The sequence below is a fragment of the Planomonospora sp. ID67723 genome (genome assembly GCF_015711605.1).
Classification (GTDB): domain Bacteria; phylum Actinomycetota; class Actinomycetes; order Streptosporangiales; family Streptosporangiaceae; genus Planomonospora_A.
This window is the reverse complement of record NZ_JABTEZ010000002.1, coordinates 914,704-972,178: the sequence shown is the minus strand read 5'-3', so window position 1 is coordinate 972,178 and position 57,475 is coordinate 914,704. Positions and strand designations below refer to the sequence as shown.

The following is a 57,475-nucleotide window of genomic DNA, read 5'->3' as shown; positions in this document are numbered from 1 at the left end:
TGGTCTGGCTCTTGACGGTGCCGATTGAGACGCCCATGAGCTGCGCGGTCTCATGCTCGGTGCGGTCCTCGTAGAAGCGCAGCACGATCACAGCCCGCTGCTTCGGCGTGAGCTGGGCCAGCGCATGGTGCAGGGCGATGCGGCGAACGGTTGCCTCATCGTGCGGCTGTCCGGACTCGACTCGCTCGGGCAGTTCGGCTCCGGACAGCTCGACCTGCTTGCGTCGGCGCCACGAGACGGTCTGGTTCACCAGGGCTTTGCGGGCGTACGCCTCTGGGTTGCCGTCCCCGGCGAGCTTGGCCCAGTGCGCGGCGACCCGGATGAGGACCGTCTGCAGCAGATCTTCGGCGAGATGGGCGTTCCCGGTGAGCAAGTACGCCGTGCGCATCAGCGATTGCTGACGGGCGCGCACGAACTCGTGGAACCCCTCGTAACGGTCCATGTATCAGAACAACGCCGTCGGCGGGCTCCGGGTTGGAACGCCGGTGTATCGGTCGGATAACGCGGCGGCGGGACCGGGCATCGGCCGGGGCCTGTACGGGCGCAAGGAGCGCCGTCCGGGACGCGGGGGCCCTCCCGCCCCGGGTCCCGGTACGGCGGCGCGGCGGCCGTACCGGGAGGCCGGAGAGCTCAGGCCGTGGCGGAGGCCAGGGATCGCAGGCTGTCCACCGCGCGGGCGGGGTCCTCGGCGCCGTAGACGGCGTTGCCCGCGACGAAGACGTCGGCGCCCGCCTCGGCGCAGCGCTCGATGGTCTCGGCCGCGACGCCGCCGTCCACCTGGAGCCAGACCTGGCCGCCGTGCCGCTCGATGAGCGCCCGGGCCCGGCGGATCTTCGGAAGCATCACGTCGAGGAACTTCTGCCCGCCGAAGCCGGGCTCGACGGTCATCAGCAGCAGCATGTCGATCTCGCCGAGCAGGTCCTCGTACGGCTCCACGGGGGTGGCCGGGTTCAGCGCGAACCCGGCGCGGGCCCCGGCGGCGCGGATCTGCCGCAGGGTGCGGACCGGGGCCTTGGCGGCCTCGGCGTGGATGGTCACGCTCCCCGCCCCCGCCTCCGCGTAGGCGGGGGCCCAGCGGTCCGGGTCCTCGATCATGAGATGGCAGTCCAGCGGCGTGGACGTCGCCTTGAGCAGGGACTCCACGACCGGCAGGCCGAGCGTCAGGTTGGGCACGAAGTGGTTGTCCATGACGTCGACGTGCAGCCAGTCGGCGTTGGGGACCGCCGCCGCCGCCTCGGCGAGGCGGGCGAAGTCGGCGGACAGGATGCTGGGCGAGATCTGTACGGCCATGATGCCCGAGTCTATTGGCGGGGCTCCCGGCGGCCTCAACCGCCCTGGGCCCCGGCCCGAGCCCTTGCGAGGAGGTCCCGGCCCCGGAAGGGAGAAGCCCTGAGGGCGGTGAGGCCGCCTCAGGCCGCCGGGAGGTCCGCGCCCTTCACGCCGCCTCGATCTTGTGCACCGCGGGCGGCAGGCACGGCCAGCCGTGCGGCGACTGGTTGATGATCTCGTCCATGGCCGCCGGCGTGAGAGGCCGGGCGAAATGGTAGCCCTGCCCCTTGTGGCAGCCGAGGGTGGCCAGCTCGGTCAGCTGGGCGGGGTGCTCGATGCCTTCGGCGACGGTGTCCAGGCGCAGGATCTGGCTGAGCCGGATCACGGCCTCGGCCACGACGGCGCCCTCGGGGGTGCCGTCGAGTTCGGTGACGAAGCAGCGGTCGAGCTTGAGGACGTCCACGGGGAGCTTGGTGAGGTAGCGCAACGAGGAGTACCCGGTGCCGAAGTCGTCCAGGGCGATCCGGATGCCCTGGGCGCGCAGCGCGGCGAGCTGGGGGATGGCCGAGTGGTCGTCCACGACGGCGCCCTCGGTGATCTCCATGACGAGGTCGCCGGGGGCGAACCCGGTCTGGGTGAGGATGGCGGCCACGTCCTCGGCCAGCGACTGCTGCTCCAGCTGGCGCGGGGAGAGGTTCACGCTGAGGTAGAACTGGCGGTCGCGCGGGAGCTTCTCCCGCCACTGCAGGACCTGCTCGCAGGCGGTGCGCAGCACCCACAGGCCGATCTTCGTGATGGCTCCGGTGCGCTCGGCCAGCGGGATGAACTCCAGCGGCGAGATCATCCCGCGGACGGGGTGCTCCCAGCGGATCAGGGCCTCCACCCCGGTCAGCTCGCCGTTGACGAGGTTGACGATGGGCTGGTACTGCAGGCGCAGGTGCCCGTCCTCGATGACGGTGTTCAGGGCGCACCGGAGCTCGGCGCTCTCGCTCTCCTTCCGCTCCAGGTCGTCGGCGAAGAGCTCCCAGGCGCTGACCGGCTTCTTCTTGGCCGCGACCATGGCCATCCCGGCCTGGTGCAGGACGCGCGAGACCTCCTGCGGCCCGTCCTGGTCGCCGCCGGAGACGACGATGCCGATTCCGGCGCCGATGGACAGGTGCCGGCCGGCGACGGCGATCGGCTGGTCCATGGCGGCGATGACGCGCTCGGCGACGGTGATCGCTCCGTCGGCGCCGCCGCTGGTGAGGACGATGGCGAACTCGTCCCCGCCGAGCCGGGCGACGGTGTCGGAGTCGCGGACGTTGCCCCTGAGGATGTCGGAGACGGCGACCAGCACGGCGTCGCCGGTCTCCTGCCCGTAGTTGTCGTTGATCTGCTTGAGGCCGTTCAGGTTGAGCTGCAGCACCGCCACCTCGACGCCGCCGTGCGCCCGGTGCAGCGCGCGCGCCAGGTGGATGTGGAGCTGGGTCCGGTTCGACAGGCCGGTGAGGGCGTCGGTGACGGCGAGATCGTGGTTCTCGCGCAGCACGACGAACTGGCGTACGGTGACCGTCGCGGTGACCACGGCGCCACCGGCGACCAGACCCGTCCACGAGGACAGGTCGGTCTGCCAGGAGGCGACGATCAGCAGCAGGCACCCCATGCCGGTGGCCAGGTACGGCAGCCAGCCAGTGCGGCTCGGCGACGGCTCCTGGGCCGTGCCGCGCGGCGAGCCCGCCAGCCGGCACTGCTCGGCCGCGGCCAGGGCCATCAGGTAGAACACGGTCAGCCAGCAGGCCGGCTGCCACACGGACGCGCCGCCCGCGGCCTCCGAGTAGCCCAGATAGCCGTCGCCGACCGTCAGCGCGACCAGCCCGGCGATGAGCAGCAGCAGGGGCCTGCGGTCGAAGACCGTGCCGCGGAGCAGCACCATGGCAGCGCCGGCGATCACCACCAGGTCCGCCAGCGGGTACCCCACCGTCGCGGCCGCCCGCAGCGGCGGCAGCTCATGGGTGGAGACGATCGGTCCGAGCACCAGGTACCAGGTGATCATGAAGGTGGCGGCCATCACCGCCACCACGTCCAGGGCGTTCTTGTACGCCTCTTTCCTGGTCCTGTCCCGTGCGGGGAACATCAGCAGCCCGGTCAGAGTCACCAGCACGAACACCACGCGAGCCGCGACTCCCGGGGCCGCGTCCACCGTCATGCCGGCGGCCGCGGAAGCGGCGACGGACACCGCCAGCGCCGGTACGCCCAGTGCGATGAACGCCCACGCCCGCCGGACTCCGCGGTCCAGCGCACGGTACGTGGCGGCCCGTACCCCGAACCCCACGGCGGCCACGGCGCCCGGCAGCAGGCCGAGCGGGGCGACGACGCCGTGGAAGGCCGAGGCCGGTACGGCGGCGAACGCCACCGCTGTCACCAAGTACGCGAGACAGACAACCAGCGGGCCACCGTACGTGCGGGAGTTCCGAACCACGGCGACAAGACGCTGTTCCACCACGGGACGCCCCCATCTTGTAGATCTGAGTCCTTCAGGCGACTCATCGACGGAACGAGACGCGAGTTGAGGGTTCCGCCGACGGAGCATCCGGCCGGCGCGAGAAATGTGCTCCGCCGCCGGCCGTCTTTCCGGCAGACCTCTCAGATCCGGCGTCCGCCCGCCGATGGCGCCGGGGAGACCAGAGAACGCGAGGTGGCGAAGTGGCGGCAGAGGACGCGCCGACTCTCCAGTCTGCTGCGACGGAGCTCACCGGCCTGGTGCCGGAGGGGCGGCTGGGCCGCGGTGCGCACACCGCCGTCCAGGTGATGCGCCGCGGCGACCGGCGTTATGCGGTCAAACGGCAGTGCGACGCCGCCGACGAGGCCGCCGTCCTGCTCGCCTTCCGGCGGGAGGCGGCGTTACTGGCCAGCGTCGACCATCCCGGCATCGTGCGGGCCTGCGCCACCGGGTTCTACGACGGCCGTGCCGCGCTCGTCACCGAACTGGTGTCCGGCCGCCCGCTCGCCGACCTGCTCGTCGACGGCCCGCTGTCCGAGTCCCGCACCGTCAGGCTCGGGGCCGAGCTGGCCGGGGCGCTCGCCGCGGCCCACCGCGCCGGTCTGGTGCACCGCGACATCAAGCCGCAGAACATCGTCGTCCCCGACGGAGGGCCGGCCGTCCTCGTCGACTTCGGGCTGGCGGCGAGGGGCGGTGAGCCGGGAGCCGAGCACACCGCGGTCGGCACGTTCGCCTACACCGCGCCCGAACAGAGCGGCACGCTGAAGCAGCCGGTGGACGGCCGTTCGGACCTGTACTCCCTGGGCGTCGTGCTGTTCGAGTGCCTGACCGGGCAGCCGCCGTTCTCGGCGGCGAGCGTTGGCGAACTGCTGCGCCTGCACACCGTCGCCACCGCCCCGGATGTCCGGTCCCTGCGGCCGGAGATCAGCCCGGGACTCGCCGCCGTCGTCGCACGGTTGCTGGCCAAGGACCCGGACGACCGGTTCCGGGACGCGCGGGACCTGCTCCAGGCCCTGTACCACTGCGCCGGGGACACCGTCTCCGAGCCGCCGCCGGCCGAGCTTCCCCTGGTGGGGCGGGACCGCGAGCTGGCCGCCCTGGCCTCCCGGCTGCGGGCCGCCCAGGCGGGTGCGGGCGGGATGGTGCTGGTGCGCGGACCGGCCGGCGCGGGCCGCAGCCGCCTCGTGGCCGAGATGTGCGAGCTCCCCGCCGGAGACAGGCTGGTGCTGCACGCCCGCTGCACACCGGACGTCGAGGCCCCGATGTCCACGGCCCGGGCCGCGGCGGAACGGTATCTGGCCCACGTGGACGGGCTCGTTCCCGCCGAGCGGGACACCGCCCGGGCCCGGCTGCGCCGCGCCGCCGGAACCGCCGGGGCCGCCCTGGTGCGGACGGCCTTTCCCGCCTTCTCCGAGCTGCTGGGCGACGTACCGCAGAGCCCCTCCGACGGCCGTGACGAGCCGCTGGCCGCCGCGGTCGCGGTCTTCCTCGCCGAACTGGCCCGGCAGCACGGCGGCGGCCTCGTCGTGCTGGACGACGCACACTGGCTCGACACGGCCGGTCACCGGGTGCTGGCCGCGCTCGCCGCCCATCTGGCGCGGACTCCCCTGCTGGTGGTCCTGACCGCTCCTGACGGGGCGGACCTGGCGGCGCTGAGGGCCGCCTGCGGGACCGCGCTGGACACCACGGTGGCGATCTCCCCTCTCACCGAGCCGGAAGTGGCCGCTCTGGCGGCGTCCCGGCTGCCTGGAGCCGCCGTCTCCGCCGAGCTGGCCGCCCACGTGGCCGCACGCAGCGGCGGCCTGCCGCTCGCCGCGGTCGAGTACCTGCGGGACCTGACCGACCGCGGGCTGCTGGCGCCGCACTGGGGCGGCTGGCAGTTCGACGCGGACCGGCTGCACGAGACGCCGACCGGTGACGGCCGGGAGCCGGTGGTGACGCGGCTGGACGGGCTCGCCCCGCAGCACCGCGCCGCGCTGGCCGTCGCGGCGGTGGTCGGCGTCCGGTTCCGGTTCGATGTCGTCACCGCCGCGAGCGGGATGCCCGCGGAGGCGGTCGCCGCGGCCGTCGGTGCCGCGTTGGAGCGTCGCCTGATCGGGAACGGGCAGGGCGGGCGGTACACGTTCGTCCACCCCGCGCTGCGCGACGCGCTCCTGGCCGACCTCGACATCGGTGAGGCCGGACGGCTGCACCGGCGGATCGCCGAGGCGCTGGAGGCACTGGCCCCGGAGGCGCGTGACGTCCCGCACGCGTACGCCGTGGCGTACCACTACGCACGCGGCGGGCCGGACGTCGGCCCCGAGACGATCTACCACAGCGCGGTGGCCGCCGGCCGCCAGGCCCTCACCGACCGGGCGCCGGCCGACGCCGTCGAGCACCTGGAGCGGGCCCGCGAAGCCGCCTCCCGCGCCGGGCTCACCCTGCCGACCGGCGTCATCCACGCGCTGGCCCGCGGGTACCTGCGCACCGGCCGATTCGACGACGCCCGCGTGCAGCTCCACGCCGCCTTGGCCGCCGAGGCCGAACCGACCGCCCGGGCCGAGCTCTGGAGCACCATCGCCGAGCTGGAGCACGCGGCCTTCGCGGGCGCGGCCGCGATCCAGGCGACCACCCGTGCCCTGGCCGAGCTGGGCCATCCGCTTCCACGGCGCCGGGCGGCGCTGCTGCCGTCCACGCTGGGCGGCGGGATCCTTGCCGCGCTCATCCGCCGGACCGGCATCGGCTCCGGCGGTGTGCGTGAGCAGGACCGGGCCGACGTTGAGCGCCGGGCGGCGCTGCTGCACGGCGCCGCGTACGGCGCCGCGACGATCCAGTGGCTCGGCCGCTCCATGATGTTCACACTGCAGTCGCTGTACCTGGTGAACCGGCTGGGCCCGGGCCCGGCCTACGCGCGGGCCTACGGCATCCTCGGCTACCTGCTGAGCCTGGTGAAACTGCGGCGGTCGGGACGGCGCTGCGCCGATCTGGCGGCCGAGGCCGCCCGCGCCGTCGCGGATCCGGCCCTGACCGCCTACGTCGACTGGTTGCGCGGCATGTCGGAGTACGTCTCGGGCGCCAACGACGGCCGGGACTGGGAGCAGTCGATCCACCGCCACGCGCGCTGGCTCGATCCGCCGCAGTTCCTGATGAGCTACGGCTGGATCGGCATCCGCCAGCTGCTGCGCGGCTACGTCGACAAGTCCCACGCGGCGTACCGGCGGGGCCTGTCGCTGCTGCCGTCCGGCGCGGCCATGTACACCACCGACTACTTCTCGCTGCTCGGCGTGATGACCGCCGCCCTGCAGGGACGACCCGCCGAGGCGGCGCGGACGCTCGCCGCGATCCGCGAGGCCGTGACCGCAGACACCGTTCCCGAGCAGCGTGCCAACATCGTGGTCGCACAGATGTGCGCCCTCGTGGAGCAGGGCGAGTTCGGAGCGCCGTTCGAGGCGGCGATCGCGGAGTTCGAGGCGCTGAACCTGTCCAGGGCCAGGACCGCCCTGTTCCACCACTGGTTCTACGTGTTCAAGGCGGTGGGAAGGCTGGCCCAGTGTCGCCTGGCCGACGCCGCCGACCGCCCGGCCCGGCTGGCCGCCGTACGGCAGGCGGTGCGCGAGCTGGGGCGCGTCACCCGCACACCGCTGATCAAGGCTGTCCACCAGCTGACCAGGGCGGCTCTCCTGGAGCAGTCCGGCCGGCCGGAGGCCGCGATCAGGCTGGCGGAGCGCACCCAGCGCCGGTCCTGGCCGCTGGACGCCCCGGTGATCGGTTTCGACGTGGCACGGGTCCAGGCCCGCGCCCTGCGCCGCCTCGGCCACGACGCCGAGGCCGAGCGGCAGGCGCGCTACGCCTTCCAGCTCGCCGAGACCTACGGCTGGGAACACCGCGCCCGCGCGGTGCGGGCGGAGTTCGGGATCGACGTGGCGGGCACCGGCCGGTGGTACGCGCACGCCGATCCGGGGACCGGAACCGCGACCGCGACCCCGACCGGCGACCCACGCAGCAACCGGCGGCTGGAGGCGCTGCAGCAGGTCAGTGCGGCCGCGGCGACGGTGCTCGATCCCGACGAGCTGGCCCGGGTCGCGCTCGACGAGACGCTGCGCATCCTCGGCGCCGAACGGGCCCTGCTGTTCATGGTGGACGACGACGGCGAGCTGCGCCGTTTCTCCGGGCGCGACGCCGCCGGCGACGACCTGGACGTGGTGACCGACTACGGCTCCACGCTGATCGATCGGGTGCGCGAGACCGGGCAGGCCGTGGTCGTCACCGGCACCGAGCAGGGCGCGGCGCTCGGCTCCCAGAGCGCGGTGGCGCACGGGCTGCGGAGCATCATCGTCGCCCCCGTCCTGCTCAAGGGCCGGCTGACCGGAGTGGTCTACCTGGACAGCAGGCTGGCGCGGGGCATCTTCACCGAGGCCGACGCCGGCGTGCTCACCGCCGTGGTGAGCCATGTCGCGGTGGCGCTCGAGACCGCGCGTGCCGCCCAGCTGGACGCGGTGGTGCGCACCGCACGCCGGCAGCAGGAGGTGGCGGAGCTGCTGCGCACCAGCCTCGCCGAGCTGAGCGCACTGCTCGACCCGGGCCAGGTCCTCGACCGGCTCTTCCGCACGCTGGCCGAGCAGTCCGGTGCGGCGGGCGGCTGCCTGCTGCGAGCCGACGCCGACCTGTTCACCGTGGTCGCGGTGAGCGGCGCCGTCGGCGACGACCGTCTCGGCGCGCAGCTCGGCCTGACCGGCGCTCAGGCCTCGGCCGCCGGGCTCGCCGCCGCGGTGAAGGGCGGCGTGCCGACGGTGGGAACGGTGCCGGACGGGCTGGACGGGCTGGTGGGAACGGCGCCGGCCGCTCTCACCGTCCCGCTGGTGGCCCGGGACCAGCTGATCGGCGTGGTGGTCCTGGTCGGCTCCGGATTCGACGACGCCTGCCGCGAGGTGGCCGCCGCCCTGTCCAGCCAGGGCGTCAGCGCCTACGAGAACGCCCGGCTGTTCACCCAGGTGCAGGAGCTGGCGACCACCGACGGGCTCACCGGGGTGGCCAACCGGCGGCACTTCCACGGCCTGGCGGAGACGCTCGTCAACGTCGCGCGGCGCAACCGGCGGGAGCTCACCGCGATCATGCTGGACATCGACCACTTCAAGCAGGTCAACGACACCTACGGGCACGGCGCCGGTGACGACGTCATCCGGGAGGTCGCCCGCAGGCTCGGCGCCAGCGTCCGCGACTCCGACGTCCTGGGCCGGTACGGCGGCGAGGAGTTCGCGGCGATCCTGCCCGAGCACCAGGGAGAGGAACCTCTGGTGGCCGAGCGGATGCGCGCCGCGATCGCCTCCAAGCCGATCCCCACCCGGGCGGGACCGGTCAAGGTGACGATCAGTGTCGGCGTGGCCGAGCTGGGCCCCGCCGACGACAGGCTGGACACCCTGCTGGCCCGCGCCGACCACGCCCTGTACCGGGCGAAGGAGTCCGGCCGCAACCGGGTCGTCCTGGCCTGAGGGGTCGCGGAGGCTCGGCGCCGGATGACGTCGCCGGCCCCGCGGAGGCCCCGCGGTCAGCGACGGCGCAGGAGGGCCAGGAACATCGCGTCGGTGCCGTGGCGGTGCGGCCAGAACTGGGCGTACGGCCCGTCGCCCAGCGCCTCGACCTCCGGGAGGTAGGCACGGGCGTCGAGGGTCTCGGCGTCGTCGCGGCCGCGCAGGACGTCACCGACCACGGTCACGGTCTCGGCCAGGTGGGGCGAGCAGGTGACGTAGGCGACCACCCCGCCGGGCCGGGCTGCGTCGAGCGCACAGGAGAGCAGGCCGCGCTGGAGCGCGGCCAGCTCGGGCAGGCTGCGGGGGTCCCGGCGCCAGCGCGACTCCGGGCGGCGGCGCAGGGCGCCCAGGCCGGTGCAGGGGGCGTCCACCATCACGCGGTCGAAGACTCCCGGCCGCCAGGCCGGGGCCGTGCCGTCGGCGGCGACCACGGCGGCCTCCCGGGTGGTCTGCCAGACCAGGCGGGCGCGGTGGTGCTGCAGCTCGGCGGCGAGCAGACGGGCCCCGCCGGGGAAGGGCACCGGGCGGGCGGCGCCGAGGAGGCCGCCGTCCTCGGCGGACGCCTCCAGGCCGGCCTCGTCTCCGTGGGTGGCCAGGGCGTCGAGAAGGCCCGCCTTGCCGCCGGGTCCGGCGCACATGTCGAGCCAGCGGGTGTCGCCGCCGTCCACCGGGACGCGGGTGAGGGCGAGGGCGACGAGCTGGCTGGCCTCGTCCTGTACGGCGGCGCGGGACTCCGCCACCGCCCGGATGGCTCCGGGGTCGCCTTCGGGGAGATGGGCGGCGTACGGGGAGAACCCGGCCGGCTGGGCGCCGGCCGCGAGGAGCTCCTGCACCGAGGCGCGGCCGGGCCGGGCCACCAGGGTGACCCGGGGGCGCTCGTTGTCGGCGGCCAGCAGGGCGGCCGTCTCACCGTCGTCCCCGCCGACGGCGTCGCGGAGCGCGGTGACGATCCACCGGGGGTGGCTGTGCGCCACGGCCAGGTGACCGACCGGGTCGCCGGCCGGATCCGGGGCGACGATCGGGATCCACTGCTCCAGCGAGCGGGTGGCGACCTTTCGGAGCACCGCGTTGGCGTACTTCGACGGCCCGACGCCCACCCGCAACCGGACCAGGTCGACGGTCGTGCCGACGGCGGCGTGCGGGGGGATGCGGGTCCTGAGCAGCTGGTGCACACCCAGACGGATCGCGTCCAGCAGCGGCGGGTCCAGGTCCTCCGGGGCCCGGTCGCTGCAGGCGGCGATGATCTCGTCGTAGGTGCCCAGCCCGCGCAGAGTGCCGTAGGCCAGCTCGGTGGCCAGCCCCGCGTCGCGTCCCGACAGACCGCGCTCGCGCAGCAGCACGGGCATCAGCAGGTTGGCGTAGGCGTCGCGCTCGTCGACGGCGCGCAGCAGGTCGTAGGCGGTGTTGCGGGCCTCGTCGTGGACCGGCCGGGGCGGGCGCCCGGCCCGGCCCCGGTCGCGTCCGCCGGAACCCCGGCCGCCGGCGGCACCCGGTCCCTGGCCTCCCCGGCGTCCCCGGTCCTGGCCTCCCCGGCCGCCGGACCCGCCGCGTGCGCGGCCGCCACCGTCGCGGCTCCCGCCGCCGTTCCCCCGATCGCTCATGATCTGTCAGCCCAGCCGATCCTCGTCGGTGGGCCGCACACCGCGTGCCCACTCCCCTGCGCCCATCAGGCGCTTGCCCTGCGGCTGGACCTCGCCCAGCTCGACCGGGTGCGTGGCCGTGCCGACCAGGACGGAGTTCTTCGACACCGACATCTCGCCCGGGGTGAGGGCGGGGGCGTCGGGCGCGGGCCGTACCGGGCCCAGCTTGACGCGCTGGCCGCGGAACTCGGTCCACGCGCCGGGCGCGGGCGTGCAGGCGCGCACCAGGCGGTCCACCCGCATGGCGGGCGCGGACCAGTCGACCCTGGCGTCATCGACATTGATCTTCGGGGCGAGGCTCACCCCGTCGGGCGGCTGCGGCCTGGCCTCCAGCGTGCCGTCCTCGATCCCGTCGAGGGTGGCCGCCAGCAGCCCGGCTCCCGACTCGGCCAGCCGGGCCAGCAACTCCCCGCTGGTGTCGGAGGGCCTGATCTCCTCGGTGACCACACCGTAGACCGGCCCTGCGTCGAGCTCCTTGACGATCTGGAAGGTGGCCGCGCCGGTGATCTCGTCCCCGTGCAGTACGGCGTGCTGCACGGGGGCGGCGCCGCGCCACGCGGGCAGCAGCGAGAAGTGCAGGTTGATCCAGCCGTGGCGGGGGATGTCCAGTGCCGCCTGCGGCAGCAGGGCGCCGTAGGCCACGACCGGGCAGGCGTCCGGGCCGATCTCCCGCAGCCGCTCCAGGAACGCGGGGTCGCCGGCCTTCTCCGGCCGGAGGACCTCGATGCCCGCCTCCTCGGCGAGTTCGGCGACGGGACTGGGGTGGACCTTGCGGCCCCGCCCCGACGGGGCGTCCGGGCGGGTGACGACGGCGACGACGTCATGGCGTGGCGAGTCGAGCAGGGCACGCAGCGAGGGCAGGGCGGTGTCCGGGGTTCCGGCGAAGACCAGGCGCAAGGTTCCTACAGAGCCTTCCCGTGGGTGGCGTGCGGGGAGAACTTGAACGTGGGCGCCGACAGCCCGCTCCACTCGGCCTGGCGGATCTCCTTCATGGCGAGCTTGCGCTGCGCGGAGTCCATCCGGTCGATGAACAGGATGCCGTCCAGGTGGTCGGTCTCGTGCTGGAAGCAGCGGGCCATGAGGTCGGTGCCCTCGAGGGTCACGGGCTCGCCGTGCATGTCGAAGCCCTTGGCCACCGCGCGGATCGCGCGCGGCGTGGGGAAGGACAGGCCGGGGAAGGACAGGCAGCCCTCCTCGCCCTCCTCGTCCCGCTCTTCGGAGAGATCGAGGTTCGGGTTGATCAGATGGCCGAGCTGGTCGTCCACGTAGTAGGTGAAGACCCGCAGGCCGACCCCGATCTGCGGCGCGGCCAGACCCGCTCCGGGCGCGTCCATCATGGTGTCGGTGAGGTCCTTGACGAGCTTGCGCAGCTCCTTGTCGAAGTCCTTCACCGGCTCGGCCGGGGTGCGCAGCACCGGATCGCCGAAAAGACGGATTGACTGAATGGCCAACGGGGCTCCTTCCAGAGAATCATCCCAGTTTACGGGCCTGGCGGGAGCGGGCCTTCATGGCCGCCTTGCGCGCGGCCTTGGCCACGGCGGTGTCGGCGTGGTGCGCGCCGAGCATGTCCAGCACGGCGATCCGGTCCGGGTGGTCGATCAGGGCCATCTCCTCGACCATGCGGACCAGGTCCTCGCCCGGCTCGAGCTCGTCGAACTCGCCCAGCTCCTCGGGGGCCGTGCCGAGATGGATCAGCGAGGCGAGCGTGTCGACCGCGAGCCAGGTGTTGTCGGCGGCGGTGAGCGCCGGGGCGGGCAGGTCGCGGACGTGCAGCCAGGAGGCGGCGTAGCGCCACATGGCGGGCTCGGAGAGAGCCTCGCGGAAGGGGGCCTCGGCCTCGGGCCCGAGCTCCTCCAGGATCGCGCCCACGGCACCGCGCTGGCCGGCCGTACCGGACGAGGCGACTTTGATCAGTTCGCGGGCGGCGGCCTCGGGGTCGCGGGACTCCAGCCACACGGCGACCGCGCTGTTGGCGGCCGATCCTGTGGTGAGCGCCTCGACGAGCTCGGCCGCGCCGAGACTCGCGAAGACGGCGACCTCGGAGCTGGTGGGCGCGTCGTGCCCCTCCCGCATCAGGTCCTGGCGGACCGCCCAGACGCCCAGCGGGGTCAGCCGGGGCCAGCCCGCCGCCGACGGCTCCACCAGCCCGCAGTAGCCGAGCAGCGCGAGCGCGTCGTCCAGCTCGCCGGGCAGGCGGGCGGCCAGCTCCCGCATCTGCGGGGGGCGCGCCTCGCAGGCCACCTCGTGTGACTGGAGGATGCCCTTGACCAGGGTGGCGTGGGAGATCCCGTCGTTCACGGCGTACATCGTCGCCAGCATCTCGGCGAGGTGCTCGTCCACCACCGCGGATCCGGTCAGGCTCTCGTCCGCCCGGTCCAGGATGTCCATGACCACGCCGTCCCAGAACTCCAGGACCGCCTTCGGGGGCAGCCCTGCGGAGAGGGCCAGCGGCCCGGGCGCGGCGGTGCCCCGGGAGATCCGCAGCATGCCCGTGTTGACCGCGACGACCCAGAGCAGGTGGAGCCGGTCGGGGCCTGCGAGCCCGAGCTCGGCGACGGCCCGGAAGGGGTCGGGCAGCAGGCAGTCGGGAGTGACCTCGCGGGTGCCGGTCCACGCGGCCAGCCGCCGGGCGTCCCGTACCAGCGGGACCTCCAGCACGGCGCGGGCGAGCTCGGCGTCCGGAGCGAGCTCGACCGGCGGGAAGCTCAGCGCCTCGGTGCCGCAACCGGGGCAGTCGCAGCCCTCGCCACCTGGGGCGGCCCCGTCGAGCACGGCCGTGCGCGCCTCGCGCGGCGCGGTTCCCAACTCGTCGACCAGCCTCCGCAACGCACCAAGATCGAAGACGTTGCCGGTGTTCCCGCTCTTTGCCACCCGTGAAACTTACTCCACAGGAGCCCCGCGGATGTACGGCTCAGCCGATGGCGCGGGAACGGGCTTTGAAAGCCGCCTTGCGGGCGGCCTTGGCCACGTTCGGATCCTGCAGGGACCGGCCGAGCAGTTCCAGGACCTCCACGACGTCGGGGTGGTCCACCCGCCACATCTCCTCGATCACGTGAGCCGGGGGTCCCGAGGCCGCCATGTTCTCGGCGAACGCCTCCGGGTCGTCCTCGGCGGCGGGCAGGGCCAGGGCGAGCATGTCCACGCTCATCCAGAGCACCTCGTCCTCGGTGAGGCTCGGGGCCGCCAGCCCGCGTGTCGACAGCCAGTGGATGGCGTGCGGGCGCAGCTCGGCCTCCTCCAGGGCACCGCGGACCGCGGGCTCGGCCTCCGGGCCGAGCCGGTCCACGATCGTCACCGCGATGCCTCTGGCGACCGCGGGCGCGCCGGAGACCGCTCCGAAGAGCTCGGCGGCGGCCCCGGAGGGCGTCCTGCGCTCCAGCCAGCCTTCGATGTCGGCTTCGGCCGCTTCGGGGGGCACTCCGGACAGCAGCCCCTCGATCAGGGCCGGCGCGTCGGCGCCGGCCAGGTCGGGGGCCTCGGGCGCCTCGATGCCCATGCCGAGGTAGAGCTCGCGCAGGCCCCAGACCGCCAGGGGGGTCAGGGCCAGCGCGTCGTCCCTGCGCTCGGCCAGCCCGCAGTAGACCAGCCGCCGCACGGCCTCGTCGAGGTCGAGGTCCTCTTCCTCCTCGAACAGGCCGATCTCCTCCAGGTACTCCGTGACGAGCGAGAGCGAGACCGGCACCTGGAGCCGGTAGAGCATGTCGCACAGGCCGTACAGCTCCCCGTCGAGGACCTCCCAGCCGGTGACCGCGCCGGCCCGGTCGGCACCCCCCTCGACGAGGAGGTCCACCGTGCGGGCCCACGCCTCCAGCGGGCCGGCCTCCCCGTCGAAGGCGGCCGCGCCCTCCGTCTCGACCAGCCCGGCCCGGACCGCCACGTCCCACAGGAAGGCGGGGTCGGCGACGGCGAGCTGGGCTGTCGCCTCGGCGGCGTCGCGCACCCGCAGACGCCCCTTGACGGTCGGGGCGCGGCCGCCGGCCAGCATCCACTGCGCCAGGCGGCGGGCGTCGGTCAGCAGGGGCACCCGCAGCGCGGTCTCGGCCAGCGTGTCGATGGGGGCCAGCCGTACCGGGGGGTAGGGAGTGCATCCGGGGCAGCCGCAGGCCTCCCTGTCCGGCTCACCGCCGGCCGTCGCCGGAAGGCCGTCCTGCTCCAGCGTGTCGGCGCCCATCGCGCTGAACAGGCTCTTCGCCATGCCGAAACGGGAGGTGTCGGCGAGGGCGATCGGCATCTCGGGTTCGACCCGGTCGAGGGTGGCGCGCATGCGGGCGGCCATCTTGCCGCCGATCTCCTCCGTCGCGAGGAGGAAGTCGACGAGGGTCCGCGCGGCGGCGATCGTCTCGGAAGCGCTTTCCGGGGGCGCGATGACCTTGCGGGGATAGATGTTGAGCAGAAGTTCCTCGAAAGTCGCAGGAGTGAAATCTCCCAGCTCGTTCACATCCAGATAATCGCTCGCGTAGTCGCAGAGCAGCCGCACCTCGTCCGCGTCAACATCCAGGCCGCTCGCCCGCCCCCATGCGCGCAGGTCGTCCACGGCCTGGTTCACCCATTCGATCGACACAGGGAGAAATTAACGGCTTACTGTCAGCGCCGCGAATCGGGGAAACAACTCAAATGGCGTCGAGCGGGTCAATGCACACTCTGACCACCTCGTCCGCCTTGCGCGCCGAACGCACTCCGGCCGCCCCCTTCAGAGCCGCCGCGAGCGCCGGTCCCGCCCCCCACGGCACCCGCACCATGGCGCGTTCCCGCACCTGGTCGCCCCTGGACGGCTCGATCGGCACGGGCCCGAGAACCTGCGCCCCCTCCGGCAGCGCCACCTCCCCGAGCATCTCCCTGACCGCCGCCGGGGACCCTGTCAGGGTGGCCATCCTCACCGCCGGGGGGAAACCCAGTTCTGTCCTGTCGGCCAGTTCCCGCTCGGCGTGGGTGACCGGGTCCCATCTCAGCAGCGCCTGCACGGGCAGGAGCGAGGAGTCGGCGAGCACGACGAGCTCGGCCCCCGACCGCAGCAGGGCCGCGGCGTTCATCCACCGGCGCAGCGCCTCCTCCGCGACGCGCAGGTCCGGGCGGCCGAGCAGGGCCCAGCCGTCCAGCAGCACCGCCGCGGCGTACCCGCCCTCGGGAACGGGCTCGGCCCCCGGCGTGGCCACCACGAGCGCCCGGGCGGCGCCGACCGTGGCCAGCACGCCGTCCCGGCCCGAGGTCTTCACCGGGACCGAGGGGAAGGCCCGGCCGAGCTCCTCGGCCGTACGGCGGGCGCCGACCACCCGCGCCCGCATCCGGGCGGCGCCGCAGGCGGGGCAGCGCCACTCCCCCGCGATCCGCCCGCACCAGCGGCAGTACGGCGCCGCGTGGCCGTTGCGCAGCGCGAGCGGCCCCCGGCAGTGCCCGCAGCGGGCCGGGGCCCGGCAGTCCTGGCAGGCCAGCGCGGGCAGGTAACCGCGCCGCGGGACCTGCACCAGCACCGGCCCGCTCTCCAGCCCGGCCCGCAGCACCCGCCAGGCGAGGCTGGGCAGCCGCGCGGCGCGCGCCGCCTGGTCCTTGGCCAGCTCGGCGTCGTCCCCGGCCGGACGGACCCTCGGGGCCCTGGCCCGCACCGTCTGGCGGGCCGCGGTGATCGGGCGGGCCCAGCCGGTGGCGACCAGCCGGGTGGCCTCCGCCGTACGCGCGTATCCGCCGATCAGCAGGCCCGCGCCGCCCTGGTGGGCGCGGAGCGCGAGGACCTCCCGGGCGTGCGGGTACGGCGCCAGCCGCTCGGCGTGCAGATCGTCGCCGTCGTCCCAGACGACCGCCAGCCCGAGCTCCCGGACCGGTGCGAAGGCCGCCGCCCGGGTGCCGACCGCCACCGGGACCTCCCCCCGGGCCACCTTCAGCCACCGCCGGTAGCGCTCGGCGGGTCCCAGGTCCGCGGTGAGCGAGACGTGCCTGCCCGGCCCCAGGACCGCGCTCAGCGCCGCGTCGGCCAGCACCACGTCCTTGCCGTCCGGCACCACCACGAGCGCCCCACGGCCGCCACGCAGCGTCTCGCGCACGGCCACCGCCACCGCCCGTGCCCACTCGGGACCGCCCTCCCCGGCTCCCGGCAGGGCGGTCCACACCGCGCGCGGGGAGCGCCCCCGGGCCAGAGCCGTCAGGAAGGACTCGCCCTCCCGGTAGCCGGCCCACGGCCCGGGCTCCCCTGCCGGCTCGTCCCCGGGCCGGCCGGGACCGTCCTCGCCCTTCCCGTCCTCGCCCCTCCCGGGGTCCTCATCGGCGGCCGGGACCTGCCCGGGGACCGCGCGCTCCTCGGCCTCGACCCTGGCGTGGCGCGGCGGGACCGCCAGGCGCAGGACGTCGGCCATGGTCCCGGCGTAGCGGTCGGCGACGGCGCGGGCGAGCAGTGCGATCTCCGGGGCGAGCACCGGCTCCGGGGAGACGACCCGCTCCAGGCGGGCGAGCTTGCCCTCGTGCTCGCTGGCCTCGGCCCGCTCCAGCAGGAACCCGTCGACGAGCTTGCCGGCGAACCTCACCCGGACCCGGCAGCCGGGGACGGCGTCGGCGTCCATGGGGGCCGGGACGAGATAGTCGAACGGCCGGTCCAGGTGGGGCAGCGGGGTGTCCACCACGACCCTGGCGACCGGCAGCACGGCCGCGGGCTCCGGCACGCCCTTGGCCACCGGGACCCTCCCCGCGGGCGAGGGCCTCTCGCGCACGGCGTCGAGCGGCAGCAGGGCGCCGTCATCTGGGGAGGGGTTCGTGTGTGGCACCCACATGTCCTACCAGATGCCGGCGCGCGCTCTCACCGGCATCCGCGACGACGGGGACGGCGCCGTCCGGCCGCCGGCGGCCCGCCCCTCAGCCAGGCGGGGCGGGACGGCTCCCCGCCGGGCTGCTCAGAGTGCGCCCCGGTAGGTCCACCGGCCGCCGAGCAGGGTGCCCAGGATCGGCGCGCGACGGAGTTCCTCCCCGCTGAGCCCGGCCGGATCGCGCTCGGTGATCATCAGATCCGCGGGGTCGCCGGGCCGAACGCCGTGTCGTCCCCGGCTCGCCGCCGCCAGTGCCACCGGCAGCGGGATCGCCTGCTCGGGGTGCCACGGCGGCCGCTCGTCGTCGGTGCGCTCCACCGCGGAGGCGATCCCGTCCCATGGGTCGAGCGGAGCCACCGGGGCGTCGGAACCCAGCTCCAGGGTGGCCCCGGCCGCGAGCAGACCGGCGTAGGCGAAGGCGCGCCCGGTACGCCCGTGCCAGTGCCGGTCGGCCACCTCCCGGTCGTCGGGCGCGTGGGCGGGCTGGACGCCCGCGATCAGACCGGGACGGGCGAACCTCGCGAAGTCCGCCGGGCGGAGCAACTGGGCGTGCTCGATCCGGCCCGGGCAGCCGACCCGTTCGAAGGCGTCCAGCGCGATGCCGGTCGCCAGGTCGCCGATGGCGTGCACCGCCGGTTGGATGCCGTGCGCGGCGGCCAGCGCCATCGTGGCGTGCAGCTCGTCGGGCGGCGTCTCCAGCAGCCCGCGTGTCCCCGTGCCCGGGTAGGGGTCTTCGCAGTAGGCCGTCCGGGTGTTCAGCGAGCCGTCGACGAAGATCTTCACCGGGCCGACCTCCAGCAGCCCGTCCGACCCGGCCACCGGCTCCCCGGTGCGCAGGCCGCGGCCGATCGCCTCCTCCAGGCGGCCCTTCGGGATCGAGCAGCGCACCCGGGCGTCGATCCGCCGGTGCCGGACCCGCCGGCTCCAGGCGGTGACGTTGTCGGCGAACTCGAAGTCGAGCACGCCGACCACGCCCCGGGCCGCGGCGGCGGTGAGCGCTTCGGCCACCCAGCGGTCGAGCTCGTCCTCGGGCGGCGGGGGCAGCTCCGCCATCGCGCTGTAGCAGTCCTGCTCGCGCAGCACTCCGGTCGGGTGATCGCCCCGGCCGATCACCGCGAGCGCGGCCGGACTGAACCACGCCGTGTGCAGGTCGTTGCTGACCAGGACGACCGCCCTGCCGGGAGCCGCCGCCTCCAGCAGCGACTTGTGCGGTGCGTCCGGCCACAGGCCGTCGCGGAAGCCGTAGCCCATCGTGATCCCGGACGCGGCGGCGTGCGCGGTGATGAGCTCGACGGCCTCCTTCGCCGACCGGGCCGGGCTCAGGTCGACTCTCCGCCTGGCCTGGGCCCACTGCTCGCTGTGCACGTGCGCGTCCCACAGGCCGGGCAGGAGGGTGCCGCCCCCGACGTCCACCGACTCGTCGCAGGGCGGCGGCTCGGCACTCACCTCCGCGACCCTGCCGTCGGAGATCAGGACATGGCGGAGCGGGCCACCGAGACCGACCCGCGCGTTGCGCAGCAGCAGAGAAGGCATGGAGCAGACGTTAGCCCACAGACCAGACATCGCGGGCGGCGATCCGGCCGGCCGGGACATGGGCGCCTGCGGGTACGGCCAGGCCCCGCCAGGACGCCCGCCCCGGCGGCGGAAACGGGAGGGCCCCGGCGAGCGAGGCTCGCCGGGGCCCTCCCGGAACGACTCCTACAGACCGGCGGCGGTGCGCAGCGCCTCGGCGCGGTCGGTGGACTCCCAGGAGAACTCCTTGCGGCCGAAGTGCCCGTAGGCGGCGGTCGGCGAGTAGATCGGGCGGAGCAGGTCCAGGTCGCGGATGATCGCGGCCGGGCGCAGGTCGAAGACCTGGAGCACGGCGTCCTGGATCTTCGCGACGTCGATCTTCTCGGTGCCGAAGGTCTCGACGAAGACGCCGACCGGGTGCGCCTTGCCGATGGCGTAGGCGACCTGGACCTCGGCGCGGTCGGCCAGGCCGGCGGCGACGATGTTCTTGGCGACCCAGCGCATCGCGTAGGCGGCCGAGCGGTCGACCTTGGACGGGTCCTTGCCGGAGAAGGCGCCGCCGCCGTGGCGGGCCATGCCGCCGTAGGTGTCAACGATGATCTTGCGGCCGGTCAGGCCGGCGTCGCCCATCGGGCCGCCGATCTCGAAGCGGCCGGTCGGGTTGACCAGCAGGCGGTAGCCCTCGGTCTCGAGCTCGATGCCCGCGAGCACCGGGTCGACCACGTGCTCCTTGATGTCCGGCGCGAGCATCTCCTTGAGGTCGATCTCGGCGGCGTGCTGGGTGGAGACGACGACCGTGTCGAGGCGGACCGGCTTGTTGCCGTCGTACTCGATGGTGACCTGGGTCTTGCCGTCGGGCCGCAGGTAGGGCACCGTGCCGTCCTTGCGGACCTGCGACAGGCGCTCGGCCAGGCGGTGCGCCAGCTGGATCGGGAGCGGCATCAGCTCGGGGGTCTCGTTGGTCGCGTAACCGAACATCAGGCCCTGGTCGCCCGCGCCCTGGCGGTCGAGCTCGTCGGTGTCGCCCTCCTCGCGGTGCTCGTAGGCGTCGTCGACGCCCTGGGCGATGTCGGGCGACTGCGCGCCGATGGAGACCGAAACGCCGCAGGAGGCGCCGTCGAAGCCCTTGTGCGAGGCGTCGTAGCCGATCTGGAGGATCTTCTCCCGGATGAGGCCGGGGATGTCGACGTAGGTCTCCGTCGTCACCTCTCCGGCGACGTGGACCTGACCGGTGGTGATCAACGTCTCGACCGCGACCCGGCTCTTGGGGTCACCCTTGAGCATGGCGTCGAGAATCGCGTCACTGATCTGGTCTGCGATCTTGTCCGGGTGGCCCTCGGTGACCGACTCGGAGGTGAAAAGGCGGCGGGACAAGTCAGGGCTCCTCATGCAGCGGCTGCTGGCGGTTGTGGGCGCCGGTGCGGGGACACCGGTAGCGTTCCGCCGAAGTCTAGCTCCACCTGGAGCAGGCTTGTGAAACCATCTCGAATTCGGGCTTCTCCCAACGTGCGAAACTCTCGGACCCCGGCCTCTCCCCATGGGACCGGGAGCCGCCGGACGGCCGGCCGCGGCGCGGTCAGAGATGGGGAAGCGGGTCGGGCGGGAGCGTCTCGGGGGCGAAGACCTCGGCGTCGGCGGCGCATACCACCGCGCCGTACTCCTCTTCGATCTCGAACATCATGCCGCCGAGCTCGATCGCCGCACCCGAGGAGAACTCCACCGGCCCGAGCCGGGTCCGCCGGGAGTGAGTGGCGTAGACCGCGGTGGGCACGTCCCGGTCGAAGAACTTGGTGGACAGCACCGCGACCGTCTCACCGGTGACGACGATCAGGAAGGTCGCCATCACCGGCGAGCCCACCGAGAGCGCGGGCAGGATGTAGCGGATGTCCTGCCCGGGAGGGAGCAGGGCACGGCAGCGCGCTCTGACGGCGGCGGACACCGGCATGATCAGACCCCCTGGTGCGGCGTTCCAGGTCACTCCGGACGCAGTATCCGTCGGGAGGAGATCTCCGGCAAGCGGATCGGGACTTCGCTCCCCGATCGGTTCCACCGGGCCCGCACCCTGCGACCCGGCCTCAGGGGAGGCGAGCGGCCACCAGGTCCCAGACCACGTCGGCCAGGGCCTCCTTCGGCCCGCGCGGGATCTCCACGGGATCCGCGTCCGCGACCAGGACCACCGCGGCGTTGTCAGGGGTGCCGAAGGCGAGGTTCTCCCCCACCTGGTTGACGACGAGCAGGTCGCAGCCCTTGCGTGCGAGCTTGGCCCGCCCGTTGGCGAGGACGTCGTCGGTCTCGGCAGCGAACCCCGCGATCACCGCCGGGTACGGCTTGGCACCCTCGCGGCGCCGCTCCCCCAACTCCGCCAGAATGTCTGGATTTTTCACCAGATGGATGGCGTCGGGTTCGGCCGAGGTCTTTTTGATCTTCGAGTCGCTCCGCGCCGCGGGCCGGAAGTCGGCGACGGCGGCGGCCATCACCACGGCGTCGGCGCCCTCCACCGCCTCCAGCACGGCCTCGCGCAGTTGCAGGGCCGACTCGACCCGCACCACCGCGACCCCGGCGGGATCGGGCAGCGCGACGTTGGCGGCGACCAGCGTGACCCGGGCGCCGCGGGCGGCGGCCGTCCGGGCCAGCGCGTAGCCCTGCAGGCCCGAGGAGCGGTTGCCGATGAACCGGACCGGGTCGATGGCCTCGCGGGTGCCCCCGGCCGAGATGACCAGGTGACGGCCGGCCAGGTCGAGGGAGCGGCCGGCCAGGACCCGGCGGCAGACCTCGAAGATCTCCACGGGGTCGGGCAGCCGCCCGCGTCCGGTGTCGGCCCCGGTGAGACGGCCCACGGCGGGATCGAGGACGAGGGCGCCGCGCTCGCGCAGGGTGGCCACGTTGGCCTGGGTCGCCGGGTGCTCCCACATCTCGGTGTGCATCGCCGGGGCGAAGACCACCGGGCAGCGCGCGGTGAGCAGGGTGTTGGTCAGCAGGTCTCCGGCGAGGCCGTGGGCGGCCTTGGCGAGCACGTCGGCGGTGGCGGGGGCGACCACCACCAGGTCGGCGCCCTGGCCGATCCGGACGTGCGGCACCTCGTTCACGGCGTCCCAGACGTCGGCGCTCACCGGATTGCCGGAGAGCGCGGCCCAGGTCGGCTCGCCGACGAAACGCAGCGCCTCCTTGGTCGGGATGACCCTGACGTCGTGACCGGACTCGGTGAACAGGCGCAGCAGCTCGCACGCCTTGTAGGCGGCGATGCCCGCGCTCACTCCCAGGACGACGCTCGGCTTCGCGGGCGCGTCCGCACCGGGCGTCCCCATGTGAAGGACTAGCCCTCGATGGGCTCGGAGGTGAGCAGGCCCTCGCTGACCTCGCGCAGCGCGATGGAGAGCGGCTTCTCCTGCGCGTGGGTCTCCACCAGCGGGCCGACGTACTCCAGCAGGCCCTCGCCGAGCTGGGAATAGTAGGCGTTGATCTGGCGGGCGCGCTTCGAACCGAAGATCACGAGGCTGTACTTGCTGTCGACGATGTCGAGCAGCGCGTCGATCGACGGGTTGGTGATGCCTTCCGCGTAAGCGGCGTTGCTTGCCACGTTGTGTCTTCCCCTAGCTAGGTGAACGTCCGGGGCCAGAGGCCTCGGGAGCATCGGCCATCAAGGCTATCAGCCGATGACATACGTCATCGACGGACGTGTTCACCAAGGTCAGGTCGAACTCCTGCTCGGCGGCCATCTCGACCCGCCCCGCGGCGAGCCGGCGGGCGATGACGTCCTCCGGCTCGGTGCCCCTGCCGCGCAGGCGCTTCTCCAGCTCCTCCCAGCTCGGCGGGGCCAGGAAGACCAGCAGCGCCTCCGGCATGGTCGCGCGGACCTGACGCGCCCCCTGCAGGTCGATCTCCAGCAGCGCGGGGGTCCCGGCGGCGAGCTTCTTGAGGAGCGGCGTCCGCGGGGTTCCGTACCGGTTGCCGGCGAACTCGGCCCACTCCAGCAGCTCCCCGTCGGCGATGAGCCGGTCGAACTCGTCGTCGGCGGCGAAGAAGTACTCCACCCCGTGGGTCTCCCCCGGGCGTGGCTTCCTGGTGGTCACCGAGACCGACAGCCACACCTCGGGGTGTGCCCGTCGAAGCTCGGCGACGACCGTGGACTTGCCCACGCCCGACGGCCCGGACAGGACCGTCAGGCGGTTGCCGGCCGGCCCGGCGGAGGCTCTCGCCTCCTCCGGGCTGCCGGCCGGAGGTGTGGAGCCACCGGATCCGCTCGCCGCGGCTTCCTCCGGAGCCCGATTCTCATCGGGCCACGACGTTCCGGTCACTCCGAACCCCCCGTGATGCGCCCCCGCCGACGCGGGATGAACGTGCTGGTACGGAACCGAGACTAGCCCTCGGCTCCACCGAACTCACGCTCAAGGGAGGCGCGCTGGTTGGCGCCGAGACCCCGCACGCGGCGGGACTCGGCGATGCCCAGCCGCTCCATGAGCTGCTTGGCGCGGACCTTGCCCACGCCGGGGAGCGACTCCAGGAGGGCAGAGACCTTCATCTTGCCGATGACGTCGTCGGCCTGCCCGTCCTTGAGCACCTCGGTCAGAGAGACCGCACCGTGCTTCAGGCGGTTCTTGACCTCGGCACGCTCTCGGCGGGCCTTGGCAGCCTTCTCTAGGGCTGCGGCGCGCTGCTCAGGTGTAAGGGGAGGAAGAGCCACGCCGGGTCACCTCGAATTTCCTGTCGATGTACTCGGACGGGAAGGGAAACTAGCTGGTCATGGCGCTCCAAGCAACGTCAAGGCCGGTTTCTCCCCACAGAAAAGCCAGTTCTTAACGCTCCGTGCCCACTATATTGCCAAGTGTCGATCAAATGACGCCTAACTCCGCGTTTCCGGCGACGTAGATCACACACTCCGCCCGGCGGTCCCGGCGGCCCGGCGGAGCGCCGCGGCGATGCCCGCCGCCGCCGCCCCGGGGTCCGCGGAGCCGGTGATCGGGCGGCCGATCACCAGAAGGTCGGCCCCGTCGGCGAAAGCCCGTTCGGGAGTCGCTACTCTTGCCTGATCTTGACTGTCGGCGCCCACGGGGCGGACGCCGGGAGTGATCAAGGTGATGTCCGGCCCGACCTCCGCACGCACCGCGGCGACCTCACGCGGCGAGCAGACGAGGGCCCCGGCGCCCGCGGCGACGGCCAGGACCGACAGACGGCGCACGGCGTCCCCGGGCGGGCCGGCGATGCCCGTGCGCTCCAGATCGGCCTCTGAGAGCGACGTGAGCACCGTCACGGCCGCGATCTGGGTGGCGGGGGCGGCTTCCACCGCGGCGCGGATCATGGCCGGTCCCCCGGCCGCGTGGACGGTCAGGATCGCGGGTTTGAGCCGCGCCACGGCCCGGGCGGCTCCGGCCACGGTGTTGGGGATGTCGTGCAGCTTCAGATCCAGGAACACCCGCACCCCGCTCGCCCCGCGCACCGAGGCGATCACGTCGGGGCCGTAGCGCAGGTAGAGTTCGAGCCCCACCTTGACCGTGCTGACATGCGGGGTCACCAGGCTCGCCCAGCGGGCCGCGGTCTCCAGGTCGGGCGCGTCCAGTGCGACGGCGATCGGGGCGGGGGTCACAGGGAGCTCTCCTCGAAGTCCGTGCGGTGCCGGGCGGCCGCTCCCGGCGGGCGGTGGGCCAGTCCGATCACGTCGGCCAGCCGCTGGTATCCCCGGGCCGCCACGAGCTCCTCCAGCTCGCGCAGGACCCGTGTGCAGGCGTAGGGATCGTGGAACAGCGCGGTGCCCACGGCGACGACGCAGGCGCCGGCGAGGATGAGCTCGAAGGCGTCCCTGCCGGTCAGCACACCGCCCATGCCGATGATGGGCACGCCGGGCAGCGCGGTGCGGACCTGCCACACGCAGCGTACGGCCAGCGGCCGGATGGCCGGTCCGGACAGCCCTCCGGTGCCCGCGGCCAGCGCAGGGAGCATGGTCTCGGTGTCGATGCTCATGCCCAGCGGATTGTTGATCATCGACAGGGCGTCGGCGCCCCCGTCCACGCAGGCTCTGGCGACGCTCACGATGTCGGCGGTGTCCGGCGAGAGCTTGGCCACCACCGGCACGTCGTAGCGCATCACCGCGCGCACCGAGGCGATCACCTCGGCCGAGGCCCCGCCGTCGCGGGCGAAGACCCGCCCGCGGTCCTCGATATTGGGGCAGGACAGGTTGACCTCCACGGCGGTCACGCCGGGTGCGTCGTTGAGCCTGCGGGCCAGCGCGGTGTACTCGGCCACGGTGCCGCCGCCGATGGAGACCACGGTCCGGACGTTGCGCTGGGCCAGCCAGGGCAGCTCCCGCGCCAGGAAGGCGTCCACGCCGGGCCCCTGCAGCCCGACGGCGTTCAGCAGGCCGGAGGGCGTCTCGGCCATCCTGGGGGTCGGGCGGCCCGCCCTGGGCGCCATCGTGATCGACCGGGTGGTCACCGCGCCGATCCTGCCCAGGTCGAAGAACTGGGCCAGCTCGGAGCCCGACCCCGCGCACCCGGCGGCGGTGACCACCGGGTTGGCCAGCTCCACGTGTCCCAGGTACGTCCGCATGTCAACCGGCATTCCGCGATCCTCCGCCGGGTGCTCCGAGCGCGTCGAACGGGATCGTTCCCACATCGTCGAAGCGGACGCGCTCGCCCCGGAAGACCGGCCCCTCCACGCACGATCGGACCATCCTGGTGATCCCGTCGTCTCCGATGACCGGCAGCACGCATGTCATGCAGACGCCGATCCCGCAGGCCATCCGCTCCTCCACGGCCGCCTGGACCGGGATGTCGAACTCGACCGCCACCGCGGTCACGCCGCGCAGCGTCTCCATCGGGCCGCTGGCGTAGACCGCGTCCGCCCGCACGTCGGCGATCACCCCGGGCAGCGCGTCGGTGACCCTGCCGCGCATGCCGAGCGAGCCGTCCTCCGTGGTCAGGGTGGTGGTCTCCGCCATCCGGCGGGCGCGCATCGCGCCGAAGACCCGGCCGGCCGAGGCCCCGCCGAGCACGAAGTCGACCCGGCACCCGCGCCGCTGGAGCGCGTCGGCGACGGCGAAGAGCACGGCCGAGCCGTACTCGTCGCCGACCATGACGCAGGTGACCGGGTCCCGGGGCAGCGGGAACGGGCGGCCGAGCGGGCCGACCAGGTCCAGCGTGTCGCGGGCGCGGCGCTCGGCGAGCCAGGCGGTGCCGGGGCCGTTGACCGCGAAGACGAACTCGACCGTACCGCCGTAGTCGGGCTTGACGTCATGGATGGAGAAGGCCCGCCGGGTCAGCATGGACGTGCCGGAGCCGCCCACGGCCACCGCCACGAAGTGGCCGGGCCGGAAGCGCTCGGCGATGCCGGGTGCCACCACGGTCAGCGCATGGTAGGCATCGACCTGGCGCGTCGTCAGCACCGTACCGGTGACCTGCACCGGGGTTACAGCCGTCTCCCTCACCTCCGCCGGGGGCGCCCTCGCCGGCCCGCGAGAACGCCCCCTGAGCCGTCAGCCTCGCAACTGCCCCTGCCGATGGTCGCGTTCGGCTCCTCGCTCACTCCGCCGACGGCTCATCCTTCACCGCCCGCTTCGCTCACTCCTCGCCTCAGCCGCTCCCGCCCATGGTCGCGTTCGGCTCCTCGCTCACTCCGCCGACGGCTCATCCTTCACCGCCCGCTTCGCTCACTCCTCGCCTCAGCCGCTCCGCGTGCTCCTGGAGCGACCGTACGCCGATGTCACCTCGGACGATGGCCTGAATGCCCTGGACGGCCGCGGCGAGTCCCTGAACGGTCGTGATGCAGGGGATGCCCCGCAGCACGGCCGCGGTGCGGATCTCGTAGCCGTCCAGGCGCGGCCCGGCCTGACCGGGGCTGCCGAAGGGCGTGTTCACGATGAGATCCACCTCGCCGTCCAGGATGCGCCGGCCGATCGTCGGCTCTCCCTGCGGACCCGTTCCGTCACTCTGCTTGCGCACGATCTTGGCATGGACGCCGTTGCGGCGCAGCACCTCGGCCGTTCCCTCGGTGGCCAGGATCTCGAAACCGAGGTCGGCGAGCGCCTTCACCGGGAAGATCATCGCCCGCTTGTCCCGGTTGGCCACGGAGACGAAGGCCCGCCCCCGCGTCGGCAGCGGGCCGTAGGCGGCGTCCTGCGACTTGGCGTAGGCCGTGCCGAAGAACGCGTCGATGCCCATCACCTCGCCGGTGGAGCGCATCTCCGGGCCGAGCACGGTGTCAACCCCGCGGAAGCGGTTGAACGGCAGCACCGCCTCCTTGACCGCGATCGGCGCGTCCAGCGGCATGGTGCCGCCGTCGCCCTCGGCCGGGAGCATGCCCTCGGCGCGCAGCTGCGCGACGGTCGCGCCCATCATCACCCGGGCCGCGGCCTTGGCCAGCGGCACCGCCGTGGCCTTGGAGACGAACGGCACGGTACGGCTGGCGCGCGGGTTGGCCTCCAGCACGTACAGGATGTTGGCCGACATGGCGTACTGCACGTTGAGCAGGCCCCGCACGCCCACTCCGCGGGCGATGGCCTCGGTGGCGGCGCGGATGCGCTTGATGTCGTGGCTGCCGAGCGTCATCGGGGGCAGCGAGCAGGCCGAGTCACCGGAGTGGATGCCGGCCTCCTCGATGTGCTCCATCACACCGCCGAGGTAGAGCTCCTCGCCGTCGAACAGGGCGTCCACGTCGATCTCGACGGCCTCGTCGAGGAACTTGTCCACCAGCACCGGGTGGTCGCTGGCCGCGCCCGCCCTCGACATGTAGGTGACGAGCGTCTCGTCGTCGTAGACGATCGCCATGCCCGCGCCGCCCAGCACGTAGCTCGGCCTCACCAGCACCGGGTAGCCGATCTCCGCGGCGATCTCCAGCGCCTCCTGCTCGGTCACCGCGGTGCCGTGCTTGGGCGCCGGCAGGCCGGCCTCGGCGAGCACGCGGCCGAACGCGCCGCGTTCCTCGGCCAGGTGGATGGACTCCGGAGAGGTGCCGACGATCGGCACGCCCGCGTCCTTGAGCGCCTGCGCCAGGCCGAGCGGGGTCTGCCCGCCCAGCTGCACGATGACGCCGGCGACCGGGCCGGTCTGCTGCTCGGCGTGGACGACCTCCAGCACGTCCTCCAGGGTGAGCGGCTCGAAGTAGAGCCGGTCGGAGGTGTCGTAGTCGGTGGAGACCGTCTCCGGGTTGCAGTTGACCATGACGGTCTCGTACCCCGCCGCCGACAGCTCGAAGGAGGCGTGCACGCACGCGTAGTCGAACTCGATGCCCTGGCCGATGCGGTTGGGCCCGGAGCCGAGGATGAGCACCTTGGGGCGGTCGCCGTACGGGACCTCGGTCTCCTCGTCGTAGGTGGAGTAGAGGTACGGCGTGCGCGCGGCGAACTCGGCGGCGCAGGTGTCCACGGTGTTGTAGACCGGCCGGACGCCGAGCGCGTGGCGCAGGTCGCGCACGCGCGGCTCGTCCATGCCGCGGATCTCGGCGATCTGCACGTCGCTGAAGCCGTAGCGCTTGACCTTCGTCAGCAGCCCGGCGGTGAGCTGCGGCGCCTCGCGCAGCTCGGCCGCGACCTCGTCGATCGCCATCAGCTGGTCCAGGAACCACGGGTCGACCGCGGTCGCCTCGAACAGCTGCTCCATCGTGGCCCCGGCGCGGATGGCCTGCTGCATCGTGAAGAGCCTGCCGTCGTGCGGGGTGCGGCAGGCCTCCAGAAGCTCCTCCAGCGGCCCGGGCTCCCCCGCCCAGGAGAAGGCGGCCCCCTTCTTCTCCAGCGAGCGCAGGGCCTTCTGCAGGGCCTCGGGGAAGGACCGTCCGATGGCCATGGCCTCGCCGACCGACTTCATGTGGGTCGTCAGGGTCTGGTCGGCCCCGGCGAACTTCTCGAAGGCGAAACGCGGCACCTTGACCACGATGTAGTCGAGCGAGGGCTCGAACGAGGCCGGGGTCTCCCGGGTGATGTCGTTGGGGATCTCGTCGAGGGTGTAGCCGATGGCGAGCTTGGCCGCGATCTTGGCGATCGGGAAGCCGGTCGCCTTGGAGGCGAGGGCGCTGGAACGGCTCACCCGGGGGTTCATCTCGATGACGATCATGCGGCCGGTGCGCGGGTTGACCGCGAACTGGATGTTGCAGCCGCCGGTGTCGACGCCGACCTCGCGGATGACCGCGATGGCCACGTCGCGCATGTTCTGGTACTCGCGGTCGGTGAGGGTCAGCGCGGGGGCCACGGTGACGCTGTCGCCGGTGTGCACGCCCATCGGGTCGAGGTTCTCGATGGAGCAGACGATGACGACGTTGTCGGCCTTGTCGCGCATGACCTCCAGCTCGTACTCCTTCCAGCCGAGGATGGACTCCTCTAGGAGCACCTCGGTGGTCGGCGAGGCGTCCAGGCCCGCCCCGGCGATGCGGCGCAGGTCGGTCTCGTCGTGCGCGAAGCCGGAGCCGACGCCGCCCATCGTGAAGGAGGGCCGCACGACCAGCGGGTAGCCGAGCTCCCCGGCCGCGGCCAGGCACTCGTCCATGGTGTGGCAGACGAACGAGCGCGCCGACTCGGCGTTGAGACCGTGCTCGGCCGCGACCTTGGCGACGATGTCCTTGAACTTCTCGCGGTTCTCGCCCGCCTCGATGGCGTCCACGTCGGCGCCGATCAGCTCGACGTCGTACTTGGCGAGCACTCCCGCCGCGTGCAGGGAGATCGCGGTGTTGAGCGCCGTCTGGCCGCCGAGGGTGGGCAGCAGCGCGTCGGGGCGCTCCTTGGCGATGATCTTCTCGACGGTCTCCGGAGTGATCGGCTCGACGTAGGTCGCGTCGGCGAACTCGGGGTCCGTCATGATCGTCGCGGGGTTGCTGTTGACGAGGATCACGCGGAAGCCCTCGGCCCGCAGCACGCGGCAGGCCTGGGTGCCGGAGTAGTCGAACTCGCAGGCCTGCCCGATCACGATCGGCCCGGAGCCGATCACCATGACCGACTGGATGTCCGTGCGCTTAGGCACCCTTGCTCTCCTCTGCGTCCATGGCCGCGCTCAGCTCCTCGTTCTCTCCGCCGACGGCTCGCCCCTCGCCGGTCGCCCGCCCCATCGACCGCTCCATCAGACGGCAGAACTGGTCGAACAGGCTCGCCGAGTCGTGCGGCCCTGCCGCGGCCTCGGGGTGGTACTGCACGCTGAAGGCGGGCCGGTCGACCAGGCGCAGGCCCTCGACGCAGTCGTCGTTGAGGTTGACGTGGCTGACCTCCGCCGGGCCGTACGGCGTGTCGAAGACCCCGTCCAGCGGGGCCTGCACGGCGAAGCCGTGGTTGTGCGCGGAGATCTCCACCTTGCCGGTGCGCCGGTCCTGGACCGGCTGGTTGACCCCGCGGTGGCCGTAGCGCAGCTTGTAGGTGCCCAGGCCCAGGGCCCGGCCGAAGATCTGGTTGCCGAAGCAGATGCCGAAGAACGGCGTGCCCGCCTCCAGCACGCCCTTCAGGGCGGCCACCGGGCCGTCGGCGGTGGCCGGGTCGCCGGGGCCGTTGGAGAAGAACACCCCGTCGGGGCCGAGGGCGAGGATCTCCTCGGCGGTGGCGGTGGCGGGCAGCACGTGCACCTCGCAGCCGCGCTCGGCCATCCGGTGCGGGGTCATGGACTTGATGCCCAGGTCCACGGCGGCCACCGTGTACTTCTTCTCGCCGATGGCGGGGATCACGTACGGCTCGGCGGCGGAGACCTGCCCGGCCAGGTCGGCGCCCTCCATCGTGGGGCTGAGGCGGACCCGCTCCAGCAGCTCCTCCACCGGGGCGAGGGCCGCGCCGGAGAAGATGCCGGCGCGCATGGCGCCGCGCTCGCGCAGGTGGCGGGTGAGGGCGCGGGTGCCGGGGGTCGCGATCCCGACGACCCCGTACTCCTTCAGGTAGTCGTCCAGGGAGCGGTTGGCGCGCCAGTTGGAGGAGACGCGCGCGGGCTCGCGGACCACGTAGCCCGAGACCCAGACGCGGGAGGACTCGGGGTCCTCGTCGTTGACCCCGGTGTTGCCGATGTGCGGCGCGGTCATCGCGACGATCTGGCGGTGGTAGGAGGGGTCGGTGAGGGTCTCCTGGTAACCGGTCATGCCGGTGTTGAAGACCATCTCGCCGAAGGTCTCGCCCTCGGCGCCGTAAGGGGTGCCGTGGAAGACCCGGCCGTCCTCCAGCACGAGGACCGCGCCCGTGAGGGTGGTCGCCCCCGTGGCCGCGGTGTGCCCGTCGGCTCGCTCGCTTCGCTCAGTCACAGAAATATCCCGATCATCTCGGTCATTGCTTAACAAAGTATGAAATATCCGGCGCATGGGCGACGGGCGCCTCCACGATGTGGGACGCCCGCGCACCGGTGGTCATGCGAGCTTGCCGTCCAGGACGGTCGCTCGGCCGCGCAGGAAGGTGGCCACGACGCGGCCGGGCAGAGTGCGGCCCTCGTACGGGGTGTTGCGGCTCTTGGAGGCGTAGGACCCCGGGTCCACCTCCTCGCGCGCGGACGGGTCGTAGAGGGTGATGTTCGCCGGCGAGCCCACCTCGATGGGACGGCCGTGACCGGCCAGGCGGCCGATCCGCGCCGGGGCGTACGACATCCGCTCGGCGACGCCCGCCCAGTCGAGCAGGCCGGTCTCCACCATGGCCTCCTGGACCACCGACAGGGCCGTCTCCAGACCGATCATGCCCATGGCCGCGGCGGCCCACTCGGTCTCCTTGTCCTCGACCGGGTGCGGAGCGTGGTCGGTGGCGACGACGTCGATCGTGCCGTCGGCCAGGGCCGCGCGCAGCGCCTCGACGTCCTCGCGGGTGCGCAGCGGCGGGTTCACCTTGTAGATCGGGTTGTAGGCGCCGACCGGGGAGTCCTCGACGAGGTCGTCGGTGAGCAGCAGGTGGTGCGGGGTCACCTCTGCGGTGACGTTCCAGCCCTTGGACTTGGCCCAGCGGACGATCTCCACGGAGCCCGCGGTGGACAGGTGGCAGACGTGCAGGCGGGAGCCGACGTGCGCGGCGAGCAGGCAGTCGCGGGCGATGATCGCCTCCTCGGCGACCGCGGGCCAGCCGGTCAGGCCGAGCCTGCCGGAGACCGCGCCCTCGTTCATCTGCGCGCCGGCGGTCAGCCGCGGCTCCTGGGCGTGCTGGGCCACGACCCCGTCGAAGGCCTTGACGTACTCCAGGGCGCGGCGCATGAGCACCGCGTCGGAGACGCACTTGCCGTCGTCGGAGAAGACCCGGACGCGGGCGGCGGAGTCGGCCATCGCGCCGAGCTCGGCCAGCCGCTCGCCGGCCAGCCCCTCGGTGACCGCGCCGACCGGCTGCACGTCGCAGTGACCGGCCTCCTGCCCGAGCCGCCAGACCTGCTCCACGACTCCGGCGGTGTCGGCGACCGGGGAGGTGTTGGCCATGGCGTGCACGGCGGTGTAGCCGCCGAGGGCGGCCGCGCGGGTGCCGGTCTCGACGGTCTCGGCGTCCTCCCGGCCGGGCTCGCGCAGGTGGGTGTGGAGGTCCACCAGGCCGGGCAGGGCGATGAGGCCCGCCGCCTCGACGGTCTCGTCCCCGGCCAGGTCCCGGCCGATCCCGGCGATGACGCCGTCCTCGATCAGGATGTCGGCGGGCTCGCCGCCGAGGATCCTGGCGCCCTTGATGACGATGCTCCCCGGGCTCACCGGGCTCACTGGGCTCACTTGTCTTCTCCTCCGAGGTCGGCGCCGCCGAGCAGCAGGTACAGAACGGCCATGCGGGTGGTCACGCCGTTGGCGACCTGCTCGACGATGGTCGAGCGCGCCGAGTCGGCCACCTCCGCCGCGATCTCCATGCCCCGGTTCATCGGCCCGGGATGCATCACGATCGCCTCGTCGTGGAGCTTGGCGACGCGGTCGCGGTCGAGGCCGTAGCGGCGGCTGTACTCGCGCTCGGTGGGGAAGAACGCGGCGTTCATCCGCTCGCGCTGCACCCGCAGCATCATGACCACGTCCGACTTGGGCAGCACGGCGTCGAGGTCGTAGGAGACCTCGCACGGCCAGGAGTCGACGCTCACCGGCAGCAGCGTCGGCGGGGCGACCAGGGTCACCTCCGCGCCGAGCGTGGCCAGCAGCAGCACGTTGGAGCGGGCCACCCGGCTGTGCAGGACGTCGCCGACGACGGTGACCCTGCGGCCCTCCAGCGAGCCGAGGCGGCGGCGCATCGTGAAGGCGTCGAGCAGGGCCTGCGTGGGGTGCTCGTGGGTGCCGTCGCCGGCGTTGACGACGCTGCCGCGCACCCAGCCCGCCAGCCGGTACGGCGCGCCGGAGGCGCCGTGCCGGATGACGACGGCGTCGGCGCCCATCGCCTCCAGCGTGAGCGCGGTGTCCTTGAGCGACTCGCCCTTGGAGACGCTGGAGCCCTTGGCCGAGAAGTTGATGACGTCGGCCGAGAGGCGCTTGGCCGCGGCCTCGAAGGAGATCCGGGTCCGGGTGGAGTCCTCGAAGAAGAGGTTGACCACCGTACGGCCCCGCAGGGTCGGCAGCTTCTTGATGGAACGGTCCGAGATCCTGGCCAGCTCGTCGGCGGTGTCGAGGATGAGCAGGGCGTCGTCGCGGCTCAGGTCGGCCGCCGAGATCAGGTGACGCTTCATTTCTCGTCTTCCTTCAGCAGCAGGACCGCGTCGCGGCCGTCGTTCTCCTCCAGGTAGACCTTCACGATCTCGGACTTGGAGGTCGGAAGGTTCTTGCCCACGTAGTCGGCCCGGATGGGCAGCTCGCGGTGGCCGCGGTCGACCAGGGCGGCGAGCTGGACGGCCCGCGGGCGGCCCAGGGCAGCGAGCGCGTCGAGCGCGGCGCGGACGGTGCGGCCGGAGTAGAGCACGTCGTCGACCAGGACGACCGTCTTGTCGTCGATGCCGTCGGCGGGGAGCTCGGTGCGGCCGAGCGGACGCGCGGGCCTGGTCCGCAGGTCGTCGCGGTACATCGTGATGTCGAGGGAGCCGACCGGGACGGGGTGGCCTTCGAACTGCCTGATGTGCCCGGCCAGGCGGCGGGCGAGATAGACGCCTCGTGTGGGGATCCCGAGGAGGACGACGTCCTCGCCGCCCTTGGTGCGCTCCAGGATCTCGTGGGAGATGCGGATCAGCGCCCGGTTGATGTCGGGACCCTCGAGGACCGCGTGCACATGACTTTGGGCATGCGGAATGGCCTCGGCCAAGAGAACACCACCTTTCCCGCCTCACGGGACGGGTCTTAAAGGAAGTCGACGCCTTCACGGTAGCAGCCGGAGGGCAGCCGATCGGAATCGGGTTGTTACTTCACCAAAGAGACAATCATCACTTCCAGCTACATACCACTCTAGGCGATCATTTATTCCAATATCCGACAGGGTCTCCCTGTGCCCCGGCGGCGCGGGGAAAGGCCGCGACGGCACCCGGAGCGGCCCCCGCACCCCCTCCCGGGTCGCCCGCGGCCCCCGCTCGCCGGCGGGAGCCCCGCTCTCCGCCCGCCGGCGGGCGGGGGTTTCATTCCGCGCCCCCCGGGAACTCAACCCGTATGAGCCTGTGAACGCAGGCCGTACGGGAAACCCCGTCCATCCTCTGGACGACGTACGGCGCGAGCGCAGAAGCGGTCACCGCCGGGCTCTCGACGGCGCTCGCGGGCGTCGCGATCCGCATCCGCATCACGGCGAGCAGGACTCGGGGGCGAGACCGCCGCCCCTCGCGCCATCCGGTCGGCGCGCTCCGGCACCGGCCGGCCCGGAGAGCCCGTTTACGTCGCGCCGCCGCGGGGATCCACGATCGAGGAGCGGACAAGCAAGACGTTTAAGGCGGACCCCACCGGATCGGATTCGACATCTTTTTTCCAATCAGCTTGACCTTCGGCGCCCACGGCTTTACCGTCACTGTCCGTAACCACACGTCGCGGCGTTATCGGGCGAACCCCACCGTTCCGGTCACCGAAGGTGCCTACCTCGGGCACCGCCCCGGTGGTCGGCGCATAGACCGCGACATAGCACAATCAATTGAAAGCAGTACATAAGAGAGCCGGGGGGCCACACAATGCCGTCTGAGTATGCCAAGTCGCTGGGTGCACGACTCCGTGCGATCCGCACCCAGCAGGGCCTGTCCCTGCATGGAGTCGAAGAGAAGTCCCGTGGGCGTTGGAAGGCGGTCGTCGTCGGCTCCTACGAGCGCGGCGATCGCGCGGTCACGGTGCAGAAGCTTGCCGAGCTGGCTGATTTCTACGGGGTCCCGGTCTCCGAACTGCTGCCCGGCGGCGCGGCCCCGAGCCCGCTCGGCCCGACGCCCAAGCTTGTGATCGACCTGGAGCGCCTCTCCCAGCTCCCGAAGGAGAAGGCGGGTGCGCTCGCTCGTTATGCGGCCACCATCCAGAGCCAGCGTGGCGACTACAACGGCAAGGTGCTGTCCATCCGCCAGGAGGATCTGCGCTCCCTCGCCGTGATCTACGACAAGTCCCCCAGCGAGCTCACCGAGGAGCTCATCAACTGGGGCGTCCTGGACCCCGAGGCGCGCCGCGCCGTCGAGTCCTTCTGAGACCCGCCGGTCGCGGGCCCGCCGTACTGCCGGCGGGCCCGCGGCCGACACCGCCGTGCCCCCTCGTCAAACATCGCGTGCAACCCGCCGCCAAGACCTATCGTTGTGGTAGGAAAAAGCAAACATGTCGTTTAACGAGATGTGGTGGCGATGCGCAGGAGAGAGGATTCCCCGGATTCCTCTCCGCCGCGCCTGGAAACCCGTCTCCGCATCTTCGCGGCATCCGTCGGGTCGGCCTGGACCCGCGCCTTCGCCAGGGTGCTCTCCTCCGTCGAGACGAGCAAGACCCAGGCGACCCTGAAGTCGCTGCCGTTCATCGTGATGGCCGTGGTGGCCGTGATCGACCTGGGCTCGGGTCCCACCGCCGGCCTCCTCCCCCTCCTGGCCCTCGGGCCCGCCTTCGCCAGCGTGGCGTGCGGCCCGGCCCGCACCACGCTGGTCGGCGCCATCGCCCTGGCGCTCTGCGTCCCCCTCGGCCTGTACAACGACGTCCTCTGGTCTCCCCGCACCGGCATCACCGCCACGGCCATCCTCGGCGTGACGGTGGCCAGCGTCCTGGCCAGCGCCGGGCGCCTCCGCCACGAACGGCGGCTCGCCGACGTCCGCTCGGTCGCCGAGGCCGCCCAGCGTGTGCTGCTCCGGCCGGTGCCGCGGCGGGCCGGGCCGGGGATCGGCGTCGCCGTCTCCTACACCTCCGCCACCGCCGAGGCCCGCATCGGCGGCGACCTGTACGAGGTGGTGACCACTCCGCACGGCGTCCGGATCATCGTGGGCGACGTCCAGGGCAAAGGACTGGAGGCCGTGGAGACCGCCGCGGTGGTGCTCGGGGCCTTCCGGGAGGCCGCCTACGACGAGGACAGGCTCCAGGGCGTGGTGAACCGCCTGGAGAACGCGCTGACCCGCGAGCTCTCCGGCGAGCAGTTCGTCACCGCCGTGCTCGCCGAGCTCACGGGCGGTGACCGCCTCACCGTCCTGAACTGCGGCCACCCGCCGCCCATGGTCCTCACCGCGGACGGCAAGCACTGGTTCGCCGACCCGCCGGAGGAGGCGCTGCCCCTGGGCATGGGCTCGCTGAAGGCGACGGACCCGGTGCCCTACCGGCTCCCGTTCGAGCCCGGCGACCAGGTCCTCTTCTACACCGACGGCGTCATCGAGGCCCGGGACGGAACGGGCCGGTTCTATCCCCTGGTCTCCCGGGCGCACCTGCTGGCCGGCGACGATCCCCAGCTCGCCCTGGACGCCCTCCGCGCCGACCTGCTGCGCCATGTCGGCCGCCCGCTGGCCGACGACGCCGCCATGCTCCTGCTGCGCCACCGCGCCGCCCCCGCCGCCCGCAACGCCGCCTGAAGCGACCGGTGCGGGTCGCTTCAGGCGGGTCCCGTGGTCCGGGCTTCCACGTCGGGGGTCTGTCGCGGGCCCGCCCGGCCGGGGACGTCCGGGGGCGCAGAGCAGGGGCGTCGCGGGGAGGGTGCAGCCGGAGCCGCCGAGCCGGACGCGTAGGTGGACAATCATCGATGAATCGATCATCGACAGTGGAGGGGCGTCATGTCGCGTGAGCGTGCGGCCATCATGATCGAACACCAGGCGAGGTCCTGTGCGAGCCTCGGCTCTCCGCTCTACGCGGCGGTTCTCGATCGGGTCGCGCACGACGTCAGAGAGGGAGGCCCCTGCGCGGGGGCGGTCGCCGGTTACGAGGACGCCCCCGGTCCCGATGCCATCGCGCTGCGGCTGCTCGGCGGCGTCCACGCTCTCGCGCTCACCGGCCGCGCCCCCGAACTGGCCGCGCACTACCCCAGTACGGGCGGGACCTTCGATCCGGATCGGCCGGACGCCTGCTGGCCGGCGTTCCGGCAGGCCGTCGCCGCGGAGACGGCGTGGGTCCGTGAGTGGATGACCCGGCCGCCTCAGACGAACGAGGTCGGCCGGGCCAATCTCCTGATCACCGGGCTGCTGGCGGCCCTGCAGGCCGCCCCGCTGCCCGTGCGGCTGTTCGAGCTGGGCGCCAGCGCCGGCCTCAACCTGCGCGCCGATCACTTCCGCTACGTTTCCGAGGGTTTCGCGTGGGGCCCGGTGGACTCGTCGGTCGTCCTGGACGGAGCCTGGCAGGAGGCTCCACCCCGGTGGCTGCCAGGAGTCGCCCAGGAGCATCCGGCGCTGACGGTCGTCGAACGGCGAGGTTGCGACCTGACCCCCATCGACCCTCTGTCACCTGAAGGCGCGTTGGCCCTGCGGGCGTATCTCTGGCCCGACCAGGACGCCCGGCTCACCCGGCTCGACGGTGCCCTGCGGCTGGCCGCCCAGGTGCCGGCGGAGGTCGACGCCCTCGGCGCCGCCGAATTCCTCGCCGGCATCCGGCTGGTGCCCGGGACCCTGACCGTCGTCTGGCACTCGATCATGCGCCAGTACGTCCCGGGCGGTGAATGGGCCCGTGTGGAGAAGGAGCTGGAACGGCTCGCCACGGCCGCCGCACCGGACGCGGGATTCGCATACGTCTCCTTCGAGCCGCGCACGGCCGGCGGACGCCACCGCTTCCGGCTGGCCGTGCGCCTGGGAAGCGGCCCGGAGACGATCCTGGCCGAAGCCGCCCCCCACGGACTCCCGGCCCGTGACGTCGCCGCCCGGATCACCGCAGGGGAAGGCTGACTTCTGGCAGGCCTCGGCAGCTCTGGCGACGCCCGTTCTGTGCTCCCCCGGCCCTGCGGGTCCCGGACAGGGCTCCGCGTGGGGACCGCGGCGGGTCCTCGGCGGCGTCGGTGGCGTCCTCCATGCGGCGGCCCGCCCCGTCGGGAAGCACCATCAGCCCAACAGGGACTTGACCGCCTCCTCGTCCCTGGCGACCACGGCGCGGCCGTCGTCGGTCAACACGATCGGCCGCTGGATCAGGACGGGGTTGGCGGCCAGGATCGCGATCCATTCCTCCCGGTCGTGCTCCTTGCCCGCCAGTCCGAGCTCCTTGGCGCGGGTCTCGCCCATCCGGGTGATGTCCCACGGCTCCATGCCGAGCCGGTCGAGGACCTCCGAGAGCTCCTCGGCCGTCGGAGGGTCGTCGAGGTAGCGGCGGACGACCACGTCCTGACCGAAGTCCGTGAGCGCGCAGAGCGCGTTGCGGCTCTTGGAACAGCGCGGGTTGTGCCAGACGGTGGTCACTCGACCTCCACCGGGGTGCCGCCGGTGATGTGGACCAGCTCGGTGTAGGAGGTGGGAAAGACGGTGTGCGGGTGACCGGCCGCGGCCCAGACCACCGCGTGTCCGGCGAGCCAGGTGTCGACCAGGGTCCGGATCGGAGCCGGGTGGCCGATCGGGGCGACGCCGCCGATGGCCTGGCCGGTGGCCTCGCGGACGAACTCCGGGGTGGCCCGCCTCACCTCGACCGCGCCGACCGTCTCGGCGATCAGCTCGGTGTCCACCCGGTGGGCCCCGCTGGTGAGGACGAGGAGGGGGGCGCCGTCGGCGTCGAAGACCAGGCTGTTCGCGATGGCGCCGACCTCGCAGCCGAGCTGCGCGGCGGCGGCGGCGGCCGTCGGGGTGGCCTCGGAGAACACGACTATCTCCCCCTCGGCGCCGTGCTCGCGCAGGGCGGCGGCGACCTTCTCGACGTTCGGATGCAACTTTTCTGGCATCGGACCACTCTAAACAAATCAACCATTGATTACCGCTCCATAACCGTCCGCGGAGATTCGGGATCGGTGCGCTATGGTCCGTTGATCCGTTATCAGTGATATGAGGGGATGAAGTCACGTGGGGGTTGGACGGCGGCTCGCAGTGGCCGCTCTGACGACGGCGGGAGCCGTGCTCCTGTCCTCTTTCGCCGCGGGCACGGCGACCGCCGCTCCGGCGGTCCCGGCCGCGGCCGCCCCGGCGGTGGCGGTGAATGCCACGGCGGCGGGGACCGGGACGGCCTCCTTCACGGCGCCGGGCAAGAGGCTCAAGCCGGGCGCCAGGGGTTCGGCGGTCAAGGCGCTCCAGCTCAGGCTGAAGGAGCTCGGCTACGACCCCGGGAAGATCGACGGCCGGTACGGCGGGGCGACCCAGGCCGCGGTGTGGGCTTTCCAGAAGGTCAACGGCCTCCCGCCGAGCGGCACCGTCGCCCGGCGGATGTGGAACGCTCTAGAGGAGCCCCGCGCCCCGAAGGTGCTGGTGCCCCGGGGCAGGCCGACCAGGGTCGAGGTGAACCTCGCCAAGCAGCTGGTGGTGCTCTACGTCGACGGCCGGGTGAAGCTGATCAGCCACGCCTCCTCCGGCAGCGGAATCCCCTACTGCGAGACGGCCGTCTGGCAGGGCAAGTCGCAGCGGTTCTGCGGCGACGCCCGCACGCCGACGGGCGACTACAAGACGACCTGGCGCCGGGACGGCTGGCACAAGTCCTACCTCGGCCAACTCTACAACCCGATCTTCTTCAACGGCGGGATCGCCTTCCACGGCGCGCTGTCGGTGCCGCTGACACCGGCCTCGCACGGCTGCGTGCGGCTGCCGATGCACGTGGCCGAGGTCCTGCCGGGCCTGCTCGGCACGGGGGTCCCGGTCCACGTGCGGGGGAGGTTCGCGCGATAGCCGCGCCGCAGCGCAGATGAGAGCCCCGGGAGATCTCGATCTCCCGGGGCTTTTCCGTCGCCGGGATGATCGAACTTTTGTTCGTCGATTTACTTGACAGCATCGATGATCGAATTTATGTTCGATGTAATGACGTGGGACTCGCGGCTCACGTTCAGGGCGGTCGGTCGTGTCCCCGCCGCCGGAGAGGCGGCGGGGGCGCAGCCGGGGCGGACGGAGAGAGGGGAAGCTCTTCGTCCGGCCGCCCGGCGGAATTGTCGGTGGGGTCTGCGAACCTGGCTTCACCGGCGAAAACGCCGGGAGCCGCTTGCGACCAAGGAGGAGCAAGCAATGACCCCTCGGCTCAGCGACCCCGGCGGGCCCCGGTTGTCGCCCACGGTTCGAGCGCGCCTGACCGACGCTCGCGACTGCCTGGAGGAGGCGGCGAACGCCCGCACCTCGGCAGAGCGATACGTCGCGGCGCACCTGGCCGCGCTCCGGGCGGCCGCGGCCATCCTGGCGGCACGTCCCCGGCCGATGGACGGCCGCAGGCGGAGGCTCCGCAGCGCCTGGGAGCTCCTGCCCGAGGCCGAGCCCCGGCTGGCCGACTGGGCGCCCTATTTCGAGGTGAGCGCGGCCAAGCGAGCCGCGATCGAAGCAGGGATGACCCATGCGGTGCCGGCCCGCGACGCCGAGGAGCTGATCTCCGAGGCGGAGCGGTTCGTCACCACAGTGGAGACGATGCTCGGCCTGCCCGCCCAGCCCGCTCTGCCCACCCACGTCCCCTTGGCCGGCTAGACGGCGAGAGCCGGAGCGCCGGCACGCCATGTTTCACTGTTCAACGCGAAACCCTGAACGTCACTTTCGCCGTCTACACCGGATTGCTCCAGATCACCCCTGCTAGGGTGCGGAAAGTGATCGGACTGCGACGAGTCGGCCCCGATGAGTTCACCACTCGGCTGGATTCGGTTATCGACATATACACGGCGGCGATGGAGCCGCCCTCCGACCAGTTGCCCGGCCGCCAGGCGATCATGGGAAACCACTCCGGCCACCCGGGGTTCACCTGCCTGTTCGCCGAGACCTCCGAGGGGCGGCCGGTGGGCCTCGCCTACGGCTTTCACGGCGCGTCCGGCCAGTGGTGGCACGACGTGGTCTACCAGGCGATCTCCGACCAGCTCGGCGAGAAGAAGGCCGCCGAGTGGCTGGGCGACGCGCTGGAGATCGCCGAAGTCCACGTGCACCCCGAGTACCAGGGCAAGGGCGTCGGCCGTTCCCTGGTCACCGCCCTGTGCGCCGGCCGGCCCGAACGCACCGCCATGCTGTCCACCCGGGACCAGCCCACCGCGGCCCGGCACCTCTACCGCACCCTGGGATTCGTCGACCTGCTCGCCTGGTTCGTCTTCCCCGGCGGCTACGAGCACTACGCCATCGCGGGGGCCGTGCTCCCGCTGGGGGGTGCCGCCGCCCGGGGACCGTTCGCTCCCTAGCCCGCCCGCCCCTGCGGACCCCTCCCCCGGGAGCCCGTACGGGACCGCCGTGCGGGCGCGGGGATCAGGAGGGCTGCGCCGCGGGTCCGTGCGCCGGGGGTTCTAGGCGGTCAGCGAGGCGGCCTCGTGCGTGGGGTCGAGTGCCTGGAAGACCTCCCTGGTCGCGCTGGACCTGTTGAAGGTGATGAAGTGGATGCCGGGCGCGCCCTCGTCGAGCAGGGTCTGGCAGAGCTCGGCGGCGTGGTCGATGCCCAGCTGCCGCACGGCGGCGGGATCGTCGGCGACGGCCTCGAAGCGGGCGGCCACCTCGGGCGGGAACGGCGCGCCGGAGAGCTGCTCGGACCTGGCGATCGTGCTCATCTGCGTAACCGGCATGATGCCGGGGATGATCGGGGTGTCACAGCCCTCGGCCGCGACCCGGTCGCGCAGCCGCAGGTAGTCCTCCGCGCGGAAGAACATCTGGGTGATGGCGTAGTCGGCACCGGCCCGGCACTTGCGCACGAAGTACTCGGTGTCGGCCTCCACCGAGGCCGACCTCGGGTGCTTGTAGGGGAAGGCGGCCACACCCACGCAGAAGTCACCGGACTGGCGGATCAGCCGGACCAGCTCCTCGGCGTAGAGCACGCCCTCGGGGTGGCGCACCCACTCCCCCGTGGGGTCGCCGGGCGGGTCGCCCCGCACGGCCAGGATGTTGCGCACGCCCGCCCCGGCGAACCGGCCCACCAGATGGCGCAGCTCGCGGATCGAGTGGTTGACCGCGGTGAAGTGCGCCACCGGGGTCAGCGTGGTCTCGTGGGCGAGCCGCTCCACGATCTCGACCGTGCGGTCCCGGGTGCCGCCGCCGGCGCCGTAGGTGACGGAGACGAACGTCGGGCGCAGCGCCTCCAGCTCCCGGATGGCGCGCCACAGCTGCCGCTCCCCCTCGTCGGTCTTCGGGGGGAAGAACTCGAAGGAGAACGAGCGGCCACCGGCGGCGAGAAGCTCGCGCACGGTGGGCACACGATCGGGGAGGATTGAAGGGCGACCCAGAGCCATGTCCCTAGACTACTGGCACGGCCGCCGGCGGACCGCTCAAGCGACACCCTCTCCGCCGCGTCCACCCCGTTTGATCAGGATCGTGTTCGCGAACGTTAATCTCTCTCCATGACCGCTTCCGCAACCATGCTGGACACCGTCCGTTCCGAAGTGGACCGCTCCCTCAGGAAGTTCATCGACCGGCAGCGTCCTCTGGTCAGCGCCCCCGAGCTCGCTCCCCTCGTCGCCGCCGTCGACGACTTCCTGGGCGGCGGGAAGCGGCTGCGGCCGGCCTTCTGCTACTGGGGCTGGCGCGGCGCGGGCGGCGGCGGCGACCCGGCCCTGTTCACGGCGGCGGCCTCGCTCGAGCTCCTCCAGGCCAGCGCCCTCGCGCACGACGACGTGATGGACGCCAGCGACCTGCGCCGGGGCATGCCCTCGGCGCACCGCCGCTTCCAGGCACTGCACGAGAAGGCGGGATGGCACGGCTCGGCCGAGCAGTTCGGCGAGGGGGCCGCCATCCTGCTGGGCAACCTGCTGCTGGTCTGGTCCGGCGAGATGTGGCGGACCAGCGGGCTGCCGCCGGCCTCCCTGGCCGCGGCCCAGCCGGTCTACGACCACATGCGCACGGAGCTGATGTGCGGCCAGTACCTGGATCTGCTGGAGCAGGCCCACGGTGAGAACACCTTCGAGAGCGCGCTGCGGGTGGCGCTGTTCAAGAGCGGGAAGTACTCGGTGGAGCACCCGCTCCGGCTCGGCCTGGTGCTGGCCGCCCAGGAGCGCACGCCCTGGATCGACCGCCTCTGCGAGGAGTACGGCCGCAACGTCGGCATCGCCTTCCAGCTCCGTGACGACATCCTCGGCGTGTTCGGCGACCCGGCCGAGACCGGCAAGCCCGCCGGCGACGACCTGCGGGAGGGCAAGCGGACGATGCTCATCGCCCGCACGCTCGCCGCGGCCTCCCCCGCCCAGGCGGAGGAGGTCCGCCGCACCTTCGGCGACCCGGCGCTGGACGGGGCCGGGATCGACCGCCTGCGCCGGATCATCGAGGAGACCGGGGCACTCGACGGCTGCGAGGAAATGATCAAGGACTATCTCGCCGAGGCCATGCACTCGCTGGACGACGCCCCGATCACGCCGGAGGCACGCGCGGCCCTGGCCGACCTGGCCGTGGCCGCGACCTCCCGGCGGACCTGACGCGCCCGTCAGGTCCGGCGGTCCGCCGCCGCCAGCCTCCGCTGGAACTCGGCCGCGGCCGCCTTCGGATCGTCGGCCTCGGTGATGGCCCGCACGACCACGACCCGGCGCACGCCGTACGACATGACCTCGTCCAGGTTGTCGAGGTCGATGCCCCCGATGCCGAACCACGGACGGTCCGTGTCCAGCGAGGCCGCGTGCTCCAGCAGGGACGGCCCTGGCGCGTGACGCCCGGGCTTGGTGGGCGTCGGCCAGATGGGGCCGCAGCAGAAGTAGTCGACTCCCGGCTCGGCGGCCGCGGCGGAGGCCTCCTCGGGGGCGTGAGTGGAACGCCCGATGAGGATGTCGTCGCCGAGCATGGCGCGCACGATCGGCACCGGCAGGTCGTCCTGGCCGAGGTGGAGCACGTCGGGACGGGCCGCGTAGGCGATGTCCGCCCTGTCGTTCACCGCCAGGAGCCGGCCGTGCCGGTCGCAGGCGTCACGGAAGACCTCCAGGAGCGCGAGCTCCTCGCGCGCCTCCAGCCCCTTCTCGCGCAGCTGCACGATGTCGACGCCGCCCGCGAGGGCGGCGTCGAGGAACTCGGCGAGGTCTCCCTGCCTCCGGCGTCCGTCGGTGCACAGATACAGGCGGGCGTCAGAAACCGAGGACTTGGGCACGCCGCTTGACCTCGGTATGGCGGCCCGCGAGGATCGCGTCGACCGGAGACCCCGGGATGGTCTCGTCGGGGGTGAACAGCCAGCGGAGCGCCTCCACGTCGTCGTATCCGGCGTCCAGCAGCACGGTGAGCGTGCCCGGCAGGCCCTTGACGACGTCGTTTCCGGCGAGGAAGACGGCGGGCACCTGGGGCTCGCCACCCCCTCGCCGCACTCCGATGAGCTTGTGGTCCTTGAGGAGTTGCTTTGCGCGACCGATGCTGAGGTTGAGCCTTCTGGCCACCTCGGTCAAGGTGAGCCACTCGCCCACCAGTTCGTCGGTCTCCCGGTCGATCTGCGCAACAGAAAGCGTCACGAACCCACCACTACCACATCGAGCCCTTCGCCAAACACCAGCGGCGAGGTTACGCCGCCGTACAGTCGCGCAACGCTATCGCAGGGTCGGCCAGGCGATCGACGTCGACCGTCTGGCCGCCCTCGATGAGGCGGCGGCCCTGGAGAAGGTCGCGGGGGCGGTCCACGGCGAGGACGGCGGTGAGCCTGTCGTCGGGGGACACCCAGCAGGCCGCCCACGGGCGGCCGGCGGCCGGGTCGCCGCGCTGGACGAGGCGGGCTCCGGAGTGGTCGCCGGCGTACTGCACCATGTGGCCGAACTGCTCGGACCAGAAGTAGGGGACCGGGTCGTAGACCGCGTCGTCGCCCAGCAGCACGGCCGCGGCCACGTCGGGGGCGCCCAGCGCGGTGTCCCAGTGCTCGACCCGCAGGCGGCGGCCGTACCGGCGCGACCACCAGGCCGCGCAGTCGCCCACCGCGACCACGCCGGGCATCGAGGTGCGCAGGTGCTCGTCGGTGGCGACCCCGTTGTCCAGCTCGACGCCGGAACCGGCCAGCCACTCCACCGAGGGCCGCACTCCGACACCGGTGACCACGACGTCGGCCTCGACGGTGGAGCCGTCGGCGAGGGTGAGCCCGGCGCCGTCGACGGAGGCGACCGCGGTGCCCACGCGCAGGTCGACCCCGGCCTGGCCGTACCAGGGGGCGGTGTGCGCCCCGACGGGACCCAGCGCGGCGGCCAGCGGATGGGGGGCGGCCTCGACGACGATGACGGCGCACCCGGCCCTGCGGGCGGCGGTGGCGACCTCGGCGCCGATCCAGCCCGCTCCGATGACGACGACCCGCGTGCCCCCGGTGAGGCGGGCGCGCAGGCCGAGGGCGTCGTCGATGGTGCGCAGCACGTGCTGCGGGCCGTCGCCGCGCAGCCGGATCGGGCTCGCGCCGGTGGCGATGACCAGGCCGTCGTAGGCCAGCTCGCCCTCGGTGGTCTCCACCACGCCCTGGCGCAGCCCCTTGGCGGCCACGTCCGCGCGGAAGTCCACCTCCAGCGCGTCCAGGTCGGAGTCGACGACCGTGGAGTCGGTCTCGCCCAGCAGCACCGCCTTGGACAGCGGCGGGCGATCGTAGGGACGATGCGGCTCGTCCCCGATCAGCGTGATCTCACCGCCGAACCCGCGGGCCCGTAACGCTTCGACGCTCCGCACACCGGCCAGGCCGGCGCCAACCACCACGACACGATTCACATCACCGACCCTAAGCGCCGGGACCGACCCCCCGCCAACAGTGGTTCGATCATAAAAACGGTATTTACCTCACATTCGCCGCATTGAACGTGTTGTGGCAGGGCCTAAGGTGGGAGGCGTAAGACGCGCGGGAGCCCGGCATCCATCGGGCTGAGAGGAGGGCTGCAGGCCCTCGACCGCCAGGAACCTGATCCGGATCATGCCGGCGAAGGGAGCGGAGCGACCATGCCGCACACGGCCGTACCGGCCTCTGCCCGCAGTTCTTCCCCCGGTCCCCGGACCGCCTACGACCTCCTGCTGATCGGCGGCGGCCTCATCGGCCTCTCGACGGCCTGGCGCGCGGCCCGGCGCGGCCTTCGGGTGGCGGTGGTCGACCCCGCCCCCGCCTCCGCCGCCGCGGCCTCGCACGCCGCCGCGGGCATGCTCGCGCCCGTCAGCGAGGTGACCTACACCGAGGAGCCGCTGCTCCGGCTGGGCCTGGCCTCGCTGGCGCGCTGGCCCGCGTTCGCGGCCGAGCTCGCCGCCGACAGCGGCCGTGACCTCGGTGACCTCGACTACCGCGCCGACGGCATGCTGGAGGTCGCCTTCGGCTCCGACGACCTGGCGGCGCTGGACGAGCTCGCGGCCTTCATGGGCAAGCTCGACCTGCCGGTCGAGCGGCTGACGGGGCGCGAGTGCCGCCGGCTGGAGCCGATGCTCGCCCCCGCCGTCCGCGGTGGGCTGCTGGCCCGGGGGGACGCCTGGGTGGACCCCCGGCGGGTCACCCGGGCCCTGCTGGCGGCGCTGGAACGGCGGGGTGTCGACATGGTCCCCGCCCGGGTGGCGGGGCTGGAGCGTTCCGGCGAGGCGGTCGTCGGCGTACGGCTCGCGCCGGGCGCCGGGACGTCCACCGGCCCCTCCGGCGAGGTGGTCCGCGCCGAGCGGGTGGTACTGGCGGCCGGAGCCTGGTCGGGCGCGATGGAGGGGCTGCCCCCCGAGGTGCTCCCCCCGGTCCGCCCGGTCAAGGGCCAGATCATGCGGCTGCGCTCCCCCGAGCCGATCCTGCGGCGATGCGTGCGCGGGGTCGTGCACGGCTCGTACGTCTACCTGGTGCCGCGCGGCGACGGGGAGCTGGTCCTCGGGGCCACCCAGGAGGAACTGGGCTTCGACACCCGGGTGACCGCCGGGGGGCTGTGGGAGCTGCTGCGCGACGCGCGGGAGCTGGTGCCCGGCGTGACCGAGCTGGAGGTGGCCGACGTGGTGGCGGGACTTCGCCCGGGCACCCCGGACAACCTGCCGCTGATCGGCCCCACGGCCCTGCCGGGCCTGTGGCTGGCCACCGGGCACCACCGGGGCGGCGTGCTGCTGGCCCCGCTCACCGCCGACCTCCTGCTGGAGGAGGCCGGCGACCAGCAAGGACTGGCGGGGCTCTGCTCGCCCCTCCGATTCCAGGAGAACCCTTGAACGTGACCATCAACGGCGCCGTGCACGAGCTGCCCTCCGGGGCCACCGTGTCGCAGGCCGTGCAGAAGCTGACCGCGGCCAGGAGCGGCGTCGCCGTCGCAGTGAACGACGAGGTCGTCTCGCGGGGCGCGTGGGACTCCACCGTGCTCACCGAGGCCGACCGGGTCGAGGTCCTCACCGCGGTCCAGGGAGGATGACGTGGACGATCTGATCATCGGCGGGGAGAAGTTCTCCTCCCGGCTCATCATGGGCACCGGCGGCGCCCCCTCCCTGGAGGTGCTGGACGCCGCGCTCACCGCCTCGGGCACCGAGCTGACCACGGTCGCGATGCGGCGGCTGGACCCGTCGGCCCCGGGATCGGTCCTGGACGTGCTGCGCGCACGCGGCATCAAGGTGCTGCCGAACACCGCCGGCTGCTTCACCGCCGGGGAGGCGGTGCTGACCGCCAGGCTGGCCAGGGAGGCGCTGGAGACCGACTGGGTCAAGCTCGAGGTCATCTCCGACGAGCGCACCCTGCTGCCCGACCCCATCGAGACCTTCGACGCGGCCGAACGGCTGGTCGCCGACGGGTTCACGGTCCTGCCGTACATCGGGGACGACCCGGCGCTGGCCCGGCGGCTGGAGCAGGCGGGCTGCGCGGCGGTGATGCCGCTCGGCGCGCCGATCGGGTCCGGGCTCGGCATCCGCAACCCGCACAACATCGAGCTCATCGTGGAGGCCGCGGGAGTGCCCGTGATCCTGGACGCCGGGATCGGCACGGCCAGCGACGCCGCGCTGGCGATGGAGCTGGGCTGCGACGCGGTGCTGCTGGCGACGGCGGTGACCCGGGCGCAACGGCCGGAGCTGATGGCCGAGGCCATGCGCTCGGCGGTGCGGGCCGGCCGTGCGGCACGGCTGGCGGGCCGCATCCCCCGCCGCCGGTACGCGGAGGCGTCATCTCCCATGAATCCGTAGACGAACGCCACGTATCCGCATCGGTTTGTCTGGCGGGCACCCGGGGAATGGCAAAACGCCCGTAAACTCGAGCAGGTGGACACGACGCTAACCGACCCCCTCGTCGGGAAACTCCTCGACGGGCGTTACCGCGTTGAGTCCCGGATCGCCCGGGGTGGCATGGCCACCGTCTACCTGGCCCTGGACGTCCGGCTCGACCGTACGGTCGCCGTCAAGGTGATGCACCGCTCCCTCGCCGAGGATCCCGCCTTCGTGCGGCGGTTCATCGGCGAGGCCAAGTCGGTGGCGAGCCTCTCGCACCCCAACGTGGTGCACGTCTTCGACCAGGGCACCGACGGGGACAACGTCTACCTCTCGATGGAGTACGTGCCGGGCCGCACCCTGCGCGACGTGCTCCGCGAGCGGGGCAGGCTCCCCGCCAGGGAGGCCCTGGAGGTCCTGATCCCGGTGCTCGCCGCCCTGGGCGCCGCGCACCAGACCGGGCTGATCCACCGGGACGTCAAACCGGAGAACGTGCTGCTCACCGATGACGGCCGGGTCAAGGTCGTGGACTTCGGCCTGGCCCGCGCGATCGAGGCGAGCAACCAGACGCGCACCGGCGTCATGATCGGCACCATCGGCTACATGTCGCCCGAGCAGGTGACCTCCGGCACCGCCGACGCGCGCAGCGACGTCTACGCCGCCGGGATCATGCTGTTCGAGATCCTCACCGGCCGCCAGCCGTACGAGGGCGAGACCCCGATGTCGGTGGCCTACCGGCACGTCCACGACACCGTGCCGGTGCCCTCGTCGTTCCTGCCGGAGTGCCCGCCGCTGCTGGACACCCTGGTCGCCCGGGCGACGGCCCGCGACCCCGCGAACCGCCCGGCCGACGCCACGGCGATGCTGGTGGCCGCGGTCGACGCGCACCGGATGCTGCCCAGGGAGAGCGGCCCGATCCCCTCGGGACCGGTGCCGTCGCTCCCGGTTCCGACCGCGCCGCCCGCCCCGGCCAACCACACCCTGATCCAGCCCCGGGCCGACCTGCCCAACGGGCCCGCCGGCCAGGCACCGCCCCGGGCCCGGCCGGGGAAGGGGGTCCGGCCGAACTGGTTCCTGGTCGCCCTGGCCGTGGTGATGATCGCCGCGGTCGGCGTGACCGGCTGGATGTTCTCCCAGAACAGCACGGTCACCGTGCCCGAGCTGGTCGGCCAGAACATCACGATCGCCGAGAACCAGGCCAGGAAGGCCGGCTTCCAGGTCGAGATCGGCGAGGCGGAGCACGACGAGAAGGTCCCCAAGGGCAACGTGCTGCGGATCGCCCCCGTCGCGGGCACCGAGGCGAAGCCCGGCTCCAAGCTGGTCCTCGTCGCCTCGGCGGGCCCCAAGCGGGTGAACGTGCCCAACGCGGTCGGCCTGGAGGTCAACGCGGCGAGGGAGAAGCTGGCCGAGGCCGGTCTGCTCGTCGACGACGTCAAGAAGCAGGCCAGTGAGACCGTCCCGCGCGGCCAGGTGATACGGACCAGTCCCGCCGTGGGCAATCCCGTCAAGGAGGGCAGCAAGGTCGACCTGATCGTGAGCGCGGGCCTGCTGATGCCCGACGTCATCGGGATGCACCGCGACGAGGCCGAGGGCATGCTGCGCGGCGCGGGCTTCGATCCCAGGTTCGTCGAGCAGACCGACGGCGCCGAGCCGTGCACGATCATCGCCCAGGATCCCCGGCCCAACGCCGAGATCGACAAGGGCGAGGTGATCAACCTGACGTTGTCGGCGTGCAGCGTCGAGTGGCACTGGCCGTGGGAGAACAACGGCGAGAACGTCACCGGCGACAACGTCATCGTCATCCCCAACGTGATGTTCAAGGACATCCGGGCCGCGCGCGACGAGCTCCGCGCGGCCGGGTTCGCGGTGCGGGTGAAGAAGGGGATAGACCGGGGGCGGGTGCTGGCCCAGCACCCGCCCGGCGGCCAGAACGCCCCGCCCGGGACCCGGGTCACCCTCTGGCACTGAGGTCCTGCCCCACCCCGCGACCCGTCCACGCCGCGGACGGAACCCGCCCGGCTTGATAGCCTCCCCCGGTGAACCGCATCCAGCTCGCCGACGGAATCCACGCCGCCTTCACCGACCGGCACGGCGGGACGAGCGCCGCGCCGTACGGCAGCCGCAACCTCGGCGGGGGCGTGGGCGACGACCCGGAGGCGGTGCTGCGCAACCGGGCCAGGACCGCCGCGGACCTCGGGGTCGACCCGGCGCGCGTGGTCATGATGCGACAGGTGCACGGCGCCGGCGCCCGCCATGTCACCGCCCCGTTCGGTGACGAGCCGCCCCCGCTGGACGCGGTCTGCACGGACGTGCCGGGACTCGCGCTGAGCGTGCTGGTGGCCGACTGCGCCCCGGTGCTGCTGGCCGATCCCGTCGCCGGGATCGTCGGCGCGGCCCACTCGGGCCGGCCCGGCACCATGGCCGGGGTGGTCCCCGCTCTGGTCGCGGCGATGGCGGAGCGCGGCGCCGAGCCCTCCCGGATGGTCGCGCTGATCGGACCGGCCGCGTGCGGGCTCTGCTACGAGGTCCCGGCGGAGATGCGGGCCTCGGTGGCCGAGGCGGTCCCGGAGACCTGGGCGACCACCCGGGCGGGCACGCCCGCGGTGGACCTGCGCGCGGGGATCACCGCGCAGCTCGTCAGGGCCGGAGTCGGCGACGTGCGCCACGACGCGCGCTGCACCATCGAGTCCCCCGAGCTGTTCTCCCACCGCAGGGAGCGCCCGACCGGCCGGTTCGCGGGCTACGTCTGGCTGGAGGGCTGAGGCCCGCCCCGGCCTCGCGTCACCCCGCGCGTTCGAGGATCACCACCGGGATCTCCCGGTCCGTCATCTCCTGGTAGTCCCGGTAGGACGGCATGGCCTCGACCATGAGCCGCCAGAGCCGCGGCCTCTCCCCCGCTCCGGCGGTCCGCGCGTTCGCGGCGAACTCCTCCGCACCGACCCGCACCACCACTCCGGGGTTCTCGGCCAGGTTGAGATACCACGCGGGATCGCCTGCCGCTCCCCTGTTGGAGGCGGTGACGACGTAGCGGTCGCCGTCCCTCACGTAGACCAGCACCGTACGGCGCAGTCTGCCCGACCGGCGGCCTCGGGTCGTCAGCAGCAGGTCGTCCACCCCCGCCCGGGGCCGCCCGTCCGTCTCCAGGAAGCGGCGGATGTGCTCGGCCACCCAGCCGTCCGGGTTGTCGAAGACCTCTTCCGCCCGGCCGCCGGAGCCGTCCGGTGCTTCTTCCGCCTTCGTCATCCCGCCTCCACGCCGAGGTGCGTGCGGTGGTGCTTCGGAGTGTCGATCTCGTCGAGCAGGGCGACCGCGAAGTCGGCGTAGGAGATGCGGCTCGCCGCCTCGGCCGGTGCCGTGCGGTAGCGGCCGGTGCGCCCGCCGCCGTGGTCGAAGTCGCCGGCCGGGCTGACGACCAGCCAGTCGAGAGCGGAGCCCGCGGCGCGCAGCGCCTCGTTCCCGGCCGCGTGCCCGAGGTAGAAGCCGCGGTACTCCTGCGGGTAGCCGGGGGTGTCCATCAGGAGCGTCCCGGACACGGTCTCCAGCACGGAGGCCAGCCCGACCACCAGCAGCCGGTCCACCCCTGCCCGGGCCAGCCCGCCGGTCAGGGCGCGGGCGGCGGCGGGGAAGAAGACCTCGGGCCGCGCGTCCAGGTCGGCCGCGGCGCTGATCGCGGCATCGTGCCCCGCCGCGAGCCGGGCGACGGCGTCCGCGTCCGTGACATCACCCGCGACGATCGGCACGCCTCCCTCCTCGGCGGCACCGCCTGTGACGACCGGCGCGCCGTCCCCGCCGGCGGCCCGGCCGGCGTCCGCCACCGCACCCCCGTACCGGGCCGGGTCGCGCACGACCGCGGTGACCCGGTGGCCACGGCGGCGGGCCTCCTCCACGGCCGCCCTTCCGGCCCTTCCGCCCGCCCCGAAGATGACGATCCTGCTCATGTCAGCACCTCGCGTCCCGTGGGCCGGACCCGGTCGCCGGCCGCTGCCCGGACGGTATCCGGCCCGGCGGTTACCTCCGGGTTACCGGCTACGGTGGAGTCGTGAGGAAGCCTCTCGACCCCGACATGTTCGACCCGGTGTGCCCCTCCGGCCTCACGCCGATCCGCGTCGGCGACAAGTGGGCAGGGATGATCATCCGCTGCCTGGAGGACGGGCCGCGCCGCTTCTCCGAGCTCCGTGTCCCCCTGCGGGGCGTCTCCGCGAAGGTGCTCACCCAGTCGCTGCGCTCCCTGGAGCGGGACGGGCTGGTGAGCCGGACGGCCCACGCCGATCCGGTGCAGCGGGTCGAATACGGGCTGACCCCGCTCGGCCGCAGCCTTCTCGGGCCGATGGACGCCCTGTGCGCCTGGACCGAGGAGCATTGGGACGAGCTTCTCGACGCGCGGGAGGCGTCCTCCCCTCCGGTCGTCCACGGCGGGGCCGGAGCCACCGGATCAGGGGTGACCGGAGCCGGGTGACTCCCGCCGCGCATCCGTAGGGCGCCGCTGACGGGGTGTTCACCCGCGCATCACCGCACCGGCGCCCCGCCAAAGGCCAGGCAACGTTGGTGCCGCCGATGGGAGGTTCCCCGTTGGCTGCTCTTCATGATCCCAGGATCGACCGCCCGAACCGAGAGCGATCGATCGGATACGATCAGTTGACGCTTCGATGATAACGAAGAGATCTTCGCGATATGCGAAGCGTCGGAGCTCGTGCGGCACCCGTCTTCCGCGCCGAAACGCAGGCACGACTCCTAGCCGCGCTCTGTCTTCGTACCGACCGGACCTGGACGCTCAACATCCCTCGCGCAAGAGCTGGGAGTCAGCCTCTCCGCTCTCCATCCAGAGACCCACCGCCTGGAAGAATCCGGCCTCCTGACCGCGACCACGATCGGCCGCTCACGGTCGATGAGCCGGCGCGACGAGGCGCGACGAGGCGCGACGAGCCCCCGGACCTTCTACCGGTGGCTGCGCGCAGCCACCGGGACGACACCGCTGCAGTGGTTGCTCGACCAGCGCCTGGCACGTGCCCGGAGGCTGCTCGAATCGACGGGCCTGCCGATCGCGAAGGTCGGGGAGCTGAGCGGGCTCGGCACGGCCGACAACCTCCGCCACCACTTCCTCAGGCAACTGGGTGTCTCCGGGCGACTGCCGGCGGGCCTTTCCCCGTGCGGTGAACGGCTGATCGCCTGTCCGTGCCCTGTGCCAGAGTGACCGGCATGTTCGCAATTACCGCACTGACAGAGGACGGTCACCGGCACGTCCGGGCAGACGCCGGGAGACTCGCCGAACTCGTCAACCGGCTGGGCGGTCGGCACAACAGGTTCCTGGTCGTCCAGCGGATCCCCGACCTGCCCGGTGTCTTCATTCAGGTATGGCACGAAGCCGGGGACGAATATGTGCTGGAACACCGCGACGGGGCACCTGACCGGCACTACCAGGCGATACTCGACACGCCCGAGCCGGTGGTCGCGGCCATGACCCGGTGGGCGCGCCTGGAGGACGAATGGGGCTCGGGCCTGAACTGGACCCGGCTGGACCTGGGCCTCCCTGAGCCTCCGCCCCCTCTCGAGCTTGACGAGGACGAGCGCAAGCGGCTCGATGCGCGGATCCGTGAAGTGATCGTGGGTGGTTACGCGACGCGGGCGCAGCTGGCCGAGATCGCGCAGGACTATCTCGTGTCAGGGGACCGCCGGCCGGTCTCTCCCGAACAGGCACGCCGGCTGGCGGACCGGCTGTGGCTGGAGCGCGTCGGGGAGCAGGCCTCCTGGGAGGGGGAGACGGACCCGGAGCGGCTCAGCCGGGCCTTCGCCCTCCTGGAGGCCGCAGGCATCACGGCGAGGGAGAACTTCACCTGCTGCCGTACCTGCGGTCAGGCGGAGATCGGGGCGGCGGGCGCACCGGACGCCCGGGGCTATGTCTATTTCCACAGCCAGTGCACGGACTCGGCCGCGGCCGGGCGCGGATTGGCACTCCTGTACGGCGGCTTCGACGGTTCACCGGATACGACGGCGTCCATCGGCCGGGAGGTCGTGGCCGCACTCGGGGAGACCGGCCTGTCGGCGGAGTGGAGCGGCGACCCCTCGCAGAGCATCACCGTCACCCCCCTCGACTGGCGCAGACGCCTCATCGGCTGAGGAGGCGCCCCTGGGAGTCGTCGGCCGGAGACGACGGCCCCGAGACCGTCGTGGGACGAGCCCGGGGCCGGGCTGTGCGCCACGGTCACACCTCTCCGGTCGTGAGGCCGGAGAGGCAGACGTCCCCGGGATCGCTCCGGGGCCGCGCGGGGGTCTCCCGGCTGCCGTGCTCACTGCTCCGCACTCGTCGGACCCGTCGAGCAGGACCGCCCGGACGGGTCGCCCGGCGTGATGCCGGCGCCGCGGCGGCCTGCACCGGGCGCTTCCCGATGCAGGTGTTCCGATCCGCCCGAGACGGCTACGGGTCGATGCCGGACGGCCGGGAAACGGCGACTCCCTCCGGAGGAGACCGTGTTAGCGTGATGACGTCCGTACTCCCTTGCCAGGATGGTCGGCGACCATCTTCCGGACAGTCAGGCGAGAGTCCTTGGAAATCACTCGTTGGGTCGCGGGCGGGACGGCCCTGGCCGCCGCGGCCGCCCTCACCCTGGTGCCCACCGGCCCCGCGCAGGCCTATCCCCAGGGCGTCTGCAGGGGGAGTTCGTTCCGCAAGGTGGCCTCCTATCCCCTTACGAAGGGGGCGAAGGGCGGGAAGGTGTACGGCACCGTCACGCTCTACCACAGCGAGCTCACCCGCAGGAAGTGCGCCATCACCCGGGTGGCGAGCCCCTACGTCGGGAAGACGAGCTACCTGTACGTCGCGCTCTTCGCGGACAAGAACGGGAACAAGAAGTACGACGGCCCCGACATCGGGGTCGCCAACGGCAGCACGCGCTACAAGTGGTACGCGGGCCCGGTCTACGCCTACGCCGACCGATTGTGCGTCCGGTTCACCGGGGCGATCCGGATCGGCTCCGAGCCCGTCGTCCACGGGGGCACGCCGGAAGGAAAGTGGATGCACTGCGGTTAGACGGCGATCCGCCCCGCGTGGATCGGGCCCGGCCCGTCATGCGTCGACGGACGTGAGCCCCGCCGGGCAGGCGGCCCTCACGGGGATCGGACCTCTCCGCGATCACGCGCCCCTGCCCCGGGCGCGGAAGGCCGCGGTCTTGACGCGGTTCTGGCATGCGGTGCAGCAGAACCGGCGGGTGCCGTTGCGGGACACGTCCACGTACACCCGGTCGCAGTGCGGCGCCGTGCACACACCGAGCCGGTCGTGGAACTCGCTCCCCAGCACGATCGCCAGCCCCGTGGCGCAGCTCGCCGCCCAGTCACCGGCCATGGTGCCGCCGGGGCCGTGGAAGTGCAGGTGCCACGGCTCCCCGTCGTGCCGTTCGAGCATCGGCCGCGCGCGCGTCTCCTGGAGCAGCGCGTTCACCTGCAGGGCCGCCGCGTCGATGTCCCCCGCCGCGACGGCGTCGAAGACCACGCGCAACCGGGTCGCGACCTCGGCGAGCTCGCCGGCCTCCTGCTCGGTGGCCTCCCGGTGGCCCGGATAGCCGGTCCGCAGTCCCTCGGTGGCGGCGGCGGCCAGATCGGGCGGCGGCGGCCAGGGGCGGCCGCGTCTCTCTCCGGGGGTCAGCTCGTTGACCAGGCCCACCGCCACCCGGACGATCGCATCAGCGTGACTGTTGAAATCCACTTGACCAGTTACATCCTCGGCTCTAGTTTGTGACTTGTGAAAGCTTAAACGACAGTCACAAGGAGGCCGTTGTGCTCACCCACGATGCCGCGCTCGAGTGGATCGCGCGCTGGGACCGCCAGCAGGAGGGCTATCTGCCCGACCGGGAGGAGCGCTTCACCGCGCTGATCGACGCCGTCGAGGCGCTGGGACGGCCCGACCCGCTGGTCATCGACCTGGGCTGCGGCCCGGGCTCGCTCTCCGCCCGCCTGCTGGAGCGGCTGCCGGGGGCGACGGTGGTCTCGGTCGACGCGGACCCGCTGCTGCTCGGTCTCGGCCGCGCCGCCTACCCCCGTCTCAGGTTCGTCCCCCTCGACCTGCGCACCCCCGGATGGACCGATTCCCTGGGCCTGGACCGGCCGGCCGACGCCGCGGTGAGCACCACCGCGCTGCACTGGATCTCCGAGTCCGAGCTGCCGAAGGTGTACGCCGAACTGGCCACCGTGCTCCGCCCGGGAGGCCTGCTGCTCAACGGGGATCATCTGGAGACCGACGACACCACTCCGGTCCTCGCCCGGCTCGAACGTGCCGTGCACGACCGGGCGACCGAGCGCAGGTTCGGCGGCCGGCGTCCCGAGGGATGGCGCGAGTGGTGGGACGCGGTCGCCGCCGACCCCGCCTTCGCCGAGCTGCACTCCGCACGCACCACCGCGGGCGCCGGCCACCACGGCTCGGAGTCCCCCCTGCTCTCCACGCATGTCGGCGCCCTCCTCGGCGCCGGTTTCGCCGAGGTCGGCTCCCTGTGGCAGCGCGGCAACAACCGGCTCCTCTGCGCCGTCCGCGCCTGAGCCGGGCAGCAGGAGCGGCGAGGTGCCGGCATCGGCCCAGACGGCGGGGTGGTCGGGGATTGCAGGGCGACGAGCGGCAGCCGTACCGGCCGATGGCGGCGGAGCGGCTCTAGTCCTGGCTGAGGAGCCCGTGCAGGCGGACGCGGGCCAGCCCGCCGTCGGGGTAGATGTCGACCCGGACGTGGGTGGCGGCCCGGGGGTTCTCGATGCGGAAGCGGTGCGGGGTGTCGGGCTGCAGGCGGGTCTTCGGCAGCAGCCCGAACTCCTCTCCGGAGGCGTCGATGCCGGTGAGCGAGACCCAGCCGGGGGCGTTGAACAGCAGGTTCGTGGTGTCGATCTCGGCGAGTTTGACGACGCCGGCGCCCGCGAGCCGGATGGTCAGCCAGTCGTTGCCGTCGTCGCGGCGGCGCGCGGTCTCCCAGCCCTCGGCCTG

52 protein-coding genes and 1 riboswitch (2 of these 53 running past the window's edge) are annotated in these 57,475 nt (G+C 72.9%); of the genes, 18 read left to right on the top strand and 34 right to left on the bottom strand.

All coding sequences use genetic code 11. The features are described from left to right. The 3 genes from HS041_RS17045 to HS041_RS17035 all read right to left on the bottom strand — a co-directional run. On the bottom strand, positions 1-442 hold the 5' portion of the coding sequence (locus tag HS041_RS17045) for a SigE family RNA polymerase sigma factor (RefSeq protein WP_196441657.1). 53 nt of this gene lie to the left of the window's left edge; the window shows 442 of its 495 coding nt (coding positions 1-442); its start codon is at positions 440-442; the stop codon falls past the left edge of the window. A gap of 188 nt (positions 443-630) precedes the next feature. Beyond that, positions 631-1,290, bottom strand: a complete 660-nt coding sequence (gene rpe / locus HS041_RS17040; protein ID WP_196441656.1) for a ribulose-phosphate 3-epimerase — start codon at positions 1,288-1,290, stop codon at positions 631-633. A gap of 145 nt (positions 1,291-1,435) precedes the next feature. Continuing rightward, positions 1,436-3,670 carry a putative bifunctional diguanylate cyclase/phosphodiesterase gene (locus HS041_RS17035; RefSeq protein ID WP_196441655.1) on the bottom strand — a complete coding sequence of 745 codons (2,235 nt, stop codon included), beginning with the start codon at positions 3,668-3,670 and terminating at the stop codon, positions 1,436-1,438. 281 nt (positions 3,671-3,951) lie between these two features. On the opposite strand from HS041_RS17035, the gene HS041_RS17030 reads away from it, so the two are divergent. Beyond that, complete coding sequence (locus HS041_RS17030) at positions 3,952-9,216, top strand: diguanylate cyclase (RefSeq protein ID WP_196441654.1); 5,265 nt, start codon at positions 3,952-3,954, stop codon at positions 9,214-9,216. Between the two features lie 56 nt (positions 9,217-9,272). On the opposite strand, the gene HS041_RS17025 is transcribed toward HS041_RS17030, so the two are convergent. The 21 genes from HS041_RS17025 to pyrR form a co-directional block, all read right to left on the bottom strand. Beyond that, positions 9,273-10,856, bottom strand: a complete 1,584-nt coding sequence (locus tag HS041_RS17025; protein ID WP_196441653.1) for an RsmB/NOP family class I SAM-dependent RNA methyltransferase — start codon at positions 10,854-10,856, stop codon at positions 9,273-9,275. Between the two features lie 6 nt (positions 10,857-10,862). Next, positions 10,863-11,792 (bottom strand): methionyl-tRNA formyltransferase, encoded by a 930-nt coding sequence (fmt, locus tag HS041_RS17020; protein ID WP_196441652.1) that lies wholly within the window; start codon positions 11,790-11,792, stop codon positions 10,863-10,865. Positions 11,793-11,797: 5 nt separating this feature from the next. After that, positions 11,798-12,346: a peptide deformylase gene (gene def, locus HS041_RS17015; RefSeq protein ID WP_196441651.1), complete on the bottom strand. Its 549-nt coding sequence runs from the start codon at positions 12,344-12,346 to the stop codon at positions 11,798-11,800. A 19-nt stretch (positions 12,347-12,365) separates the two neighbouring features. Then, complete coding sequence (locus HS041_RS17010) at positions 12,366-13,766, bottom strand: hypothetical protein (protein ID WP_196441650.1); 1,401 nt, start codon at positions 13,764-13,766, stop codon at positions 12,366-12,368. Between the two features lie 40 nt (positions 13,767-13,806). After that, a complete protein-coding gene (locus tag HS041_RS17005; protein ID WP_307845332.1) occupies positions 13,807-15,456 on the bottom strand; it encodes a hypothetical protein in 1,650 nt (549 codons plus the stop codon). Positions 15,457-15,505: 49 nt separating this feature from the next. Further along, the gene (locus HS041_RS17000) at positions 15,506-17,650 is read right to left on the bottom strand and encodes a primosomal protein N' (protein WP_196441649.1); all 2,145 of its coding nucleotides are present in this window, start codon (positions 17,648-17,650) and stop codon (positions 15,506-15,508) included. A 120-nt stretch (positions 17,651-17,770) separates the two neighbouring features. Beyond that, complete coding sequence (locus HS041_RS16995; protein ID WP_196441648.1) at positions 17,771-19,216, bottom strand: amidohydrolase; 1,446 nt, start codon at positions 19,214-19,216, stop codon at positions 17,771-17,773. A 165-nt stretch (positions 19,217-19,381) separates the two neighbouring features. Further along, positions 19,382-20,569: a methionine adenosyltransferase gene (metK, locus tag HS041_RS16990; RefSeq protein WP_196441647.1), complete on the bottom strand. Its 1,188-nt coding sequence runs from the start codon at positions 20,567-20,569 to the stop codon at positions 19,382-19,384. A 202-nt stretch (positions 20,570-20,771) separates the two neighbouring features. After that, positions 20,772-21,140, bottom strand: a complete 369-nt coding sequence (locus tag HS041_RS16985) for a hypothetical protein (RefSeq protein WP_196441646.1) — start codon at positions 21,138-21,140, stop codon at positions 20,772-20,774. A 130-nt stretch (positions 21,141-21,270) separates the two neighbouring features. After that, positions 21,271-22,500: a bifunctional phosphopantothenoylcysteine decarboxylase/phosphopantothenate--cysteine ligase CoaBC gene (coaBC, locus tag HS041_RS16980; RefSeq protein WP_196441645.1), complete on the bottom strand. Its 1,230-nt coding sequence runs from the start codon at positions 22,498-22,500 to the stop codon at positions 21,271-21,273. 8 nt (positions 22,501-22,508) lie between these two features. Further along, positions 22,509-22,772, bottom strand: a complete 264-nt coding sequence (gene rpoZ / locus HS041_RS16975; RefSeq protein ID WP_184938999.1) for a DNA-directed RNA polymerase subunit omega — start codon at positions 22,770-22,772, stop codon at positions 22,509-22,511. A gap of 13 nt (positions 22,773-22,785) precedes the next feature. Beyond that, positions 22,786-23,358, bottom strand: a complete 573-nt coding sequence (gene gmk / locus HS041_RS16970) for a guanylate kinase (RefSeq protein WP_230879353.1) — start codon at positions 23,356-23,358, stop codon at positions 22,786-22,788. 194 nt (positions 23,359-23,552) lie between these two features. Beyond that, positions 23,553-23,876 (bottom strand): integration host factor, actinobacterial type, encoded by a 324-nt coding sequence (mihF, locus tag HS041_RS16965; RefSeq protein ID WP_196441643.1) that lies wholly within the window; start codon positions 23,874-23,876, stop codon positions 23,553-23,555. A 186-nt stretch (positions 23,877-24,062) separates the two neighbouring features. Further along, positions 24,063-24,776, bottom strand: coding sequence for an orotidine-5'-phosphate decarboxylase (gene pyrF / locus HS041_RS16960; protein ID WP_196441642.1), 714 nt, complete (start codon positions 24,774-24,776; stop codon positions 24,063-24,065). Continuing rightward, entirely contained in the window at positions 24,773-25,747 is a 975-nt protein-coding gene (locus tag HS041_RS16955; protein ID WP_196441641.1) for a dihydroorotate dehydrogenase, read from the bottom strand. The genes pyrF and HS041_RS16955 overlap by 4 nt, the downstream gene beginning before the upstream one ends. Further along, on the bottom strand, positions 25,737-26,612 hold the full coding sequence (locus tag HS041_RS16950; RefSeq protein ID WP_307845331.1) for a dihydroorotate dehydrogenase electron transfer subunit: 876 nt from the start codon (positions 26,610-26,612) through the stop codon (positions 25,737-25,739). Before HS041_RS16950 ends, HS041_RS16955 begins: the two co-directional genes overlap by 11 nt. Positions 26,613-26,811: 199 nt before the next feature. Beyond that, positions 26,812-30,132: a carbamoyl-phosphate synthase large subunit gene (gene carB, locus HS041_RS16945; RefSeq protein WP_196441640.1), complete on the bottom strand. Its 3,321-nt coding sequence runs from the start codon at positions 30,130-30,132 to the stop codon at positions 26,812-26,814. Then, on the bottom strand, positions 30,125-31,306 hold the full coding sequence (gene carA / locus HS041_RS16940) for a glutamine-hydrolyzing carbamoyl-phosphate synthase small subunit (RefSeq protein ID WP_307845406.1): 1,182 nt from the start codon (positions 31,304-31,306) through the stop codon (positions 30,125-30,127). Before carA ends, carB begins: the two co-directional genes overlap by 8 nt. Positions 31,307-31,483: 177 nt before the next feature. Continuing rightward, a complete protein-coding gene (locus tag HS041_RS16935; protein ID WP_307845330.1) occupies positions 31,484-32,803 on the bottom strand; it encodes a dihydroorotase in 1,320 nt (439 codons plus the stop codon). Continuing rightward, the gene (locus tag HS041_RS16930; protein WP_196441639.1) at positions 32,800-33,732 is read right to left on the bottom strand and encodes an aspartate carbamoyltransferase catalytic subunit; all 933 of its coding nucleotides are present in this window, start codon (positions 33,730-33,732) and stop codon (positions 32,800-32,802) included. The genes HS041_RS16935 and HS041_RS16930 overlap by 4 nt, the downstream gene beginning before the upstream one ends. Then, positions 33,729-34,265, bottom strand: coding sequence for a bifunctional pyr operon transcriptional regulator/uracil phosphoribosyltransferase PyrR (gene pyrR, locus HS041_RS16925; RefSeq protein WP_196441638.1), 537 nt, complete (start codon positions 34,263-34,265; stop codon positions 33,729-33,731). Before pyrR ends, HS041_RS16930 begins: the two co-directional genes overlap by 4 nt. 877 nt (positions 34,266-35,142) lie before the next feature. On the opposite strand from pyrR, the gene bldD reads away from it, so the two are divergent. The 3 genes from bldD (at position 35,143) to HS041_RS16910 (ending at position 38,280) form a co-directional block, all read left to right on the top strand. Then, positions 35,143-35,637, top strand: coding sequence for a transcriptional regulator BldD (bldD, locus tag HS041_RS16920; protein ID WP_184938989.1), 495 nt, complete (start codon positions 35,143-35,145; stop codon positions 35,635-35,637). A gap of 150 nt (positions 35,638-35,787) precedes the next feature. Beyond that, positions 35,788-36,984, top strand: coding sequence for a PP2C family protein-serine/threonine phosphatase (locus tag HS041_RS16915; RefSeq protein ID WP_196441637.1), 1,197 nt, complete (start codon positions 35,788-35,790; stop codon positions 36,982-36,984). Positions 36,985-37,182: 198 nt separating this feature from the next. Further along, positions 37,183-38,280, top strand: a complete 1,098-nt coding sequence (locus tag HS041_RS16910; protein WP_196441636.1) for a DUF2332 domain-containing protein — start codon at positions 37,183-37,185, stop codon at positions 38,278-38,280. A 153-nt stretch (positions 38,281-38,433) separates the two neighbouring features. Here HS041_RS16910 and HS041_RS16905 read toward each other — a convergent pair whose 3' ends face one another. Together HS041_RS16905 and HS041_RS16900 are read right to left on the bottom strand one after the other, a co-directional pair. Further along, positions 38,434-38,784, bottom strand: coding sequence for an arsenate reductase family protein (locus HS041_RS16905; RefSeq protein ID WP_196441635.1), 351 nt, complete (start codon positions 38,782-38,784; stop codon positions 38,434-38,436). Continuing rightward, a complete protein-coding gene (locus HS041_RS16900; protein ID WP_196441634.1) occupies positions 38,781-39,257 on the bottom strand; it encodes a YbaK/EbsC family protein in 477 nt (158 codons plus the stop codon). Before HS041_RS16900 ends, HS041_RS16905 begins: the two co-directional genes overlap by 4 nt. A 142-nt stretch (positions 39,258-39,399) precedes the next feature. Between HS041_RS16900 and HS041_RS16895 the strand changes: the two genes are divergently transcribed. The 3 genes from HS041_RS16895 (at position 39,400) to HS041_RS16885 (ending at position 41,657) form a co-directional block, all read left to right on the top strand. Further along, complete coding sequence (locus tag HS041_RS16895) at positions 39,400-40,188, top strand: L,D-transpeptidase family protein (protein WP_307845329.1); 789 nt, start codon at positions 39,400-39,402, stop codon at positions 40,186-40,188. Positions 40,189-40,518: 330 nt separating this feature from the next. Then, positions 40,519-40,965, top strand: coding sequence for an SAV_6107 family HEPN domain-containing protein (locus HS041_RS16890; protein ID WP_196441632.1), 447 nt, complete (start codon positions 40,519-40,521; stop codon positions 40,963-40,965). 116 nt (positions 40,966-41,081) lie between these two features. Beyond that, positions 41,082-41,657 carry a GNAT family N-acetyltransferase gene (locus HS041_RS16885; protein ID WP_196441631.1) on the top strand — a complete coding sequence of 192 codons (576 nt, stop codon included), beginning with the start codon at positions 41,082-41,084 and terminating at the stop codon, positions 41,655-41,657. Between the two features lie 102 nt (positions 41,658-41,759). On the opposite strand, the gene metF is transcribed toward HS041_RS16885, so the two are convergent. Further along, the gene (metF, locus tag HS041_RS16880; RefSeq protein WP_196441630.1) at positions 41,760-42,692 is read right to left on the bottom strand and encodes a methylenetetrahydrofolate reductase [NAD(P)H]; all 933 of its coding nucleotides are present in this window, start codon (positions 42,690-42,692) and stop codon (positions 41,760-41,762) included. 108 nt (positions 42,693-42,800) lie between these two features. Here metF and HS041_RS16875 point away from each other — a divergent pair, with 108 nt between their 5' ends. Then, complete coding sequence (locus tag HS041_RS16875) at positions 42,801-43,868, top strand: polyprenyl synthetase family protein (protein ID WP_196441629.1); 1,068 nt, start codon at positions 42,801-42,803, stop codon at positions 43,866-43,868. A gap of 8 nt (positions 43,869-43,876) precedes the next feature. Here the strand turns inward: HS041_RS16875 and thiE are convergent, their stop codons facing one another. The 3 genes from thiE to HS041_RS16860 are packed head-to-tail and all read right to left on the bottom strand — an operon-like array spanning position 43,877 to position 46,101. Continuing rightward, positions 43,877-44,527 (bottom strand): thiamine phosphate synthase, encoded by a 651-nt coding sequence (gene thiE / locus HS041_RS16870; protein WP_196441628.1) that lies wholly within the window; start codon positions 44,525-44,527, stop codon positions 43,877-43,879. Beyond that, the gene (locus HS041_RS16865; protein ID WP_196441627.1) at positions 44,505-44,879 is read right to left on the bottom strand and encodes an Rv2175c family DNA-binding protein; all 375 of its coding nucleotides are present in this window, start codon (positions 44,877-44,879) and stop codon (positions 44,505-44,507) included. Before HS041_RS16865 ends, thiE begins: the two co-directional genes overlap by 23 nt. Positions 44,880-44,928: 49 nt before the next feature. Beyond that, entirely contained in the window at positions 44,929-46,101 is a 1,173-nt protein-coding gene (locus tag HS041_RS16860; RefSeq protein WP_196441626.1) for an NAD(P)/FAD-dependent oxidoreductase, read from the bottom strand. A 117-nt stretch (positions 46,102-46,218) separates the two neighbouring features. Beyond that, positions 46,219-46,332, top strand: a riboswitch (TPP riboswitch). Between HS041_RS16860 and thiO the strand changes: the two genes are divergently transcribed. The 5 genes from thiO to pgeF all read left to right on the top strand — a co-directional run bounded on the left by thiO (position 46,327) and on the right by pgeF (position 51,281). Then, entirely contained in the window at positions 46,327-47,544 is a 1,218-nt protein-coding gene (gene thiO / locus HS041_RS16855; RefSeq protein WP_196441625.1) for a glycine oxidase ThiO, read from the top strand. It overlaps the preceding riboswitch by 6 nt. Next, positions 47,541-47,741: a sulfur carrier protein ThiS gene (thiS, locus tag HS041_RS16850; protein ID WP_196441624.1), complete on the top strand. Its 201-nt coding sequence runs from the start codon at positions 47,541-47,543 to the stop codon at positions 47,739-47,741. The genes thiO and thiS overlap by 4 nt, the downstream gene beginning before the upstream one ends. Position 47,742: 1 nt before the next feature. Further along, the gene (locus tag HS041_RS16845) at positions 47,743-48,498 is read left to right on the top strand and encodes a thiazole synthase (protein ID WP_196441623.1); all 756 of its coding nucleotides are present in this window, start codon (positions 47,743-47,745) and stop codon (positions 48,496-48,498) included. 75 nt (positions 48,499-48,573) lie between these two features. After that, complete coding sequence (gene pknB / locus HS041_RS16840) at positions 48,574-50,487, top strand: Stk1 family PASTA domain-containing Ser/Thr kinase (protein WP_196441622.1); 1,914 nt, start codon at positions 48,574-48,576, stop codon at positions 50,485-50,487. Positions 50,488-50,555: 68 nt separating this feature from the next. After that, positions 50,556-51,281, top strand: a complete 726-nt coding sequence (pgeF, locus tag HS041_RS16835; RefSeq protein ID WP_374058852.1) for a peptidoglycan editing factor PgeF — start codon at positions 50,556-50,558, stop codon at positions 51,279-51,281. A gap of 19 nt (positions 51,282-51,300) precedes the next feature. Here pgeF and HS041_RS16830 read toward each other — a convergent pair whose 3' ends face one another. Continuing rightward, the gene (locus HS041_RS16830) at positions 51,301-51,762 is read right to left on the bottom strand and encodes a nitroreductase/quinone reductase family protein (RefSeq protein ID WP_196441621.1); all 462 of its coding nucleotides are present in this window, start codon (positions 51,760-51,762) and stop codon (positions 51,301-51,303) included. Then, a complete protein-coding gene (locus HS041_RS16825; RefSeq protein ID WP_196441620.1) occupies positions 51,759-52,457 on the bottom strand; it encodes an NAD(P)-dependent oxidoreductase in 699 nt (232 codons plus the stop codon). Before HS041_RS16825 ends, HS041_RS16830 begins: the two co-directional genes overlap by 4 nt. Positions 52,458-52,558: 101 nt before the next feature. Here HS041_RS16825 and HS041_RS16820 point away from each other — a divergent pair, with 101 nt between their 5' ends. From HS041_RS16820 to HS041_RS16805, 4 genes are all read left to right on the top strand, one after another. Further along, positions 52,559-52,975 carry a winged helix-turn-helix transcriptional regulator gene (locus HS041_RS16820; protein ID WP_307845328.1) on the top strand — a complete coding sequence of 139 codons (417 nt, stop codon included), beginning with the start codon at positions 52,559-52,561 and terminating at the stop codon, positions 52,973-52,975. A 429-nt stretch (positions 52,976-53,404) separates the two neighbouring features. Then, positions 53,405-53,710 (top strand): helix-turn-helix domain-containing protein, encoded by a 306-nt coding sequence (locus HS041_RS38390; protein WP_230879095.1) that lies wholly within the window; start codon positions 53,405-53,407, stop codon positions 53,708-53,710. Positions 53,711-53,715: 5 nt separating this feature from the next. Continuing rightward, positions 53,716-54,633 carry a DUF6891 domain-containing protein gene (locus HS041_RS16810; protein ID WP_196441619.1) on the top strand — a complete coding sequence of 306 codons (918 nt, stop codon included), beginning with the start codon at positions 53,716-53,718 and terminating at the stop codon, positions 54,631-54,633. A gap of 427 nt (positions 54,634-55,060) precedes the next feature. Continuing rightward, positions 55,061-55,543, top strand: coding sequence for a hypothetical protein (locus HS041_RS16805; RefSeq protein WP_196441618.1), 483 nt, complete (start codon positions 55,061-55,063; stop codon positions 55,541-55,543). A gap of 102 nt (positions 55,544-55,645) precedes the next feature. On the opposite strand, the gene HS041_RS16800 is transcribed toward HS041_RS16805, so the two are convergent. Then, a complete protein-coding gene (locus tag HS041_RS16800) occupies positions 55,646-56,215 on the bottom strand; it encodes a CGNR zinc finger domain-containing protein (protein ID WP_196441617.1) in 570 nt (189 codons plus the stop codon). A gap of 71 nt (positions 56,216-56,286) precedes the next feature. Here HS041_RS16800 and HS041_RS16795 point away from each other — a divergent pair, with 71 nt between their 5' ends. Further along, complete coding sequence (locus tag HS041_RS16795) at positions 56,287-57,042, top strand: class I SAM-dependent methyltransferase (protein ID WP_196441616.1); 756 nt, start codon at positions 56,287-56,289, stop codon at positions 57,040-57,042. A gap of 109 nt (positions 57,043-57,151) precedes the next feature. Here HS041_RS16795 and alc read toward each other — a convergent pair whose 3' ends face one another. Continuing rightward, positions 57,152-57,475: the 3' portion of an allantoicase gene (gene alc / locus HS041_RS16790; protein ID WP_196441615.1), read on the bottom strand. 630 nt of this gene lie beyond the right edge of the window; 324 of the gene's 954 nt are visible here — the last part of the coding sequence; its start codon lies beyond the right edge, outside the window — the gene reads right to left on this strand; its stop codon occupies positions 57,152-57,154.

Excerpts from the sequence above, each read along its gene's own strand:
- HS041_RS17025 (WP_196441653.1), bottom strand. The coding sequence starts at position 10,856 with ATGAGCGATCGGGGGAACGGCGGCGGGAGCCGCGACGGTGGCGGCCGC.
- HS041_RS16900 (WP_196441634.1), bottom strand. The coding sequence starts at position 39,257 with ATGCCAGAAAAGTTGCATCCGAACGTCGAGAAGGTCGCCGCCGCCCTG.
- HS041_RS16830 (WP_196441621.1), bottom strand. The coding sequence starts at position 51,762 with ATGACGAAGGCGGAAGAAGCACCGGACGGCTCCGGCGGCCGGGCGGAA.
- HS041_RS16915 (WP_196441637.1), top strand. The coding sequence starts at position 35,788 with ATGCGCAGGAGAGAGGATTCCCCGGATTCCTCTCCGCCGCGCCTGGAA.
- rpe (WP_196441656.1), bottom strand. The coding sequence starts at position 1,290 with ATGGCCGTACAGATCTCGCCCAGCATCCTGTCCGCCGACTTCGCCCGC.
- thiO (WP_196441625.1), top strand. The coding sequence starts at position 46,327 with ATGCCGCACACGGCCGTACCGGCCTCTGCCCGCAGTTCTTCCCCCGGT.
- HS041_RS17000 (WP_196441649.1), bottom strand. The coding sequence starts at position 17,650 with ATGTGGGTGCCACACACGAACCCCTCCCCAGATGACGGCGCCCTGCTG.
- HS041_RS16810 (WP_196441619.1), top strand. The coding sequence starts at position 53,716 with ATGTTCGCAATTACCGCACTGACAGAGGACGGTCACCGGCACGTCCGG.
- HS041_RS16930 (WP_196441639.1), bottom strand. The coding sequence starts at position 33,732 with ATGAAGCGTCACCTGATCTCGGCGGCCGACCTGAGCCGCGACGACGCC.
- bldD (WP_184938989.1), top strand. The coding sequence starts at position 35,143 with ATGCCGTCTGAGTATGCCAAGTCGCTGGGTGCACGACTCCGTGCGATC.
- HS041_RS16985 (WP_196441646.1), bottom strand. The coding sequence starts at position 21,140 with ATGCCGGTGTCCGCCGCCGTCAGAGCGCGCTGCCGTGCCCTGCTCCCT.
- HS041_RS16955 (WP_196441641.1), bottom strand. The coding sequence starts at position 25,747 with ATGCCGGTTGACATGCGGACGTACCTGGGACACGTGGAGCTGGCCAAC.
- metF (WP_196441630.1), bottom strand. The coding sequence starts at position 42,692 with ATGGCTCTGGGTCGCCCTTCAATCCTCCCCGATCGTGTGCCCACCGTG.
- HS041_RS38390 (WP_230879095.1), top strand. The coding sequence starts at position 53,405 with ATGAGCCGGCGCGACGAGGCGCGACGAGGCGCGACGAGCCCCCGGACC.
- HS041_RS16995 (WP_196441648.1), bottom strand. The coding sequence starts at position 19,216 with ATGCCTTCTCTGCTGCTGCGCAACGCGCGGGTCGGTCTCGGTGGCCCG.
- coaBC (WP_196441645.1), bottom strand. The coding sequence starts at position 22,500 with ATGGGGACGCCCGGTGCGGACGCGCCCGCGAAGCCGAGCGTCGTCCTG.
- HS041_RS16825 (WP_196441620.1), bottom strand. The coding sequence starts at position 52,457 with ATGAGCAGGATCGTCATCTTCGGGGCGGGCGGAAGGGCCGGAAGGGCG.
- HS041_RS16890 (WP_196441632.1), top strand. The coding sequence starts at position 40,519 with ATGACCCCTCGGCTCAGCGACCCCGGCGGGCCCCGGTTGTCGCCCACG.
- HS041_RS16875 (WP_196441629.1), top strand. The coding sequence starts at position 42,801 with ATGACCGCTTCCGCAACCATGCTGGACACCGTCCGTTCCGAAGTGGAC.
- HS041_RS16910 (WP_196441636.1), top strand. The coding sequence starts at position 37,183 with ATGTCGCGTGAGCGTGCGGCCATCATGATCGAACACCAGGCGAGGTCC.